This is a genomic window from Corynebacterium sp. KPL2680, assembly GCF_040225675.1.
In the GTDB taxonomy this organism is placed as follows: domain Bacteria; phylum Actinomycetota; class Actinomycetes; order Mycobacteriales; family Mycobacteriaceae; genus Corynebacterium; species Corynebacterium rhinophilum.
Window position 1 is genome coordinate 1 of sequence record NZ_JBEHFM010000009.1, and the last position, 56,891, is coordinate 56,891.

The following is a 56,891-nucleotide window of genomic DNA, read 5'->3' on the forward strand; positions in this document are numbered from 1 at the left end:
GAACCAAGTCAAATCCTTGAGCCAAGTCAGTACAAAAAGTCACTAAAAAGTAACCAACCGGCTACCTCTCGGCGACTTGGATAAACCTACACCCCACTCTGAGAAACGCACAAATCCCCTGGCAAAAGCGTAAAACCGCAATTACCAAGGGATCAGTTAACAGCCAGGGCGCCGTCACTAGGAAGGATTCACAACCCGTGCCCCGGCGAAACGCTTCTTGCCCTTACGCAACACCAGCCAAGAGCCATGCAGCAGGTCTTGGGAAGACGGGGACCACTCGATGTCCTCGATGCGCTGGTTATTCACGTACGCGCCACCTTCACCCACAGTGCGGCGCGCGGCACCCTTTGATTTCTCCAATCCCGACTCAACCAACAAGTCCAGGATGGTGGCCTGCGTGCTGACCTCAACCACCTCGGTTTCCTGCAATGCAGAAGACAGCGTGGACTCGTCCAGATCCTGCAGTTCTGCCCTGCCGAACAGTGCCTGGGAAGCCAGCTCCACTGCTTCGGTGGCCTGCGCGCCGTGCACCAAGGTGGTCATCTCCCGCGCCAACACGCGTTGCGCCTCACGCTTGTGGGGTTCCTGCTCTACCTTGCGCTCCAGTTCCGCGATCTCCTCCTGGGTGAGGAAGGTAAACCAACGCAGGTAATCGATAACCACGGCATCACCGGCGTTAATGAAGTACTGGTACCAAGAGTACGGGCTAGTCAGCTGTGGATCTAGCCACAGTTTGCCGCCGCCGGTGGATTTGCCGAACTTATTGCCCTCGGCATCTGTCACCAGCGGTACCGTCAGGCCGTGCACCTTCGCACCGTTTACGCGGCGGTTGAGATCCACGCCGGAAACGATGTTGCCCCACTGGTCGCCACCGCCAATCTGCAGTACGCAGTCGTACTCGTTGTGCAGGTGCGCAAAGTCGTTCGCCTGCAGCAGCATGTAGGAAAACTCGGTGTAAGAAATGCCGTCGGATTCCAAGCGCCGCTTAACGGTATCGCGGTCCAGCATGGTGTTGAGCGAGAAGTTCTTACCAATGTCGCGCAGGTATTCAATGACGTTGATCTGACTGGTCCAGTCGGCGTTATTGACCATCACCGCTGGGCTTGTAACCTCGCCCGAATCGGTGAAGTCCACGAAAGCCTCAAGTTGGGTCTTGATTGCCTGCATGTTCTCTGCGATCTGCTCTTCCGAGAGCATGGAGCGCTCGCCGACATCGCGCGGGTCACCAATCATTCCCGTGGCTCCACCAGCCAACGCGATTGGACGGTGACCGAATTGCTGGAAGCGCTTCAGCATAATCAGCGGCACCAGGTGGCCCGCATGCAGCGAGCTGCCCGTCGGATCGAAACCGCAGTACAAGCTGATCGGGTTCTCTGTGGCTTCCTTCAGCGCCTCCAAGTCCGTGGACTGGTTGATCAGCCCGCGCCATTGCAGTTCGTCGATGATGTTCGTGGTGTTGCTCATACGAAGGTGTTCCCTTTTCCTATTACTTGATTTGCAGGACTCTAGTTACTTGGACTCAATGGGCCAGTCCACGGCTTCGTCGACAAGCATGACCGGAATGCCGTCCTGCACTGGATAGGCCTTGTTCAGCCTGGGGTTCACCAAATAGTCACCGTGATCCTCCAGCGGTTGCCTGTCGATGGGGCACACGAGGATCTCTAGGAGCTTCTGATCAATCATGCTGCTTAGTTTAGCCCCTGCCCCGGACATCTCACCGAGTGACTCCCTGGTGTTGCTTGCCGATGCCTCCTCGGTCAACCACCTAGCCCATAACTTCACTCTCGGGTGGTGTGCGTTACAGTGGAAGGTGCAACCGAACACGGGCGCTCGAGGTATCGAGCTGAGATCGCGCTGTATGCCCGCGCGAGTACCGCTAGAACCTGCCTGGTTAGAACCAGCGAAGGAAGAATGAGGAGAGTCATTTATGACGGATACGTCTACCCAACACACCCGTACCACCATTCCGAACGACGAATATGGTGCGGAAATCCACCCGAAGCACAGCTTCGCCCCCGTCGAGAAGCAGGTGGAATCCTTCGGTAAGACCTTCACCCTCCAGGTGCCGGAGACCGAGGTGCAGCTGGACGATTCCCCGACCGGCCCGAACGCACCGCAGAAGCTCTACCGCACCCGCGGTCCGTGGGCCGAGCCTACCGAAGGCCTAGAGGCCCTGCGCAGCGAGTGGATCAAAGCCCGCGGAGATGTGGAGGCCTACGAGGGGCGTCGTCGCAACTTGCTGGACGACGGTAACCGCGCCCTCAAGCGTGGCGAGGCCAGCGACGAGTGGAAGGGCGTCAGCCGCGAAACGCTGCGGGCCAAGGAAGGAAAGCGCGTAACCCAGATGCACTACGCCCGCCAGGGTGTTATCACCCCGGAGATGGAATACGTCGCACTGCGCGAGCACTGTGACGTAGAAAAGGTGCGCGAGCAGGTTGCCTCCGGTAAAGCGATCATCCCGAACAACATCAACCACCCGGAGTCCGAGCCGATGATCATCGGCAATGCCTTCAACACGAAGATCAACGCCAATATCGGTAACTCCGCCGTGACTTCCTCGATCCGCGAAGAGGTAGACAAGCTGCGCTGGGCTACCCGCTGGGGCGCAGATACCGTGATGGATCTATCCACCGGTAACGACATTCACACCACCCGCGAGTGGATCATGCGCAACTCTCCGGTGCCGATTGGTACCGTGCCGATCTACCAAGCACTCGAGAAGGTCGACGGCGTCGCCGAGGATCTGACCTGGGAAATCTTCCGCGATACCGTGATCGAGCAGTGTGAGCAGGGTGTGGACTACATGACGATCCACGCCGGCGTGCGCCTGCCCTTCGTGCCGCTGACCACCAAGCGCGTGACCGGCATCGTCTCCCGCGGCGGTTCCATCATGGCCGGCTGGTGCCTGGCACACCACAAGGAATCCTTCCTCTATGAGAACTTCGACGAGCTGTGCGAGATCTTCGCCAAATACGACGTCGCGTTCTCTCTGGGCGACGGCCTGCGCCCCGGCTCCATCGCCGACGCCAACGACGCAGCCCAGTTCGCCGAGCTAAAGACCATCGGCGAGCTGACCCACCGCGCGTGGGAATACGACGTGCAGGTGATGGTCGAAGGCCCGGGCCACGTGCCGCTAAACATGGTGCAGGTCAACAACGAAAAGGAGCAGGAATGGTGCGGCGGTGCACCGTTCTACACCCTGGGACCGCTGGTCACCGACATTGCTCCCGGCTACGACCACATCACTTCCGCCATCGGTGCGGCCAATATCGCCATGGGTGGTACCGCAATGTTGTGCTACGTCACCCCGAAAGAGCACCTCGGCCTGCCGAATAAGGACGATGTGAAGACCGGTGTAATCACCTACAAGGTCTCGGCCCACGCCGCGGACGTCGCCAAGGGCCACCCTGGCGCCCACGAATGGGACGATGCGATGAGCAAGGCCCGCTTCGAGTTCCGCTGGCACGACCAGTTCGCCCTGTCCCTAGACCCGGATACCGCCCAGGCCTACCACGACGAAACCCTGCCTGCGGAGCCGGCGAAGACCGCCCACTTCTGCTCGATGTGTGGACCCAAGTTCTGTTCCATGCGCATTAGCCAGGACATCCGCGACGCATTCGGCGAGAAGATCGATGAGGCTCTGGCCACCGACCACGAGCAATCGCTGGTCAAGGACCTCGGCTTGCCGGGCTTCGGCCGCCAGAGCGTGGACGAAGCGGGTGTCACTAATGCCGAAGGCGAAGAAGAAATGGCCGAAGAATTCCGCCGCGCGGGTTCCAAGCTGTACCTGAACCGCAGCGAGGCCAAGGAAGTAGCCGAGTACAGTGAGCGCTAACCTACTGGACCTGCGGTGCTACCACGTCACGGGCGCACCGCAGGAAAAGGTCGTACAGGTTGCCGCGGCAGCAGCGGCAGGTGGTGCGGGCGTGATTCAAGTTCGCAGCAAGCCCATCAGCGTGCGCGATTTGACCGCCCTGGCCATCGACGTTGCCGCAGCAGTAGAAAAAGCCAATCCGGCAACGCGAGTGCTTATCGATGACCGAGTGGACGTAGCGGCCGCCCTGATGGGCGAACACCATATCCACGGCGTGCACATCGGCCAGGACGATCTGGACCCGCGCCTGGCGCGGCGAATCCTTGGCGAGGATGCGATCATCGGGCTGACTACGGGCACCCTCGAGCTCGTACAGGCTGCTAACGAATACGCCGATGTGATCGACTACATCGGAGCCGGCCCCTTCCGCCCCACGCCGACGAAGTCCTCCGGCCGCACCCCGCTGGGATTGGAAGGTTATCCCCCACTCGTGAGTGCATCGGCAGTTCCGGTGGTGGCTATTGGAGACGTGCAGGCCACCGACGCAGAAGCACTGGCCAAAACCGGTGTGGCTGGAGTGGCGATTGTGCGTGCTTTTATGGACTCCGATGATCCAGCTGCGCTGGCAACCACGGTTGTCGATGCCTTCGATCTGGCAAATACGAACCCAGCAAACGGTTCACATGGATAATACCGAGCACGCCATCATTGGAGCGGGAATCATCGGGCTGACCACCGCATTCGAGCTGCTGGAGGCGGGCGTGGACCCGCAGAAAATCCTAGTGGTAGATCCCCAGCCCATCAGCGGTGCCACATTCGTGGCCGGTGGCATGCTGGCTCCGGTTGCGGAAGTGCAATACCGGCAAGAACCGCTTTATCCGCTGATGGTGGCTTCGGGCGAGATGTTCCCTGACCTGCTGGCCAGGTTGGGGGCGAAAACCACCGCACCAACCGGGCACCGTAGTGAATCCACCTTGGTGGTGGGCGCCGACCGCGCCGATGGCGTGCACATCCGCGAGCTGCTGGCGCTGCAGCAGAAACACGGCATGGATGCCCACGCGCTGCCACTACGGCAAGCCCGAAAGCTAGAATCGGGCCTAAGTCCCCAGCTGGCGGCCGCGGTGGAAATCCCGGGCGATCATCAGATCAACCCGCGTATGTTCAGCGCGTGCCTTCTGGAATACCTGCAGCACGCCGGGGTTCGATTTATGTCCACTGCAGCAACGCGCATCGACGGGCAAAATGTGCAGCTTGCCGATGCCCGGGTACTCACCGCCGACATGATCTACCTCTGCAACGGGCTGGGGTCCAAGGAGGTGGACGGCTGGTTCGAGGGCGCCAATCCCCTGGCACTTCGGCCGGTGTACGGCGACATGCTGCGGCTGCGGGTACCGGAAGAACTAGTGCACACCAGCGGCGAACCGCTCACCCGAGTGGTGCGCGCCTTCGTGGAGGACCGGCCGGTGTATGTCATCCCCCGCACCGATGGCACCATCGCCGTCGGGGCGACCAGCCGCGAAGACAACCGCAAGGGGCCCGCCGTAGACGGTGTGTACACACTGCTGCGCGATGCCATCCGGGTGGTTCCTGGGCTGGAGGAATGCGAATTCATCGAAGCGATCGTTGGAGCCCGGCCTGGCACCCCCGATGACCTTCCCTACCTGGGCAAAGTACGCGACGGGCTAGTGGTCTCTACCGGATACTTCCGCCACGGAATCCTGTTGTCCGCCTTCGGGGCTAAGGTAGGTGCCCAGTTGGGGCTAGGTACGTCCCCGGGGTTGGACATCTCGGCCTGCGATCCACTACGCCACGCCCGATAACCATAAAAGAAAGGAAAACTCACCATGGAATACACGGTTAATGGAGAACCCCGCAGCAGCGATAGGCACATCACCGTGACCGCCGTCGTAGAAGCAGAAACTGGCGATGCCGCGCCGAAAGGCGTGGCCGTAGCCGTCAATGGCGATGTCGTTCCAGCCAGCAACTGGTCTTATGAAGTCACCAACGGCGACGTGCTGGATATCCTCACCGCCGTGCAGGGCGGTTAGGAGCTTTAACCATGCTTTCTATCGCGGATAAACAATTCGATTCGCACCTAGTAATGGGAACCGGCGGTGCCAGCAGCCAGGCTATGTTGGAACAGTCCCTGGTTGCCAGCGGTACCGAGCTCACCACGGTGGCCATGCGTCGGCACAGTGCCACAAGCTCCGGTGGGGAATCCATCTTTGAGCTCTTACGACGGTTAAACATTGACGTGCTGCCCAACACTGCTGGGTGCCGCACCGCCCGCGATGCCGTAATCACCGCCAAGCTAGCACGCGAAGCGCTAGGCACCAATTGGGTGAAGGTCGAGGTTATCGCGGATGATCGCACGCTTCTGCCGGACGTCGTCGAGCTGGTAGATGCTTGCGAAATGCTGGCCGCTGAAGGATTCGTGGTGCTGGCATACACGAGCGACGATCCGGTCATCGCCAAGCGGCTAGAAGACGTGGGTGTGGATGCGGTGATGCCTTTGGGCTCGCCCATCGGCACGGGCCTAGGCATCCTGAATCCGCACAATATTGAGCTGATCTGTTCGCGTACCCACGTGCCCGTACTGCTGGATGCCGGTGTGGGCACGGCCTCCGATGCTGCACTGGCTATGGAGCTGGGCTGCGACGGCGTTCTCCTCGCCAGCGCTATCAACCGCTGCCAGGATCCCCTGGCAATGGCCACTGCAATGAAATACGCGGTGGAAGGCGGCCGGTTGGCCCGCCAAGCCGGCCGCATTCCAAAGCGACAGCACGCCGTAGCATCGTCATTGTTTGCAGGCTTGGCTAGCTGGGAAGACAAGGTCCTGTAATGAGCCAACTGCCCCGCGAAGAGTTGCACAGGGTTGCCCGCCAAACGCTGTTGCCTGGCTTCGGCATCGCCCAGCAAGAGGCGCTGCACTCCACCCACGTCTTCGTCATCGGCGCTGGTGGTTTGGGCTGTCCCCTGATGCAGCAGCTGGCTGCCGCCGGCGTGGGTGAGATCTCTGTGATCGACGACGACACGGTGGATCTGAGCAATATCCACCGCCAGATTCTATTTGGCGCCCACGATGTGGGAAGGCCCAAGGTGGAGGTCGCCGCCGAACAGCTCCAGCAACTACAGCCCGGCATCGTCGTGCATGCGATTCGCGACCGACTTACTTCTGACAATGCCGTGGACTACCTCCGTGGGGTGGACATCCTAGTGGATGGTTCCGACACGTTTACCACCAAATTCCTAGCAGCCGATGCCGCGGAAATCACCGGCACCCCGCTGGTATGGGGCTCGGTGCTGCGTTTTCGGGGCGACTGCGCGGTGTGGTGGTCTGGGCCCGGCGCCGAGTCGGGCGTGGGCATGCGCGACCTCTATCCCCTGCAGCCCGACCCCGATTCCGTGCCTGATTGCGCCACCGCCGGCGTGCTGGGTGTGACCACCAGCGTGGTCGCGGGCCTGATGTCCACCGAGCTGATCCAGTTCGCAACGGGCATGAACCGCGAGCGGGTGGGCCTGCTAAGCATCTACAATGCACTAACCGCCTCCATCGACCACTTCCGCGTGCCCCGCGACCCAGCACGCGAACTAACCACCCAGCTGCAGCATGACTACGGTGGCGCTGCCTGTGCCGTGCCGGAGGCTGCTGATAGCGCTGAAGAGTTATTCGATAAGCTGCGCGATGGCGCCGCGGCCATCGATGTGCGCGAAATCAGTGAAGCCGTAATTGATGATTTCTTTTTTGACGCCACCGCCAAACATTTCCACTTACCAACCTCCGTGTGGCTGGAAGATCCAGAGGCAGCGCGCTGCCTCCTCGATTCCCTGCAGGCCGAGGGGCTTAGCGAAGCGTGGGTGTACTGCGCCTCCGGCAAGCGCTCGGCCAGCTTCATCTCAGCTTTCGCCGAGGATGCCGAACGGCGCGGCATCACGTTGCACAACGTCGCAGGCGGCATAAAGGGCCAGCCCGCAACGTCTCATGGAATGCCTTCCTCTCATTGATGAGGGCATTTTTATCTTCTAGATAAGCCAGGGACCTTGTCTGTCGCCCTTCTAGTTCTGCGTGCGCACTGGCTTGGTAGCCCACTCACGCGCCGCGGCGGCATGTTCGCGGACGGTTTCGCGCTGTTCAGCAACGCGAACGCCGGCGGTCCCGCCCTTGGTTGTGCGGGAAGCGACCGCACCATCAATGGTCAGGACCGCGCGCACCTCTGGGGTCAGCCGCTTGTCGACGCCCCTAAGTTCCTCGTCAGTGAGATCCACCAGGTCCACTCCCCGCTCTTCGGCGATGCGTACGCACGCGCCGGAAGCTTCGTGTGCTTCGCGGAAAGGTACGCCTTGCCGCACCATCCACTCTGCTAGGTCGGTGGCCAAGGTGAATCCGCGTGGCGCCAACTCGCGCATCCTGTCCTCATTAAAGGACAGGGTGGACACGAGCCCGGTCATCGATGGCAGCAACAAATTGAGCTGCGCCACCGAGTCTACGATGGGTTCTTTGTCCTCTTGCAGGTCGCGGTTATAGGCCAGCGGCTGTGCCTTGAGCGTGGATAGCAACCCAGTGAGATTGCCAATCAGGCGACCAGTCTTGCCGCGGGTAAGTTCCGAGATATCCGGGTTCTTCTTTTGCGGCATGATGGATGAACCCGTAGACCAAGCATCATCCAAGGTGACGTAGCCGTATTCCGGGGTGCACCAGTAGATAATCTCTTCTGCCAGCCGGGACATGTCCACTGCGATCTGCGCCAGCACAAAGGCCGTTTCCGATGCAAAATCGCGAGATGCGGTGCCATCCAGGGAGTTTTCCGCAGCGGAATCAAATCCGAGCTCTGCGGCGATGGCTTCTGGGTCAAGCTGCAGGGAGGAACCTGCGAGCGCACCCGAGCCATACGGGGATACGGCTAGCCGCTTATCCAAGTCCTGCAAGCGTTGAATATCGCGCAGCAGCGGTTGGGCATGACCCAATAATTCGTGGGCAAGCAAGATGGGCTGCGCGGCCTGGGAGTGCGTCTTGCCCGGCATGATGGCTTCGGGATGCGCGGCGGCTTGATCCGCTAGGGCATCGACAAGCTCGGAGACCTGCAGGGCCGTATCGCGGATGGCATCGCGTACCCACATGCGAAAGAGCGTGGCAACTTGGTCATTGCGGGAACGTCCCGCGCGCAGGCGGCCGCCTACCTCGGGCCCAACGATGTCGATGAGGCCGCGCTCCATGGCGCCGTGCACATCTTCGTCGGTGGGTGCTGGCACAAATTCGCCCGAAGCTACCTTTTCCCCGAGCTCGGTGAGTCCAGAAAGCATGGTGTCTAGGTCGGCATCAGAAAGCAGCCCTGCCTTGTGCAGCACCTTGGCATGCGCCTTCGAAGCGAGTACGTCGTAAGGGGCAAGCACCCAGTCAAAATGGGTGGAAACCGAAAGGGCGAACATCGCCTCGGAAGGGCCGCCGGAGAACCGGCCGCCCCAGAGCGCGCCTTCGTTAGTCTTGTGTGGTTCCATCGGTGCCTATTTTTCTGCGCTGGTGGGGAAACCACCCTCGCGGTCACGCTGGTTGGAAATCTGGGTGGACAAGCCGTGCAACTGGACAAAGCCCTTTGCAGCGGTCTGGTCGAAGGTATCGCCGGTGTCGTAGGTAGCCAAATCGAAGGAATACAGCGACTGTCCGGAGCGGCGGCCGGTGACGGTCGCGGTACCTGCGTGCAGGCTCAGGCGGATATCGCCGGTGACGTTCTCCTGGGACTCCTCGATGAAGGCATCCAGAGAACGCTTGAGCGGCGAGTGCCACAGGCCGTCGTAAACCTCCTCGGACCACCGTGCATCCGTCAGGCGCTTGTAGCGTGCCAGCTCGCGCTCCACGGTGACATCCTCCAGCGCCTCGTGGGCCTGGATGAGCACCATGGCGCCCGGTGCCTCGTAGACCTCGCGGGACTTAATGCCCACCAACCGGTCCTCTACCATGTCCAGGCGGCCAATGCCCTGGGCGCCAGCGCGGCGGTTGACCTCTTCGATGACCTGCAGCGGGGTCAGCTTCTTGCCATCGACCGCAACCGGAACGCCCTTCTCAAAGGAAATGATGATTTCATCCGGAGCATTGCCCAGGCCCGGGTCTTCCGTATATGCGTAGAGATCCTTTGTCGGCGGGTTCCACAAATCCTCCAGGAAGCCGGTTTCTACCGCACGGCCCCACAGGTTCTGGTCGATGGAAAATGGCGAGGCCGCCGATTGCTCAATGGGCAGGTTAATCTCTTCTGCAAAATCGATGGCCTTATCGCGGGTCCATGCATAATCGCGCGCTGGGGCGACGATCTCTAGCGATGGATCCTGGGCGCGGAAGGACACCTCAAAGCGCACCTGGTCATTGCCCTTACCGGTACAACCGTGAGAAACGTGCGTTCCACCGTGCTCCTGCGCTGCCTTCACGAGGTGCTTGGTAATAAGCGGGCGGGAAATGGCAGATACCAGCGGGTACTGCTTCATGTACATGCCATTCGCCTTAATGGTGGGCACGCAGTATTGCTCCGCAAACTCATCTTTGGCATCGATAACGATGGACTCCACCGCACCGCAATCGAGCGCGCGCTGGCGTACGGACTCCATATCCTCGCCGCCCTGACCCAAGTCAAGGGAGACGGCGACAACGTCGCCGCCGGTCATCTTTGCCAGGTATGGAATGGCTACCGAGGTATCGAGGCCACCGGAATAGGCCAAGACTACGCGTGCAGACATGCTAAGACTCCTTCAATAATTGAAAAAAATTCGGTTAGTTAAATAATATACGAGCGGGTGCGAGAATGCCACTATTCTTTAAATCTTCTGCGCCTTCAGCCTTTCCGCCAATTCCGCACCGGTAACCCCCTCGCGTGCCAGCACAAAGATGGTGTCATCACCGGCGATGCACCCCACTACATCGTGCAGGCCCACGCGATCGATAAAGCTGGCGAGGTACTGCGCTGCTCCCGCCGGCGTGCGCAACATCGCGATATTCATCGAAGAATCGTGGGAGACCACCAATTCATCCAACATGCGCCGCAGCTTCTCGCGCGGTCCGCCCACCTGATCTTCGAATTGTTCCAGCTCGCCCGCGACCATATAGTACGAGCGCCCACCGTCTCGCTTGACCTTCTTCGCTCCCAGCTCATCAAGATCCCGCGACAGCGTGGCCTGCGTGATATCGATGCCTTCTGCCAACAAGAGCTCCGATAATTGCACCTGGCTCGTGACGCGATTGCGATCCAAAATTTCCAAGATCTTTGCCTGCCGGGCAGTTCGAGTGCTCGGGGTGCTCATCGCTAGCGGTTCTCCTTATTAATATCGAGCAGCCACACCAGCAGTGCCTTTTGGGCATGCAGGCGGTTTTCCGCCTCATCGAATACTCGGGATTGCGGCCCGTCGATGACCTCTGCGGTCACCTCGTTGCCACGATAGGCCGGCAGGCAGTGCAAGAAAATCGCGTCCTGCTTTGCCTTTGCCATCACATCTTTAGAGACCTGATAGGGCAAAAACGGAGTGCGCCTATCCTGCCCATCGTTTTCCTGGCCCATAGACACCCAGGTATCCGTTATGACTACATCGGCGCCGGCTACTTCCGCAACGTCATCGGTAACCGTGACGTTGCCGCGCTGCCGTGCGCGCTCGACAAATTCGGGACGAGGCTGGAACCCTTCCGGCGAAATGATGGAAATATCCATGCCAGCGGTAGCAAAGCCAAGCATATAAGAATTGGCCATATTATTATTGCCATCCCCAAGGTAGACCGCCTTGCGGCCAGCAAGATCGCCAAAGTTTTCCCGGCAGGTCAGAAGATCGGCCAAGATTTGGCAGGGATGCAGGTCATCAGACAGAGCATTGACCAACGGAACCTTGGAAGTCTCCGCCATCTGTTCCAGGTTATCGTGGGCATAGGTGCGCCAGACGATGGCCTCCACGTAGCGGGACAAGACCGCGCCCGTATCCTGGTAGGACTCGCCCTTGCCCATCTGTGTGCCCGAAGAATCAACAGTAATGGCGCTGCCGCCCATATGCGCAATTCCGGTTTCAAAAGAAAAGCGGGTGCGCGTAGATGTCTTATCAAAGAGGACGGCTACCGTCTTTGGTCCCTCCAGAGGGCGCCGCGCAAACGGATCGGCCTTGAGCTTAACCGCGAGATCGAGGACTTCTTTTTGTTCCTCCGGGCTGAGGTCATCATCGGCTAAGAAATGGCGCAAGTTCATACTAATTCCTCCACAACGGTGCGTAGCTTTTCTAGGGCAATATCAATTTCCTGCTGGGAAATGACCAGTGGCGGGGTAAGGCGCAAGACGTTCTCGCTCGGCGCATTGAGGATAATCCCCTGCTCAAATCCACGCTTGACGGCCTCGCGAGCCACCGGTGCATTTAATACAACACCTAGCATAAGACCGCGGCCGCGCACGTCGCTGACCCCGGAAATCTTCTTGACTTGCTGCGTTAAATCCTCGCCCTTTGCGCAGACCTCATTCAAGAATTTCTCATCGAGGGCATCAAGGACAACATTGGCCGCGGCACACGCCACGGGGTTTCCGCCAAAGGTGGTCCCGTGGGAACCTGGCTGGAACAGATCTTTGGCGCGCCCGCGGGTGATGGTGGCGCCGATGGGCAGTCCGGCGCCCAGCCCCTTGGCCATGGTGATAACATCGGGGGAAATATCTTCGAGCTCGTGGGCAAAGAACTGCCCCGTGCGCCCTGCTCCGGCTTGGACCTCATCGACGATCAGCAAAATGCCGTGTTCATCGCATAAATCAGAAACCGCCCGCATAAACCCGGCAGGGGCAGGAATGACTCCGGTCTCGCCCTGAATAGGCTCGAAGATAATGGCGGCGGTATCCGCGGCATCTTGCTCCACCAACTGGCGCAGGTAGTCGATATCGCCGTAAGGGTAAAATTCCACGCCGCTAGGCAGTGGACGGAATGCCTTTTGCTTATCGGGCTGCCCAGTCATGGCCAAAGAGCCCATCGTGCGCCCGTGAAAACCATGGTGCGCAGCAAGGATACGCCGCCTACCCGTGAGCCGTGCGAGCTTGAATGCCGCCTCGTTAGCCTCTGAGCCGGAGTTGCAGAAAAATACGCGCGCGTCGCTATCGCCTACCCGCTCAATCAGCTTTGCCCCGGCGTCGAGCACGGGTTGGGTGGCAAAAAGATTGGAGGTATGCACAAGGGTGCGGCTTTGCTTGGCAACAGCATCTGCTACCTCCGCATTGCCATAGCCCAAGGAATTCACGGCGATGCCGGCCAGCAGGTCAATGTAGGTTTTCCCGTTTTCATCGGTAAGCGTGGACCCCTCCCCGGAGACCAGCCCGAGTGGCGGCTGGCCATAGGTATTGGCCAGCGTTTCTGACCACCGGCCGGTTAATGTTTCTTGCGTGCTCATGCGATATCGTCCTTCCTGAACACTGTGCCTTCGGGATAATCGTGCTTTTCGTAATCATCGGGCAGGACCATCGTTCCAATGCCGCCTGGGGTTAAAAGCTCAAGGAGCACGGAATGGCCTATTCGGCCGTCGATAACGTGCGCGGCGGATACTCCGCCCTGCACGGCATTGAGACAGGATTCCATTTTGGGAATCATGCCGGAGCTCAGGCCGGGAAGCAGTCCGCTAAGCTCATCGCTTTCGATTTTGGAGACTAGGGAGTCTTTATTCGGCCAGTCGGTATAAAGGCCTTCCACGTTGGTCAAGATGACAAGGCGTTCTGCTCCCAGTGCGCTCGCTAGCGCACCCGCGGCGCTATCGGCGTTGATGTTATACACCTCGCCATCGGTTCCTGGCGCGATAGTTGAGACCACCGGGATGCGGCCAGCTTCGATGATGTCATTGACGGCTGCCGGGTTGACCTCCACGATATCGCCCACCATCCCGATATCGGTTGCTTCCCCTTCTACGTCCACAAACCGCTTGGTGGCGCGGAAAAGCCCAGCGTCTTCGCCACTTGTGCCCACGGCGTAGGGCCCGTGCGAGTTAATGAGATTCACCAATCCGCGGCCGACTTGGCCCAAAAGGACCATCCGCACCACGTCCATGATTTCGGGCGAGGTGACGCGGAAACCGCCCTTAAATTCGCCTTCGATGCCGAGCTTATCCAGCATGGAATTGATCTGCGGGCCACCTCCGTGGACGACAACGGGCTTTGCTCCGATGGTGCGCAGAAACACCATATCCGCCGCAAAGGCTTCCTTGAGTTCCTCATCCACCATGGCGTTGCCACCATACTTGACGACGACGATTTTATCGCGGAAGTGTTGCAGCCACGGCAGGGCTTCAGCCAGCACCGTAGCGCGTTCTTGATTATTCAGTCCGGGAAACATTTCTCCTCCTAGGAGCTATACGCCGAATTGATCTCAACGTAGGAGTAGGACAGGTCCGTAGTGCGAACGAACGCCGTGCCCTCGCCACCCGCGCCGAGATCCACGCGGACATCGATATCCGCTCCGCTCAAGTCCACATCGCGGGCTCCAGGCGCGCCCGTCGAGTGCACACATACCGGCTGGTCATTGAAGTAGACGGAGATATTGTCTGGGTCCATGTCTGCATCTGCCATGCCGACGGCGGCCAGTACCCTGCCCCAGTTGGGATCGGAGCCGAACATGGCGCACTTGAATAAATTATCCCGGCCCAGGGTGCGAGCGGCATTGAGCGCCTGCTCATCAGAGCCCGTGCCTTCGACGGTGATCTTTACGCGCTTTGTCACTCCCTCAGCATCGGCTTGAAGCTGATCCGCAATATCCGCGCAGACCTCTAGGATTGCCTGGTCCAACTCTTCTTCGCTGGGCTGCACGCCGGAGGCCCCGGAAGACATGACGATCACGGTGTCATTGGTAGAGGTTGAACCGTCCACATCCAAGGTATTAAAAGTCTGTGCGCAGGCCTTTTCCAGCGAGCTTCGCAGGATCGCCGCGTCAGCGACGGCATCGGTAGTAATGCACACCAACATCGTGGCCAGCGAAGGCGCCATCATGCCAACGCCCTTGCCCATAGCGCCCACGGACCATCCATCGCCAGCAAAACCGGATTCCTTGGGTACGGTGTCCGTGGTCATAATGGCTGTGGCTGCGTCATTGCCGTGCTGTGGAGTCGTACCCACGTGGTTTATGACATCCGCGATGCCTGCAAGCGCATTGTCCATAGGTAGCGGCTCACCGATGAGCCCGGTAGAACAAATGGCAATATCCTTCACGGCGATGTCCGTGCTATGAGATAAGGCGTCCACCATGGCGCGCGCATCGGCATCGCCTTGCGCGCCATTGCACGCATTGGCATTGCCGGAGTTGATGACTACGGCACGCAACTGGCCATCCGCTACGGCCTCGCGGGAGACCTTAACGGGGGAAGCCACCACGCGGTTGCGCGTGAACACCGCCGCCGCGTCCGAGCGAGGGCCCTCGTTTACAAGCAAAGCCAAATCCGCTTTTCCGGAGGGTTTGATTCCGGCCTTTACCGCGCCGGCGCTAAATCCGGCGGGTCCTGTGATTCCTGGTGTAGTCATCAAATTCTCCTCTAAGTAATGCGCAGCCCTACGGGGCGACTGCGGCTTGGGGCAATCCCAAAGTTTCTGTCCATCCCAGCGCAAGGTTCATACATTGCACGGCGGCACCGGCGGTACCCTTGCACAAATTGTCTAGCGCCGCGGTGATGATGAGGCGGTGGGAATTTTCATCAACATGGGCTTGGATATGCACCATGTTTGTGCCCACCACGTTCTGGGTTTCCGGTTGCTGGCCTTCTGGCAGCACGAGGCAGAAGGGCTCATCGGCATAGAATTCCTCGAATGCGGTGCGCACCTGCTGCTTGCCGATACCCCCTTTCAACTCCGCCGTAATCGTCGCCAGAATCCCACGGGGCATGGGCGCAAGCACCGGGGTAAAACTCACGGACACCTCATCGTGGGAAAACGGTTGCAGGTTCTGCACGATTTCCGGGGTATGCCGATGGGTGCCGCCTGGTTTATAGGCCTTGACGTTTCCCATGGTCTCTGCGCCCAATTGCGCGACGGAAGCCTTCTTTCCCGCTCCGGAGACGCCGGTAACAGCAATCACGGAAAGGGTGGATTCCACTAGCCCTCGCGCAATAGCGGGCAGTGCCCCCAAGGTAATGGCCGTGGGGAAACATCCGGGCACGGCTACCCGGTTTGTGCCTTTAAGGTTTGACCTGTTTTCCGGGATTTCCGGGATGCCGTACGGCCACTGCCCCGCATAGTTCCCGCCGTAATAGGCTTTCCAATCGCTTTCCTTACGGAGCCGAAAGTCGGCGGCGCAATCGATGATCGTGACCTCATCGCCCAATTGCTCCGCGAGCCGCGACGAGTGTCCATGCGGCAAGCCCAAGAAGACGACGTCGTGTCCTACAAGTTCTTCGGGCGTGGTGTCAGCAATGACGCGATCTGCCAGTTGCGGGAGATGCGGCATAATTTCTGCGACGCGCTGGCCTACTTGGGAATTTCCCGTCAAGGAACCAATGCGCAGGTCACTGGAGTGATAGGCGGGGTGGGATAGCAGCAGGCGCAGAATCTCTCCGCCGGCGTACCCTGTGGCCCCTGCCACTGCTACTGAAATCGTCATACCGGAAACTATAGCAAGAAATACGCTCTACTGTATGTTATTCAGTGAATTGGGTTACTTTTCCAAGGTCAAAGGGCATGAAAGTAATTAGTACGTTGCATGAAAACGCAGAACGGCGAAGACCCAGTGCCCAAGTGACCTATGCGCCACCGGACTCAGGATCTTCGCCTTTTAATGGAAAGGACTGGACTACTGGGTCTGCCCTATGCTCGCATTTCTGCGCCGAATCGCTGCTTGGCCAATTCGGCGGCCGTCGTGCGGTGCTCGTTGACCTCCTCATCGGTCAAGGTACGGTCCGCAGCGCGGAATTGCAGCTGGAAGGCCAAGGACTTCTTGCCTTCGCCCAATTGCTCACCGCGGAAAATATCGAAGAGGTCGACCGACTCGATGAGATCGCCGGCTCCCTCTTCCACCGTAGCGCGCACCTTTTCCGCTGGGATATCTTCATCCACCACCAGCGCGATGTCTTGGTGCAAGGCTGGGAATGCCGACAATACCGGCGCCGGGAAGCGTTCAGTCAGCGGCAAAGCCGTGATATTAAGCTCCATCGCACACGTGCGCGGCGGCAAGCTGAGCGCCTCAAGAACCTGGGGGTGCAATTCGCCAGCGTAGCCCACGATGTCATCTGTTCCTGCCACCTTGATTGCGGCACACCGGCCTGGGTGCCACGGCAGGTGTTGCGCGGCCTCGACCTCGATATCAAGGCCCGCGGCGCGGGCAACCAGACGTGCGGATTCAATGGCATCCGCATAGGTGTAATCTCGGCCTTCGCCCCACGGGCCCTCGTGTTCCATCTTGCCCGTAGCGACGGTTGCCACGTGCAAGGGCTGCTCCGGAAGCGTGCGCAGGAGTTCTTCCACAACTTCATCGCCAGGGCGCTGGGCCACGGAGGGCATAGGAGACGATTCTGCGCGCTTGAATGCCACCTGCTGGAGGCCAAACAGCGCCAGATCCTTGCGGCCGCGAGCTACGTTGCGGCCCAAAGCCTCAAGCGTTGCGGGAAGCAAGGTCGTGGCCAAGATGGCTTTGTCAGACTCCAACGGGTTCTGCACTGCCACGGTATTGCGGCGGGCATCGTCAGAGCCAAGGCCCCACACATCAAAGGTGTCGTTCGCGATAAACGGCGTGGGCAAAACCTCGGCATAGCCCGCATATGCCAAACCGTGGCCGATGGCGCGGCGGCGCTTTTGCGCTGGGGTCAAACCGCGACCGCCTGCCGGCGTGGGCAGAACGGTGGGGATATCTTCCAAGCCTTCAAGGCGTAAGACCTCCTCGATGAGGTCAACGTCCATGGAAATATCGGTGCGCCAGGTCGCGGGCGTGACTTTAAGTACCGAATCCGATTCTGCTTCGACGGAGCAACCGACCTCTTCTAGACGGGAGATAACGGTCTCGCGGGAGTACTCCACGCCGGCGTATTCGCTCGGCTTTTCCGCACGCAAACGGATGGCCTGTGGCTGAGTTACCTCACCAACGAGGGTGCGACCCTTTTCAATCGTTCCGCCCGCAATGGAGTGCAACAATGCACACGCTATGTCGAGGGCCACCTCGACGATAGCCGGATCGACGCCGCGCTCAAACCGGCGCGATGCCTCAGAAGAAAGCTTGTGCCGGCGAGAAGTGCGGGCCACGGTAATGGGATCCCAGATTGCGGACTCGAAGTAGACATCGGTGGTCTGGTCAGAAATCTCTGAACTCGTACCGCCCATAACACCGGCTAGGGATTGAATGCCGTTGTCATCACAGATGACCACGTCCTCACCAGCGAGTTCGCGAGTGACGTGATCGAGAGTCTCGAACTTTTCGCCTTCTTGTGCATTGCGAACCGTAAGGTCACCCGCGATTTCATTGGCATCGAAGGCATGCATCGGGGCGCCCAACAGCAACATGACGTAGTTGGTCACATCCGTTGCCACATTGACGCTGCGCTGGCCGGACAGCATGAGTTCGCGTTCCATCCAAAAAGGAGTGCGTGCCTGCGGATCGATGCCGCTTACCTTGCGCACGCCAAATCGCTGCGCCTTGGTTTCCTCGCGCAGATCGATATTGAGAAGCGATCCTTCGGCCGCTGGAACAGCAGAGGTATCGATTCCGGCGACCGCTGGATCGTCGGCGACGTCCTTAAACTCCAGATCAAAGGCGGAGGCGATTTCGCGGCTTAAGCCACGCGTTGATAGTGCGTAGCCGCGGTCTGGGGTGATATTGACGTCAAAATCAGTATCGGACAGGCCGATGACTGGACGGGCATCTTCGCCCACCATGTCCGCGACCTCATCACCGAGCACGATGATGCCGTTTGCCTGCGCGCCAAAGCCCAGCTCCGCAGCGGAGCACATCATGCCGTTGGAGATGTGATCATAAGTTTCGCGCGCAGCGATTTTGAAGCCACCGGGCAACTCTGCGCCCGGCAGGGAAACTACGACATAGTCGTGCAACCGGAAGTTGCGCGCACCGCAGATAATGCCCTGCAATTCACCGGTGCCATTGGCCTGGCCGACATTGACCTGGCAGTACCGAATGGGCTTTTTGAACTGCGTGAGCTCTTCAATTTCTACAACCTGGCCAATGACCAATGGACCAGTAGTCTCAGGGATAGGCTCATATCCTTCGGTTTCAAAGCCCACACGGACGAAACCGGAATCCATATCGGCAGCAGACACGCTCCAGTTCGGATTGGAAGCGCCAAGGATACGGGTAACCCAGTCTTGGGAAATAAGCATGATGTATCTATCCTTTCTGGGTTTTAAGCCTGTACGCCAAAGGGCAGGGTGAATCGGACATCGCCTTCAACCATGTCGCGCATATCGGTCAGTCCATTGCGGAATTGCAGGGTGCGCTCTAGGCCCATGCCGAAGGCAAAACCCGTATATTCTTCCGGATCAACACCTACCGCGCGCAGCACGTTGGGATTGACCATTCCGCAACCGCCCCATTCGATCCAGCCGGCGCCGCCCTTTTTATTGGGGAACCAGACATCTACCTCGGCAGAAGGCTCCGTAAAGGGGAAATAATTAACGCGCATGCGCGTCGTGGTTTCGGGGCCGAAGAGCACCTTGGCCAAGTGCTCGAGCGTTCCGCGCAGGTGAGCCATGGTCAGGCCCTTATCCACGGCGAGGCCCTCCACCTGGTGGAATACCGGGGTGTGAGTAGCGTCCAGCTCGTCCGTACGGAAAACGCGCCCCGGGCAGGCGATGTACAGGGGCACATCGCGCTCGAGCATCGTGCGCACCTGAACAGGCGAGGTGTGCGTGCGCAGAACCTGCTTGGAGCCTTCCTTGCCCACATGGAACGTATCCTGCAGGGTGCGCGCTGGGTGATCCGGCTTGAAGTTCAGGGCATCGAAGTTAAAGTACTCTGCTTCGATTTCTGGACCATCGGCGATTTCCCACCCCATGCCAACGAAAATATCGGCGATGCGCTCCGATAAGGAGGTAATGGGGTGCAGTGCACCTGTTTGCGCTCGAGTCGTAGGAATCGTCACGTCGACGGTTTCGGCCTTTAGCTGGGCCTCGCGCGCCTGCTGCTCCAATTCCTCCTTGACCTGCGCAAAACGCTTTTCCATCTTGCCGCGGGCCATATTCACGGCCTTGCCGGCGGATTTGCGCTGATCCTTAGGGATTTGGCCGAGGGATTGGCGGGCTTGCGGGATATACCCGTTATCGCCTAAGTGCTCGCGGCGGGCAGCGGTGAGATCCTCTAGCGTCTCTGCTGCTTCGAAGGCTGCGATAGCCTTATCGGCCGCGGCCCCGAGGGCCTGTTCGGTCAATTCGATCTGCGGTGTATCGGACACGTACTTCGTACCTTCTTCTCGCGCGAAAACTAACGCGTGCAATCTTACTCTGTCACCGGGACACGGACAGCCCCAGGGACCCCTTTTTCATTCTCTACCGCGACCAAGCGCGCATGCGGCCTAGTCGTGGTCCTGTGCCTTGGCGGACTCGTACAAACAAATGCTGGCCGCAGTGGCAAGGTTGAGTGACTCCGCGCGCCCCCGCAGCGGGATACGTACCCGCATATCGGCCTCTTCAAGCAGCTCGCCCAGTCCGTGGGCTTCATTGCCAAAGAGCCAGGCGGTGGGTTGGGTGAGGTCGGCATCGGCAAGCTCTACTTCCCCATCCGCGGCCGTGGCGACAATTTGCATGCCAGACCGGCGCAGCTGCCCCAGTACGTCTTTGATATTTGGATCGCGCGCGACCGGGACGTGGAATAGGGAGCCGGCCGAAGCGCGGGCGACCTTGCTACCTAAGGGATCCACGGTCTCGCCAGCGAAAATGACGCCATCAGCGCCCATCGCATCCGAAGTCCTAATCAACGTCCCCGCGTTCCCGGGCTCCGAGGTAAGCACCGGCACCGAAATCAAATTCGGTTTACCATTGAGAATCTTTCCTGCAGACCACAAGACCGAGGAACTGCACAGGGCAAAAATTCCCGTAGTTGTCGCGGTATCGGCCAGGTGCTTTGCGGCCTTATCTGTAATGGGGTGGACGTAGACATCCATATACCCACAGGCCGTGACGATGTCCGCGAAGCGTTCCGCGGCCTTTTCCGTCACGAATACATCCGTGGCCGCACCCGTAGACACCGCAGCGTCCACGGCATTTTCGCCCTCAATAATGAACTGCTTCGCCTTCTTGCGGTTAGCAGCGCGGTGCAATTTCGCCGCGTTGACGATGCGCGGAGTGCGTTCAGTAAAGGCGGAGTCAAAGTCTAAATTCATAGGCTCTACCCTACCTTGGCCCCATTACGGCACGTTTCGCACCTTAGACATGACAAAGCCCCGCCAGAAATCCGGCAGGGCCTTGGCGCAATCGATTATTTCTGAAGGGGAACTCCGCGCGCGTCCTTGTCATAATCACCCGCACCAAGAAGAATCATGAAGAACTCAACGAGTACCCAGATTCCCAGCACGGCCTAGAAGAGGATGCCCAACAGGAACCAGAAGGTAAACCAGCCGATGATATTGAGCGATAACTGCACAATGGCATAGGTGGTGCGGCCGGTGTAGAAGTTATGCGCACCGACGCTGCCCAAGAAGAAGCACAGGAGCAAGGTAGCAACCCAAGACTTCTGGTTACCTGCAGCTACATATTGTTGCTGCGGATAGCCCTGCGGCGCATAACCACCGGATTGGAAATCCTGGGAGTAATACGGCTGATTCTGGCCAGGGAATTGGTTGGAACCAGAGTTTCCTTCTGGTTGCTCACGGTTATACGGGCTCGTCATAGCTTGGCGGTCTCCTTGCGAATACTGGCTTAATAGACTCATTAATCTAGCACACAGCGTGCACGACTTTGGCGAGCATCAGGCGTTGAGATAGCACGAAACCCACCCCACGCCGGGGATTAACCGGTGATGGAGTGGGCAAGCAGCTATGTAGCTGAGAAGGCTTACGCAGCCTTCGGTGCGTTGACGTCCTCAGGCAGGGCAGCCTTGGCGGTCTCGCACAGTGCGGAGAAAGCCTCGAAGTCGTTGACGGCGAGCTCGGCGAGGATCTTGCGGTCTACCTCGATCTCAGCCAAGCGCAGGCCGTGGATGAGGCGGTTGTAGGTGATGTCGTTCATGCGGGCAGCAGCGTTGATGCGCTGGATCCACAGCTTTCGGAACTCAGACTTACGCGCACGACGGTCGCGGTAAGCGTAAGTCATAGAGTGCAGCCACTGTTCCTTGGCCTTACGGTACAGGCGGGAACGCTGGCCACGGTAGCCCTTGGCGGACTTCAGGACCGCGCGACGCTTCTTCTTTGCGTTAACTGAGCGCTTTACTCGTGCCACAGTAATACTTCCTTAAATTCTGATTGAGATGATGGATGTGGGTTGATTGGGCGCTTTTAGGCGCGACCGAGCAGGCGCTTGACGCGCTTGGTGTCTGGCTGGGAGACGGACTCGGTGCCCTTGAGGCGACGGGTGCGCTTGGAAGGCTTGCCCTCCAGCAAGTGGCGGCGGTTTGCTTGCTCGCGGCGCAGCTTGCCGGAACCGGTCACCTTGATGCGCTTTGCGGTGCCCTTGTGGGTCTTCTGCTTCATGAGTATAAGTCCTTAAATCCTACGTGGAATATGGTTTACTTTTTGCCCTTACGAACCGGACCCAAAACCATGGTCATATTGCGACCATCCTGCTTGGGGCGGGACTCAACTACGCCAACCTCAGCGACGTCATCGGCCAACCGCTCCAAAAGCCGGAAACCCAGCTCCGGTCGCGATTGCTCGCGGCCGCGGAACATGATGGTCACCTTGACCTTGGATCCCTTTTCCAGGAAGCGAACTACGTTACTCTTCTTGGTCTCATAATCGTGATCGTCGATCTTCGGACGGAACTTCTGTTCCTTCACCACGGTCTGCTGCTGGTTCTTACGAGATTCGCGAGCCTTTTGGGCCTGCTCATACTTGAACTTGCCGTAGTCCATGATTTTGGCAACTGGGGGCTTAGCCTTAGGAGCTACCTCGACCAAATCCAGGTCAGCTTCATAGGCAAGCTTGCGGGCATCATCGGTGCGGACGATACCCACCTGTTCACCACCGGGGCCGACAAGACGGACCTCGGGTACTCGGATACGCTCATTAATGCGAGCTTCAGCGCTGATTGTGGTTCTCCTCGATTAGGGGTTTTGGGTAATGAGTTCACCTACCGTGGACCACAAACGAATCTAACCCGGTCTGCCAAAGACAGCCGGGAGATCTCACAGAGCCAGACACGGACGTCTGGTTACCTTTACCGTTATCCAACGAACTTTAAGTCCGCGGCATCGGGTGGGAGAATCTCCGCTTGTGACCCAGGTTCCTGCAAAAGGTACCTTGGGCGGTAGTGGATCTGACACTAGCAGCCCGCTACCACTTAAAGCAAACCGCAGAATACTAGGCATCCTCGCAGGTGGAATCGGGCTCTAGTTTCCCATCCTCAATGGCTTTGTCGATGACCTTGAGGACGTCATCGGCAAGATCATCGATCGCGGCGGAGCCACTTTCATAATCCTCGCCTTCGACGATGACGCTTAGGGCTACTCCTACCCTTTTGCCGTCCTTTTCATGCACGCCGAATTGGCGGAATGTGTAGTCATCGCTATTTTCATCGAGCCCCCAGCCGCTCTTTGCCCGGGTGCTTGCACGTTTGGATAGGCCAACGCTTTGCCATTCCACAATGTCATTTAATACCTCATGGACGTATTCGGCTTCCTTGATGCAGGGCAATTGCGCGCCGAAATTCGCCTGCTCCTGCAATGGCCAGGTGGAGTAGCCAAAAGCGTCAGCTTCAATGGAGGCCTTCGAGTCGTGCTCACGCAAGAGCTTTTCCACCGCCTCCGAGGCCACGCCTTCTTCCCACTGCACCTGCGACCACAATGCGTACGCGGCATCATTATCGGATTCTTTGATGGCCAGATCCACCAAGGACGGATCGGCGCCGTCTTGCAGCGCCGTAATGGCAATGGGCACTTTGATGGTGGACCAAGCCGGTCCATCGCCTGTGTCTCCCGCAGAAATTTTTTCTTCGCCGGCGGAGATGGCCACTCCGACCTGGGCGTCATAGTCCTTGGACAACGACTCAACGGCGCGACCCAGATCTTTGGTGAGCGCCGCATCGGCTTTAGCGCTCACGCTTGCCGATGCCCCTTCCCCCGCCGTATCCGCCACCTGCTCGGGGGACGAGCACGCCGCCACGGCAGCAAGCGATACCGTCGCGAGTATCGCTCCCATTCTCCGCCGTAGATTCATTCCTCACAGACTAGCCCATGTTTTGAAAAGGAGACAATTTTTCGCAGAAACTATCTCCTTAGTTTTTAGGGCAACATTTCCTTGAGGTAGCCGCCAGTATAGGAACCTTCTACCTGTGCAACTTTTTCCGGAGTACCCTGCGCGACCACGGTGCCGCCACCGGCACCGCCTTCTGGGCCCATATCCACAATCCAGTCTGCAGCCTTGATGACATCGAGGTTGTGCTCAATGATAAGCACGGAATTACCCTTATCTACCAAGCCTTGAATCACCAGCATTAACCGGCGAATATCCTCAAAGTGCAGACCGGTTGTCGGCTCATCCAGGATATAGATGGTGCGGCCATTGGTGCGCTTTTGTAGCTCCGAGGCAAGCTTCACGCGCTGGGCCTCACCGCCGGACAACGTGGTGGCGGCTTGGCCGAGGCGGACGTAGCCCAAGCCGACATCGACAAGCGTGGCCAAGTAGCGGTGGATGGACGTAATGGGCTCAAAGAAGTCCGCTGCCTCTGAGATGGGCATATCCAGCACTTCCGCGATGTTTTTGCCCTTGTAGTGGACCTCCAGGGTTTCGCGGTTATAGCGCGCGCCCTCGCAGACCTCACACGGGACATAGACATCCGGCAGGAAGTTCATCTCGATCTTGATGGTGCCATCGCCCTGGCAGGCCTCGCAGCGGCCGCCTTTAACGTTGAAGGAAAATCGCCCGGCCTTGTAGCCGCGCACCTTTGCCTCTTGGGTCTCCGCAAAAAGATTGCGAATCTTATCAAAGACGCCGGTATAGGTAGCCGGGTTGGAACGCGGTGTGCGACCAATCGGGCTTTGATCCACCTGCACCAACTTATCTAGGTGCTCGATGCCCTCCACACGCTTGGCACGCCCAGGAACCTGCCGGGCGCGGTTCAAGTTATTAGCCAGGGTCTTGGCCAGGATCTCATTGACCACGGTGGATTTGCCGGACCCGGATACACCGGTAATGCACACCAGCACGCCGAGCGGAATCTCGACATTAATCCCCTTGAGGTTATTTTCCCGTGCGCCGACTACCTTCAGGGTGCGATCTTTATCGATTTCACGGCGGTGATCAGGAACAGCCAGCACCTTGGAACCAGACAGGTACTGCCCCGTCAAGGACTCCTCTACCTTCTCCACGCCGGCGGGCTCGCCTTGGTAGACCACTTCGCCGCCGTATTCGCCGGCGCGCGGGCCCACATCCACCAGCCAATCGGACGAGCGGATGGTGTCTTCATCGTGTTCGACCACGATGAGCGTATTGCCAATATCGCGCAGGCGCTGCAGGGTTGAGATCAGGCGGTGGTTATCGCGCTGGTGCAAACCAATGGATGGCTCGTCCAAGACGTACAAAACGCCTGCCAGCCCGGATCCAATCTGCGTGGCCAGGCGGATGCGCTGGGCCTCGCCGCCGGACAGGGTCGAAGCACCGCGGTCCAGGGTGAGGTAATTAAGCCCCACGTCCAATAAGAAACGCAAGCGGGCCTGGGTTTCCTTCAGCACCGCTCCCGCGATAATTTCCTCACGGTGCCCCAAGACGAGCGAATCCAAAAACTCTGAGGCATCCTCGATAGACAGGGCGCTTAGCCCCGCGATGGACTGCTCACCATGCGAGGTCGACGCCAAGCGCACGGCGAGGATTTCCGGCTTCAGGCGCGTTCCCTTACACGTGCTACACGGCACCCGGCGGGTGTATTGCAGCAGGCGATCCTTTTGGGACTGCGAATCCGTGGTATCCAATTTGCGGTGTAGGAAGCCTACTGCGCCCTCAAAGGGCGCGGTCCAATTGCGCTGGCGGCCATAACGGTTCTTATATCGCACTCGCACTTCGGTTTCGGTACCGTAAATCAACGCATCGCGCTGCTCCGCCGTCAGCTCGCTGACCGGGGTCTGTGGATCAAAGCCCATGGCTTTGCCCAAACCTTCCACGAGTTTCACGAAGTACCGGGAGTTCGGGCTGGAATGCCACGGCTGCACGGCATCGACGGCAGGGGCGTCCGGATCCGGAATGAGCAGGTCTACATCCACTTCGAGCTTGGTGCCCAGGCCATCGCAGACCGGGCAGGAGCCAAAGGGTGCGTTAAAGGAAAAGGCGCGCGGCTCGTACTCCTCGATGGTCAGTGCATGGCCATTGGGGCAGGCCGCCTTTTCGGAATAGGTATGCGTGAGTTCCTCTTTATCAACGAACTCGATGGTGACGAGGCCATCGGCAAGCCGCAAAGCCGTTTCCACGGAATCGGTCAAGCGCTGCTTCTGGGAGGCTTTGACCTGCAACCGGTCCACTACCACCTCAATGGTGTGCTTAACCTGCTTCTTCAGCTTCGGCGGATCGCTTAATTGGTGGGTCTCACCATCCACACGCACGCGGGAGTAGCCCTGCGCCGAAAGATCTTGGAAGAGGTCAACAAACTCGCCCTTACGCTTGCGCGCTACCGGGGCGAGCACCTGGAACTTCAGCTTTTCTTCCTGCTCCAGTACTGCATCAACGATCTGCTGCGGCGTCTGGCGCTCGATGACGGCATCGCACTTGGGGCAGTGCGGAGTGCCAGCGCGTGAGAAGAGCAGGCGGAGGTAATCGTAAATTTCCGTAATCGTGCCCACGGTAGAGCGCGGGTTGTGGTTCGTGGATTTCTGATCGATGGACACCGCCGGCGATAGGCCACCGATGTATTCCACGTTGGGTTTATCCATCTGGCCCAAAAACATCCGGGCATAAGAGCTCAACGATTCCACGTAGCGGCGTTGGCCCTCCGCGAAGATGGTATCGAAGGCCAGCGAGGACTTACCGGAGCCCGAAAGCCCAGTAAACACCACCATTTTATCGCGCGGAATATCGATATCCACGCCCTTGAGATTGTGTTCCCGTGCGCCTCGCACAATCAATCGTTCTGCCACTGCGCTCCAGCCTCCACATCATAGATTTTAATCTCCCCTTGAATGTACCCGTAAGCTGGAACGTATGACTAACGAGCTACATCTTCATCAAATCTCCGTTTCGGAGATGGACAATAACTGCTACCTGCTCACCGCCGGGAATCAAGGCTTGCTTGTCGATGCCGCCGATAACGCCCCCGCCATCCTCGACATGGCGCGCGAGGCAGGCGTTGACATCACCGCTGTTCTCACCACGCACCGCCACTGGGATCACGTGCGTGCGCTCGGCGAGGTTTTGGAGGCCACCAACGCAAAACACTACGCCTCCTTTATTGATTCCCCCGCCATTCCAGAAGACGTGGACGTTGAGCTGCGCGAGGGCGATTCCATCGAGTTTGCCGGCATGAAATTGCCGATCATCATCCTGCGCGGCCATACCCCCGGCGGCGTCGCGCTCGTGGCCACCGTTGACGGTGTCACGAACCTCTTTGTGGGAGATTCCGTATTCCCCGGTGGCTTGGGCCGAACGACCTCTGAAGGCGACTTCGTGCGGCTATATAAGGACGTCACCAAGCTCGTCTTCGAGGAGTTCCCAGATAACGCCATCATCCGCCCGGGGCATGGCAAGCCCACCACCTTGGGGGAAGAACGCCCCAAGTTGGGTGATTGGTGGGAGCGCCGTTGGTGATCTAGGCGGCTATTTCAGCGTATAATGGTCAATCACACGATTGGTCTAGAACAACGAGCTAAGGAGCTTAAAGGACTATGATTCGCAAGTTTGCCCGCCCCATGCTGGCATCGGTATTTGTATGGGAAGGTGTAGACGACCTGCGCAATGCCTCGGAGCACACCAAGGAAACCGAAGGCTTCCTCAAGACCCTGCGCAAGTTCGTCCCCTCCGGTTACAAGAACCTGATTCCCAATGATCCGGAACTAGCTACCCGCGCCCTCGGCGGCGCAAAGATCGGTGCAGGTACCACCTTGGCTCTGGGCAAGGCACCACGCACCTCCGCAGCCGTGCTGGCTGCCGCTACCCTGCCCAACTTGGTGGGCAAGAATAACTTCTGGGCCGCAGATAATAAGAAGGACAAGGAAGACCGTCGCAACGGCTTCATTACCAACACCGCCCTGCTCGGCGCACTCTTTATCACCACCCAGGACACCGAGGGCAAGCCATCCCTGCGCTGGCGCGCGCAGAAGGCCGGTGAGCGCACGAATAAGAAGATTCAGCAGGCGCTGCCCACCAAGTCTGAGTCCCAGGAAAAGCGCGAGGAGCTTTCCGCTCGCGCCAACGAGCTGTCCAACAAGGCCGGCGACTGGTTCAATGAAACCTCTCAGAAGGCGCAGGCCTATGTGGATGACAACAAGGATGACTGGCAGTCCACCGGTCGCGGCCTTCTCGATACCGCAAAGTCCTATGTCGATGACGCCAAGGACTACGTCGATGACAACAAGGAAGACTGGCAGGATTCCGGCCGCGACTTCTTGGACAACGCGAAGTCCTTCATCGAGGACTCCGTAGATAGCGCCAAGTCCTACGTTGATGACAACAAGAAGGACTGGCTGAAGTCCGCTGAGTCCAACGCTAAGACCGCCCGCAAGGGTGCCGTCAAGGCCGCGAACAAGGCACAGAAGCGCGCCGATGATGCTGCATCGAAGCTCGACAAGGCAGACTCCAAGCGCGCTGCTAAGAAGGCTTCCAAGCAGGCAGATAAGCTGCAAAAGAAGGCTAATAAGAAGATCGAAGCCGCTATCAAGAAGATTGAAAAGCGCGCTAAGTAATTCGCCTTATCCCTCGCACACGGCCCAGCCCTTACGCTGGGCCGTTGTTCTTTGTCACGGCAAGGTCTAAACTCGAACCTCCCCTACACGGCACGCGGATGCGTGTCCACCCCATATTTTCGTGTTTCATTCTGAGGAGTCTTGTGAACTCTGCACCGAAGAATTCTCCAGCCACTCATTCTCCCGCTAACGCATCTTCATCCCGCCGCGCGGATAACGCTGGAATTTCCGGCATCGAAGCCGAGCAGAACTATGTCGATGGCCTTTTTGACCGCCTCGATGATGAGGTGGCCGCGGCTAATGCACGCTTGAACGAAGTCCAGGCCGAGGTCGACCCTGCAACCCCCGATGCCGATGCCCTAGTGCGCCGCGAGACGGAATACCACGGCCTCCAGGCCAAGTTGGATCGCCTGAACGTGGCGCAAATGGGGCTCGTTTTTGGCCGTATCGATATCGATGCTCCCGGCGATAACCCAACTGATGAGGGACTGGACCGCCGCTATATCGGCCGCATGGGTTTGGATGCGCGCGAAGAAAACTATCGCACCCTCCTTCTGGATTGGCGCGCCCCCATGGCCCGCCCCTTTTATCTCGCCACTACCGCACAGCCTGAAGGTGTACACACGCGCCGCCAGATCCGTATGTCCGGCCGCACGGTCACTGATGTCAATGACGAGGCATTAAACGGCCCAGGCGTGCGCGAGGAGGAAACGGGCGTGGCGAGCGAGTCTGCCCTGTACTTTGCCATGCAACGCGCCCGCACGGGACACATGACGTCCATCGTGGAAACCATTCAGCGCGAGCAGGACGAAATCATCCGGGATAATACCCGCGGCGTGATGGTGGTAGAAGGCGGTCCCGGCACCGGCAAGACTGCCGTCGCGCTGCACCGCGTTGCCTACCTGCTCTATACCCACCGCGAACTGCTATCTTCCACCGGTGTACTCATCGTTGGACCCAATACTAATTTTTTGGACTATATTTCCCGCGTCCTGCCAGAACTCGGTGAAACCGGCGTCGTGCTCTCCACCATCGGTGGGCTATTCCCCGGCATTACACCCACCCATACCGAGGGTCTTGTGGGCCGCGAAATTAAAGGCAGCGAGGCCATGGCGGAAATCCTGAGCGCTGCAGTCAAGGATTATCAGCAGGTGCCGAATGAGGCTCGGGACATCACCGTGGATGGCCTGACCCTGACCATCACTCCATCCATGGTGAAGAAGGCGCGCACCCGCGCCCGCCGCTCACGCAAGCCGCATAACCAGGCGCGCGAGGCATTCATCGAGCACTTCGTGGAGGACCTGGCACAGGAGATGGCCACCAAGGTTGGCACCGATCCGCTGGGCGGGGAAAACCTCTTAAGCCGCGCGGATGTGGACCAATTCCACGACGATCTTGCCATTGATGAGTCCGTGGTCAGCTGCATCGATGATTTTTGGCCCCAGCTTGATCCCTCTGAGGTCCTCGCCGCCTTGTTGTCGTCCCGCGAGCTCATTGCCTCAGCTGCCCGTGGCTACGATGAGGAGACCCAAGCCGCCTTGTACCGCGCAGATGGCTACGGTTGGACCGATTCCGATGCTGCCCTATTGGATGAGTTGGCCGTCCTCATCGGGCTGCCCAGTCCTGAGGAGAAGAAGGCGGCCAAAGACACCGAGTGGCGCGAGCAGATCGCGGATGCAGAAGATGCGTTGGATATCCTGTCATCTTCTGAATCCACCGATAACGACGATGACATGTTTGAGGCGGAAATTCTCTCGGCGCACGACGTGATCGACGCGGAAACCCTAGCGCAGCGCCAAGAGGTGCGGGATACGCGCACCACCGCGCAGCGTGCCCGGGAGGATCACACGTGGGCCTTTGGCCACATCATCGTGGACGAAGCGCAAGAACTTACCCCGATGGAATGGCGGATGCTCTTCCGCCGCTGCCCGTCGCGCTGGATGACGCTGGTGGGCGATACCTCGCAGACCGGTTCCCCGGCCGGCGTGGATGACTGGGGCGAGGCCTTGGAGCCGTTCATCGCCCAGCGCTTCCGCCACCACCTCCTTACCGTCAACTACCGCACACCTGAGCCCATTACCGAGCTTGCTAATGGCCTATTGGCCTCCATTAATCCGGATGCCACCCCTGCCATTGCTATTCGCGATGGTGTGCCGGTGCGTCGGCTTGACGATGCCGACTTCAGCCCCGGCGTCACCACCGAGGACGATGGGCGCCTGACCGCAATCATTGACGCCACGAACGCCGAATCCGTCAAGGGCCTCGAGTTCGACCACGTAATCGTGCTTAACCCGCGCGAGATTGTTGATGCTTCCCCGCAGGGGCTGCAGAATTTATACGTCTGCATCACCCGGGCCACGCAAACGCTGACCCTGGTAGGAGATACTGGGGATGTGATTTAGCCAGTTAGGATCACAAAACCCACCGCGCGACTCCAGAAAAGGACTCGCTGCGGTGGGTAAGGCGAAAGCCTAGATTAGTTGACGGTGTGAACGATCATGACGTCACAGTCGGACTGGCGCGCCACATCAGCCGGCACCGAGCCAAGCAAACGGCCGGTCAGGGAATTAATACCGCGGTTACCAACGATGAGCAGGTCTGCATCATTGTCGTTGACAATGGACATGAGGGCTTGTACCGGCGTGCCAGGGCGGACTGCGGTTTCCACCTTGGAAACCCCGTGCTTTTCCGCTTCTTGCCTACCCGCCTGCAGGTTAGCTTCAGCCTTCTCATCACCGAGAATAGTGACGGAATCCTGGCGCAAGGTCTTCGAGGCCTGCTCTTGATTCTCGTAGTAAGCACAACCGACGATCAGCGTGGCATCGAATGCAGCGGCAATCTTGGCTGCTCGCTCCACGGCGAGGAGGGAGGACTTGGAACCGTCAGTACCGACAACAATCGTGCTGTAGTCGCTCATGATGACCTTTCTTTGTGGGTGTGTACCCTATCTATTCTAGTGTGCCAACTTGGCGTTACTGCAAGTGTAACAATGAAAAATGATTAACGTTTTGCACTCGTGTTGACCACCACGACATCCACCTTGGATTTATGGGTAAGTTCAGTAGGCACTGAACCAAAAACGCGTCCGCGCACGGAATTGACGCCGCGATTGCCCACGACCAAGAGCTCAACGTCGTATTTCTCCGTAACCTCAATTAAGGCGTTGACAGGGTCACCGGGGGTAGTGACAACCTCAATATTTTCCGCGCCTTCGGACTCGGCAATCCGCTGCGCATTCGTGAGGTAAGTATTCGCCATTTCCTCGCTGACCACCGGTAGCCGGGATCCTTCCCCGCTGGGGGCACCGAGCATGGAGCCTGAATGATTATAGGCTGCGGAGACGATGATGAGCTTGGCGTCATATGCCCGTGCCATTGATGCCGCCGAACGCACTGCGCGCAGGGAAGTTTCGGAGCCATCGGTACCGACGGCAATGGTGTGATACGTAAGCATGATTCTCCTTGCTGGTGAATTACTAGGTCGGCACATTGAACCGGCTTATTAAGCCGCCCCCAGTATAGTCAGGACGCTGAATCAATAGGCCCAAGGTTGCAGAGGTGCGCACTTTAGGGGGAAAGCGTTATTGGGCCCCTGCGCGTATTGCTAGATTCCGGCGTCTTTCAGGCCGCGCAATTCCTTCTTCAAATCCGCAATCTCATCGCGCAGCCGCCCGGCCAGTTCGAACTTCAGCTCGCGCGCGGCAGCGCCCATCTGTGCCTGCAGGTCATTGATGAGCGCCTCAACCTCATCGGTGGCCATGCTGGAGACATCGCGCTTTTCCACCACCGCCGAAGGACCCGACTCGGCTACCTCTTCCCCATTGTTTTCGTAGACCTGATCCAAAATATCGGCGATCTTCTTGCGCAAAGGCTGCGGATCCACGCCGTGTTCCTTGTTATAGGCAATCTGCTTCTCGCGGCGGCGCTCTGTTTCATCGATGGCTTCCTGCATCGAGTCAGTGATTTTATCCGCATACATGATGACCTCGCCCGATACGTTACGCGCAGCGCGGCCAATGGTTTGGATGAGCGACGTCGTCGAGCGCAAGAAGCCTTCCTTATCCGCATCGAGGATGGCCACAAGCGAGACCTCGGGCAAGTCCAAGCCCTCGCGCAAGAGGTTAATGCCCACGAGCACGTCGAATTCACCCTGGCGCAATTGACGCAGGAGTTCCACGCGCTGCAGCGTATCGATATCCGAGTGCAGGTAGCGGACCTTAATCCCCTGCTCCAAGAGATAATCCGTCAGGTCTTCTGCCATGCGCTTGGTCAAGGTGGTGACCAATACGCGCTCCTGAGAGGCAATGCGACCACGGACCTCATCAATAAGGTCGTCGATCTGGCCCTTGGTGGGCTTCACCGTCACCTTAGGATCGACCAGACCGGTCGGGCGAATGACCTGCTCGACAAACTCGCCGCCGGAGGAGGTCATTTCGAAATCACCCGGCGTAGCAGACATGTAGACGGTCTGGCCGACGCGCTCCTCAAACTCGTCGAAGGTCAGTGGCCGGTTGTCCACCGCGGAAGGCAGGCGGAAGCCGAATTCCACCAAGTTTCGCTTGCGCGACATATCGCCTTCGTACATTCCGCCAATCTGCGGCACGGTCACGTGGGACTCATCGATGATGGTAAGAAAGTCCTCCGGGAAATAGTCCAAGAGCGTAGCTGGCGCAGACCCTGCCGGGCGGCCATCCACGTGGCGGGAGTAGTTCTCAATGCCGGAACAAAATCCCACTTGCTCGATCATCTCTAGGTCATATTCCGTGCGCATGCGCAGCCGCTGCGCTTCCAAGAGTTTGCCCCGGTTTTCTAGATCTTCTAGGCGCTCAGCCAATTCTTCCTTGATATCGGCCACGGCCTTTTCCATGCGCTCTGGGCCGGCCACATAGTGCGTGGCGGGGAAAATGCGCACTTCATCGACCTGCTCGATAACATCACCTGTCACCGGGTGGATATAGTACAGCGAGTCAATATCATCACCGAAGAACTCAATGCGCACCGCGCGCTCTTCATACGCCGGAATGATATCGACCGTGTCACCCTTAACGCGGAAGGTACCGCGGGTAAAGCCCACATCATTGCGCTCGTATTGGATATCTACCAACAGCCGGAGGAAACGGTCCCTATCGAGTTCCTCATCAACGGCAATAATGACCGAGCGATCCAAATAGGATTGCGGGGTACCAAGGCCGTAGATGCACGAGACCGAAGAGACCACCACAACATCGCGCCGCGAGAGCAGTCCAGAGGTGGCCGAGTGGCGCAGGCGCTCTACATCCTCATTGATGGAGGAGTCTTTTTCAATATAAGTATCGGTCTGCGCGATATAGGCTTCTGGCTGGTAGTAATCGTAATAAGAGACGAAATATTCCACCGCGTTATTGGGCAATAATTGGCGCAGCTCATTGGCCAACTGTGCGGCCAAGGTTTTATTGGGAGCCATCACTAGCGTGGGCCGCTGCTGTTTTTCAATCAGCCACGCGGCCGTCGCGGATTTACCAGTACCGGTGGCACCCATGAGCACCACGTCGCGCTCGTCGCGGTTGAGGCGCTCATCAAGTTCCTTGATGGCCGCAGGCTGGTCACCGGCGGGTTCATATTCAGAAACGACTTGAAACTTGCCGGGGGTGCGTTCTACCTCACCGACAACGCGGTGTTCAGAATTTGGAATAAGGGGATGTTCAGCAGCAAAAGCCATGCCCGCTATTCTACTGCTTATACGCTCCTGCTAGCCATTTCACGGCAGCGCGGCCTGGGCGGTGTGTAGCCATTGGTCGAGCTCCCCTGTCGGTTCCCATAGCGCGTAGACAGACGAGGAATCAGAGCGCATCGCTTGGTTGATGCGTCGGCGCAGCCACGCCTTAGATTGCGGGGTATATAGGGACGCCAAATCCCGAGGGGCTACGCCGTCTGGCAGGCCATCGGCAGGCAGCTTCGTCAGCGCACCTAATGCGATAACCGCTTCGGCTTCATCGGAATCGAGGACTCCAGTGCCGCACGAGCGCTGAAAGTGCCGGAGATCAAAAGAACCATCCCGCAGGCTATCGAGTATGTCTCGCGCCGCGTGATTATCGAATGGTCCAGTGCCCCAAGTTCCCACGCTCAAATAGTCTAGGGGCCAAAAGTAAACGTTAATAGGAAAATACGTTAACGCTACTTACCCAAAAGGTTAAGGTTAAGAAGACGCCGCCTCGATCTCATCGCAGACTGCTGCGGCGCGCTCGGCCAATTGTTCCTGCGTGCCGTTATTGTCAATGACATGGCTTGCTGCCGCGAGCCGCTTCTCATCAGAAATCTGGGCGTTAATCCTTTTGCGCGCGTCTGCTTCATCGAGTCCGCGGAACTCCACGAGGCGACGCACCCGCTCTTGCGGAGCCACATCAACGACGATGACAAAGTCCATATCCCCGTCGAGCCCATTATCAACGAGCAGCGGCATGTCATAGACCGTAAAATCAACGCCCTCTTCGCGCGCGGCGGCAAATTGCCGCTGGGTCTCTTCTTGGATACGCGGGTGCGTAATCGAATTAAGAAGATCGGTGTGTTCCCTATCCACAAACGCGCGGCGGGCAAGTTCCTTGCGGTCGAGGCAGCCGTCTTCCTGCAAGATGTCCTCACCGAACTTCTCCGCAAGCTCGGCCAAGGCTGGTTGCCCAAGCTTGACGATGTCCCGGGCAATGCGATCTGCGTCCACAACCCGCCAGCCGCGCTGGGCGCACAGCTTCGCTACCGTAGATTTCCCGCTGCCGATTCCCCCGGTTAATCCGATTAGCTTCATAAGATACCAGGGTACGCGAAAAGGAGCCCGGCACGACTGCCTAGGCTCCTTGCTGCGGAAATTACGAGTGCCTATTAGGACTCAATTTCCTCTTCCGGCTTTGGATGAACCTGCAAGAGTTCATCGCTTGGGGTGACCGCACCAATAGCGCCGCTCACGGAACCAAATTTCTTGGCGTTGGTGACAACGACCGGGGTAATCAGGTTGTAGTTCTTGGACTTGATGAAGTCTGCGTCAAAGCTGATGAGCTTATCGCCAGCGGACACGCGCTGCTTCTTTTCCACGTGGACATCAAAGCCCTCGCCGCCGAGTTCCACGGTGTCCAGGCCAACGTGGATGAGCAGCTGTACGCCGTTATCCAGGTTCAGACCGATCGCGTGGCCGGACTTTTGGACGGTGAGCACGGTGCCATCGGCAGGCGCATAGACGGTATTGCCGGTTGGCTTCACTGCAGCGCCTGGCCCAAGCTTCGCGCCGGCGAAGATGGGATCCGGTACCTCGGACAGGTCCACGGCCTCGCCCTCCAAGGGAGAGTCCAACTTGATGGTTGCCTGTTCTGCCTCCTTGGTGGCGATCCCGGTGGCGGAGGCAACCCCCGCAGCCTGTGGATTCTCAGAACCATCGGACTCATCATCGGATCCTCCGATGATGCGGGACTCGGAGCGGCTAGCAACCTCTTCGACACTCTCGTTATTTTCTCGGGCGATGCGTTCAAGATCGGCCTGCTTTTCCTCTGCAGTGCGGTAGCCAAACAGCAGCGTGAGGAAGAAGGAGGTGAAGAATGCCACGGCGATGCCGATGATGTAGCCCAGCTCCGGGGACATGGCTGGAGTGGTCAAGATGGAGGTGAAGACGAAGGCATTAGCGCGGACATCGAAAAGCCCCATCACTGCACCACCCACGGCACAACCTGGCAGCAGGCGGTAGTAGGTGCGGCGGAAGCGGAGCAATATGCCGTAGAGAGACGGCTCCGAAATACCGCCGAGCATGCCGGCTGCAAAGGCACCGACGGAGACCTGGCGCATGGAGTTGTTCTTTTCCCTCATGGAGATGACCATCACGGCGCCGGTGACGCCGAAGCAAGCAAAGTTCCACGCACCCATGGGGCCCTGAATGAAGTCGTAGCCGTAGGTCGTGATGTTTTGAATCATGATCACGTTGAGCGGCCAGTGCAGGCCCATGGGCACCAGGAATGGGTACAGCAGCGGAATGACAATGGCCAAGATGAACGGCGAGAAATCATTAATTTGGAACAGTACCCAAGAGATACCGTTGCCCACGCCGATGCCGAATGGACCGAGCAGGAAGGCCGTTGCCGGAATCATGATGAGCAGGGAGAAGAACGGCACGAAGACCATGTGCACGGCGCTCGGGATGATCTTCTTCAAGCCCTTTTCCACCCAGAACAGGCCGATAGCGGCCAAGATCGGGGGGAATACCTGGGAGCCGTAAGAGTTAATCACCAGCGGCAGGCCGAATACATTCACGGTATCGCCCTGTTCACCCAGGGACATAAACTCCGGTGTCAGAAGCGCGGCAGGAATGGCTGCCGAGACCCACATATTCGCACCCAGCTTCTGCGCGGCGGTGGCACCCACCATCACCGGCAAGAAGTAGAAGACCGATTGGAACATCGCGTGGGCCAAGCGGAAGCCCTCAGGCTGCTCCTCCATCGGCGCGCGGAAGTCTTGAATGCCAACGGTATCTGCCAGTACCAGCAGCGTGATAATGAGGGAGGCGCCAAGCAGCGCCCACAGAATCGGGCGGAAGGTATCAGAGAGGAACTCGAAGCAATAGTCGATCCAGTCGTACTTTCCGCGCACGCCGTCGTAGTTTTTCTTTGATGAGGAGGATTCCTCATCAGCGGGACTTACCCCGGGGTCTTTGATGATTTCGCCGTAGTAGTTAGCCACGCCGCCACCCATGACCACTTGGTAACCATGCGAACCCTGCGTGACGGATCCGAGAACGGCCGTATCACTTTCCAGCTTTTCCTGATCTACTTTCCCCACATCAGCGAGTTGAAAGCGCAGGCGCGTCGCGCAGTGCGTCAGCGATGTGATGTTATCGGCGCCGCCTAGGCTTTCAATGATGTGTGTGGAAGTGTCCTTCACAGATGCCACTTCATACTCCTTGCATAAAGACAAAACAATAGTCAGTACTCAACTGGCTATTACGTCACAATTGGATTATAAGTGAGAGGCAACACAAACAAAAGCCCAATTTAGTGGTCTTAAGTGGGGATAGTTGTCTTTTTTGCAGGCGCCATCGCTTTACCGCAGGTCAAGAACCCGCAAACGAAAAATGACGGGCAATCGTTTACATATACTGTCATAAAACTCACAAAGCCGCGCCCTATCTCCCCTAAAGGAGAAGGACGCGGCTAGTGCAGCTGTGTGGAGTTAGGGACTATCTCACCCTAAACCCCAAAGGCGTCTTAGTTGCCGGCGAGCTTGTCACGCAGTGCAGCGAGCTGCTCGTCAGAAGCCAAGGATCCGCCGGACTCTGCCTGAGTCTCCGATGCCGGAGCTGCATCGGTGGAGTCAGAAGAGTAGTTGGAGGATGCTTCAGCGGACTCTGCAGCCTCTGCGGCCGCAGCGCGGTTGCGCTCGATCTGAGCGGTGTGCAGGTTGAAGCGGCGCTCGGATTCTGCGTAGCGTGCCTCCCAAGCCTGACGCTGCTCGTCGAAGCCTTCCTTCCACTCGTTGGTGTCCGGGTCGAAGCCTTCTGGGAACACGTAGTTGCCCTGCTCGTCGTAAGAGTCAGCCATGCCGTACTTGGACGGATCGAACTCTTCGGAGTAGTCCTCATCAGCCTGCTTGACGGACAAGGAGATACGGCGACGCTCGAGGTCGATGTCGATGACCTTGACCATGACTTCCTGGCCAACGGTGACAACCTGGTCCGGAACCTCGACGTGGCGCTGAGCCAGCTCGGAGATGTGGACCAGACCCTCGATACCTTCCTCGACGCGAACGAACGCACCGAACGGAACGAGCTTGGTGACCTTGCCCGGGACGATCTGGCCCACAGCGTGGGTGCGGGCGAAGACGCGCCATGGGTCTTCCTGGGTTGCCTTCAGGGACAGGGAAACGCGCTCGCGGTCCAGATCAACGTCCAGAACCTCAACGGTTACCTCGTCACCAACGGTGACAACCTCAGATGGGTGGTCGATGTGCTTCCAGGACAGCTCGGACACGTGGACCAGGCCGTCGACGCCGCCAAGATCGACGAAGGCGCCGAAGTTGACGATGGAAGAGACAACGCCCTTGCGGACCTGACCCTTCTGCAGCTGGTGCAGGAACTCGGAACGGACCTCGGACTGGGTCTGCTCCAGGTATGCACGGCGGGACAGGACAACGTTGTTGCGCTGCTTGTCCAGCTCGATGATCTTAGCTTCCAGCTCCTGGCCAATGTAAGGCTCCAGGTCGCGGACGCGACGCATCTCAACGAGGGAAGCAGGCAGGAAGCCGCGCAGGCCGATGTCCAAGATGAGGCCGCCCTTGACAACCTCGATGACGGTACCGGTAACCGGCTCTTCCTTGGCCTGCAGCTCCTCGATGGCGCCCCAAGCACGCTCGTACTGTGCGCGCTTCTTGGACAGGATCAGGCGGCCTTCCTTGTCCTCCTTGGTCAGGACAAGTGCGTCAACCTCATCGCCGACCTCGACGACCTCGTCGGGGTTGACGTCGTGCTTGATGGACAGCTCGCGGGAAGGGATAACGCCTTCGGTCTTGTATCCGATGTCCAGCAGTACCTCGTCGTGGTCAACCTTGACGACGGTACCCCCGACAATGTCACCATCGTTGAAGTACTTGATGGTGGCGTCTACAGCTGCGAGGAAGTCCTCTGCGGTTCCGATATCGTTGATCGCAACCTGAGGGGTAGTAGAAGATGGCATATTGTAAAAATGCTCCGAATAAATGTAGGAAATCGTTCGTGGACAACTGCGTGTCTCTCGAATTAAAAGCCCGTCTACACTGCACAAATACAGGAGATAGAGGCCGCATTCGATCCCGCCGCGTGATTGCCCCAAGCTTTCCTACAATAGCCTGCAACAACCCGTGGCATAGACATGCTTGTAAGAGCCTACATCTGTCCAGCTTATACGGCAAATATTGCACGCCACCAAGAAAGGTAGCGCACCCCAATGACTTCGCCCTCTCGCGCCAATCAATCCCACTGGGATGATGATGCGGTCTCTTACCATGCCGAGCACCCCGAGTACCTCTCCTCTTTTTACTGGTGCCCGGAGATGTTGCACGAGGCCGATGCGCAGTTGCTTGGCGATGTCTCCTCTGCCGCTGTCCTCGAAATCGGCTGCGGTTCTGCCGCCTGCACCCAGTGGCTCAGCACCCGCGCCCGCTTTGTCACCGGCTGCGATATTTCCCGCGGCATGCTCTCCCACGCAGATCCCGGGTTGGCGCTCATCCAAGCCGATGCGCTGGCACTGCCCTACGCCACTGATTCCTTTGACGTGGCATTCTCTGCATTCGGCGCATTACCCTTCCTCGCCGATCTCGATGCCGCGCTCGCGGAGGTTGCCCGCGTGGTGCGCCCAGGTGGACGCTTCGTATTCTCCGTGACCCACCCAATGCGCTGGATCTTCCCCGATGATCCCACCAGCCTCACCGCTGAGATAAGTTATTTCGACCGCGCCTATCTGGAACACGATTCCGCCGGGACGCTAACCTATGCCGAATTTCACCGCACCATCAGCGATTGGTTCCGCGCGCTCCAAGGTCGCGGACCATTCCTCATCGAGGACATCATCGAACCGGAATGGCCCGAAGGCCTAGATACCACCTGGGGTCAGTGGTCTAGGCAGCGCGGGGAAATTTTCCCTGGCAGCATGATTTTCATCTGCCGCGCCTACAGCTAACGTAGAGAACATGATTGCCGAAAGACTGGGAATTTTCCTGCGCCGCGCCGTGGCTTGGTGGATCGACGCCTTTCTCGTGGCCGCCATCGTCACCGTGGTGCGGTGGCTGATTAATGCTCTTGCCAGTACCCCCTTATCCGGCCGCCCCGAAGAGATCTACGAGGCGGTCGCTCTCGCCGTGGTCTTTTATACCTACCGCGTGTGGGTGGAAACGAAGAAGTCTACGTCCCTGGGCAAATGGTCGATGCAGCTCGAAATCATCCCGGCCCGCTCGCCGTTTGTCACCGCGTGCCTGCGCAATTCGTGGCTGCTGCTTACGCCCCTGACGCTTACTGGTTGGAACATCGACGGTATAGTCGTTGCACTTTTAGGCCTTTCGGTTTTAGCCATCGGCCAAACTCCCTTTGACCTCTTGGCTGGCTGCCTAGTGGAAAAGCGACCTCAGGAGGATTCCACCGCGATGCGCGGCCAAAAGTAATACGCCAAGGCAGCAATAGTAATGGACGCGAATACCCACGAATACGGGAAGGCCACTGCAATCACGGAGACCACGGTCATTACACCGGCCGCCTGTCCCCGGTAGCACCACGGGTTCTCGCCTTCCCTGGCGGCGTTACCAGCAGAAAGGAAAAAGCCCAAAACCATGACCGCATAGTAAATGAAGTAAAATGTATCGCTGCTTACCGCTTCTTTTAAGCCGCTCTCAGCAATCTGTCCCGCCGGGTATGGGACCATGGCTGCCCACATAGACTCAAAAAAGCGCAAGACGAAGGGGCGAGACTTCCACCTAATACGTTTTCCGAGAAACTCCATGAAATTACTTTAAAATCCTATTCTCCTTCACGCACTTCTCAGCACTCTTTCCACTGGCGTTCCACGTGGCGTGCCGCATAGGCAGGAATTCCCCAGTCCTCAATCCCCTGTTTATTCCACATGCCGCGCACTTGGCCGTCGATAACGATGGCGCGACGAAAAATGCCCTGGTTTCCGGGAACGAGAGCGTGGTGCATATCCACTGACATGGCAAAAAGCCGATCTTGGTAGCCCAGGATATACTCATCAAAGGCGCCTAAAAGCAGCACCGATTTCTTCTTTTTCACCTCTGGTAGCTCTAGGACCTCTGCAGAGACCAGCTCCTCGCCTTCCCTTCCTATCCGGATAAGGTCATCAGGCAACTTCTCCGCTGCGGGACGAATAAGTCTTTGGGGCAGCTTGCACCACCACGCAAAGTCCTGCACAGTCGCCGGCCCATGGGTGCGAAAATAGCGCGTCATCAATTCCGTCGTGGCGGCCACCGAGTCGCCGTTAAAAAGGGCCTCCAAGCCGTCTAGCTCGACCGGAGTAATGAGCTGTTCTTCGCCCGCATAACACGCATGCCCGCTTTCCATGCCGATACGTACTACGTGCCAGAAAGGCAACTCGGGCAAGGCTTGGGCGGCGCGTGATTTCAATTCTGCGCGCGTTAATGGGGCATCGATAAGCTGCAGCACGGCTTCCCGTACCGCGGCGTCTCCCTTGCGAGGCTTCGCACATAGCTCGGTTATCCAGCCCATATCCTTGACGGAGGCGGCGAACAACGTATTGCGCATCGCATAGCCGCGCACGATCTCGGAGTTATCCGATTCATTCGGTGCACGCAGTGCCAAGGACCGGCGCACCGAATGCAGGTCCTGGCCCTGCATGACGCCAAAGGCGCGGACTGCCTCTGCGGCGGTGTGCCAGCGCAGGGCCGTAAGCCCCTGGGCGGCCAAGCGCATGCGGGCGCGCTCACGCCGGTTAAGCATCATCATCGAACTAGTGGGCCGCGGCGTCCCAATCCGTGCCGGCACCAGCAGAGACCTCGAGTGGCACATTCAGCTCGATGGCAGAATCCATCTCGCGCTCAAGAATCTCGCGGACTTGATCGGCCTCACCGGGGGCGACCTCCACCACCAATTCATCGTGCACCTGGAGCAATACACGGGATTTCATATCGCGCAACGCGCGGTCCACGCGAATCATCGCGACCTTAATGATATCTGCGGCCGTTCCCTGGATTGGGGCATTGAGCGCAGCGCGTTCCGCGTTTTCGCGGGCCAGCCGGTTATCGGAGTTGAGCTCTGGCAGGTAGCGGCGGCGACCAAAGAGCGTGGCCGTATAACCATCCTTGCGGGCTTGCTCCACGACATCATCCAGGTATTTCTTCACGCCGCCAAAGCGCTCGAAGTAGCTTTCCATAATGGACTTGGCTTCACCAGCAGGGATTCCCAGCTGCTGCGAAAGTCCAAATGCGGATAGGCCATAGACCAAGCCATAAGACATGGCCTTTACGCGGCGGCGCAGCTCAGGAGTCACCTGATCGACCGGCACATCGAAGACCCTAGAACCGACGAAATTGTGCAGGTCTTCGCCGGCCTTGTAGGCCTCAATCAGCCCGGGATCTGCAGAAAGGTGCGCCATAACGCGCATTTCAATCTGCGAATAGTCCGCGGTCATTAGCTGTTCAAATCCCTCGCCTACGATAAACGCCGAGCGAATTTGTCGGCCGGCCTCCGTGCGCACCGGGATGTTTTGCAGGTTGGGCTCCGTCGAGGACAAACGTCCCGTCGAGGTCACCGTCTGGTTAAAAGTTGTGTGAATGCGCCCATCCGGTTGGACGGTCTTAATAAGGCCTTCCAACGTGGTCTTCATCTTTTGGTACTCGCGGTGGGCCAGGAGGTGATCCAAAAACGGGTGCGGGTGCTTGATTGCCAGCTGCTCGATTTCCTTCGCGGCCGTGGAATAGCCCGTCTTTGTCTTTTTCGTCTTGGGCATATCGAAGGTCTCAAAAAGTACCTTTTGCAGCTGCTTGGGCGAATTCAAATTGAGCTTGTCATCGCCAGCAAGCTCGCGCGCGGAGCGTTCTTGTTCAGCCACCTGCTCCACGAAGGCATCCTTTTGGGTTTCCAAAATATCGACATCGACCGCGATGCCCGTAGTCTCCATGCGTGCCAGGATGGTCACCAGCGGCAATTCCAGGTCGGTATAGAGCTCGAAAGAGTCGATGTCCTGCAGTTCCGCGGTGAGTTTTTCCGCCAGCTCCATGATTGCCGCCGCCTGATCTACCAGGGAGGAGCTATCGAGCAGCGACATCTGCTCCGAGGCGGCGCCGAGGGATTTTTGAAGGTGGCGCTGGTAGACATCGGAAAGCTCGTAGGTGCGCTGGCCTGGGCGCAGGATATACGCCGCCAAGGCCGTATCGTGCGCAAGCCCGTTGAGCTCAATGCCGCGCCCTGCCAGCATGTGGAACGCGGCCTTTGCGGCGTGGAAATACTTAGGGGCCGACGATTCTAGCCACTGGACCAAGGCCTTTTCCTCATCGGCGGAAAGTTCTCCGAGTTCCACCTGCAGGCCATGATGGTTGCGATCCACAAACGCGATGGCAGAAGCATCACCCTGACTTGGGATGCCCTCGCCCTGCACATACACAGCTACGTGCTCGCGGCCAGGTAGCCACTCGCTCAAGGAGGCGTCATCGATAGTGAGCTCTACGTCTGGGGTGTCCGCAGCTTGCTCAGCAGCCTCTGCACCATCGTTGGGGATGGCGGATAAGACACGGTCGCGCAGGTTGGTACCAAACTCCAGCTCATCGAACTTCGCGGCGACATCGGCAACCTTGGCTCCCCTAAAGGCCAGATCATCAGGGCCAACATCTAAGTCCATGTCTGTAATCATCTGGGTGAGCTTCCGGTTCATCTGCACCTGCTCGATGCGTTCGCGGAAGTTATTTCCCACCACGCCGTTGATTTCTTCGGCGTGCTCTACCAAGGAAGCCAAGTCTCCGTACTTGACTATCCACTTGGTGGCGGTCTTTTCTCCCACCTTGGGAATGCCGGGGAGGTTATCGGAAGGGTCGCCGCGCAGAGCAGCAAAGTCGGGATACTGCGCGGGGGTAAGCCCGTATTTATCCTCGACGGCTTCTGGGGTAAACCGGTGCAGCGTGGATACGCCCTTCATGGGATAGAGCACCGTGGTCGAATCCGTAACCAGCTGCAGATAATCCCGGTCACCGGTGACAATCAGCGTCTCGTAGCCCTGTGCCTGGGTGGCAAGGGTTGCCAAAATATCGTCGGCCTCGTAATTTTCACGCGAGAGCGTCGTAATACCCAAGGTCTCTAAGGTATCGCGAATGATATCTACTTGGCCCTTAAATTCTTCCGGCGCGGCCTCGCGCTGCGCCTTATAATCCGGGAACATCTCCGTGCGGAAAGTCTTCCGGCCAACGTCAAAAGCAACCGCGATAGCATCCGGCCTTTCCTCAGAGACGATATTGGACAGCATGGATAAAAAGCCATACACGGCATTGGTGTGCTGACCACCGGAGGTAGAAAAGTTTTCCACCGGGAGGGCATAAAAGGCACGAAATGCCATGGAATGGCCGTCAATGAGCAAAAGGCGGGTCTTATTGGAAGTCACCTGCCCCATATTAGGCAACACAATGGACACGGCGATACCCCGCCCAACCTCACCGTCTTGAGCAGGCCTTTTCACCGGAAAGGGACCCCAATTAGGAATTGCGCCAACCCCTGCGCTAGTATTTCCAACAGTCAAAGGCGCTCGCTTTTGATTGCCCCTGTAGCCCAATTGGCAGAGGCAACGGATTCAAAACCCGTCCAGTGTGAGTTCGAGTCTCACCAGGGGCACAGTACAACCCCGCTTCTTTCCGGAAATATATCCACGAAGGAAGCGGGGTTTCGTCATGCCGCCTAGTTCCCTATGTCCCCTACAGCGGCCTCGATTCAGCTTATATCCTTCCGCGAATTGCATATTTACACAACGCCCGAGAAGCCTAACTGCTGCAAAATTACGCCTTCTTACCTCGAGACTTTAAGCACAAGCCCGTCTCATATAAGGTGGGTAACCGTTAAAGTAATGAAAGATATGCAGGCTTAAGCCACCGCGGGCGGTGCTACACCTCGCCGTACGGTCTTGAGCAAAGAGTTTTTGGCACCCCGAGTGGCCCGTCAAACGCAGTCATGTCTTGTACCCAGGTAGATTTTTAATTTATGCACTATATTTTGAACGCCATTCGTGGCGCCCTCATCGGTATGGCCGAGCTGGTTCCCGGCATCTCCGGCGGAACCGTCGCCCTCATCGTGGGGATTTATGAGCGCGCCGTCCGCAATGCCAATGACCTCATCTCCGGCAACTTTAAAAAGGTCGAGTGGTCCTTTCTAGCCTCAGTTGCCGTCGGCATGCTAATCGCCGTATTCGGCTTTTCCACGCTCCTGTCTAACTTCGTCGACAACAACGTCTCTGCCTCCAGCGCCCTCTTTTTAGGCATGGTGGTCATCTCCATCATCGTTCCGCTTTCCATGTTGTCTAAGGCGGAGCGCACCGCCCCCTCGTCCATCATCGCGTTTATCGCTGCTGCCGTCCTGATTTTCATCGTCACGGGCTTTACCTCTGAGCCGCAGGATGACCCGAGCCTCATCGTGGTCTTCTTTGCCGCAGCAATCGCCGTATGCGCGCTAATTCTGCCGGGTATTTCCGGCTCGCTCATCTTGCTGACTATGGGGCTCTACCAGCCGATCATTGGCGCAGTATCGGACCGTGAATTAAGCACCATGGGCGTCTTTGCGCTGGGTGCCCTGTGTGGCCTCGCCGCCTTCATCAAATTGCTCAACTATTTGCTGAGCACCCACCGCGCGCCCACCCTGGCCGCCATGGCGGGCTTCATGCTGGGATCCCTGCGCGCCCTGTGGCCGTGGGGTGCTGACCAGGACGCTTCTTCGGGCGCCATCATCGGATACTTCATCCTCGGTGCCATTATCGTGTCCATCTTCATCTATGTAGACCGCAGGAACGCGAAAGCCATCGAGGAAAGGACGGCGGAATATTAATGCCCTGGGCGATTAATCATCGACCACTAACGGCCGCCGTGATGGCGTGCGTACTCCCCTTGAGCGCGTGCGTGGTCAACGAGGAGGATTCGACTCCAGAGGGCTGGCAGGAACCCCAGACCAGCGAAGTTCCCGAAATTGCCGCGATGTACCACGACGATGACGGTGTGCTCACGGCAGGTACAAACCCGCCCTATGCCCCATTTCAGCTCAAGGACTCCCACGGCGATCTGCAGGGCGTAGAGCTTGACCTTGCCCGCGCCGTCGCAGGCGTGCTGGGCCTGAAATTCCAGGCCCTAGAGCAAGACTTCTCCATGATTTTGCCGGCTGTGCAATCGGGACAGATAGACATGGGTGCCTCTGGGTTTACGGATACGGCCGATCGCCGCGATGAATTCGACTTCGTGGACCACCTCTATGCGGGCATCCAGTGGGCAGAGCTTGTCGATGGCCCCAATAGGGTCGATCCCCAAAACCCTTGCGGTCTGACCGTCGCCGTGCAGCGCACCACCGTGTCAGAGACCGATGATGTGCGCCCCAAGCAAGAAGCCTGCGATGGCGATCTCACCGTCTTGTCCTATGACACCGGGGATAACGCCGCGCTCGCCGTCCTTATGGGCCGCGCCGATGCTTTATCCGCGGACTCGCCGGTAACGGCTTGGGCGGTCAATCGCTCCGAGGGAAAGATGCGCGCTGTGGGCGATATGTTCCAGGCCTCTCCTTACGGCTTCGCGGTCCCGAAGGACTCGGACTTGGCCAAGGCCTCAGCCGCTGCCCTCCAGCACCTCATCGATACCGGTGAGTACGCGGAGATCTTGGCCCGCTGGGGAATTGAAGATGGATTAGTAGACCAGGCGATGATTAATGAAAGGCCCATCAATGGTTAACGAGCACAAAGAGGCAGCCGGCCCCACGGCACAGCAGGAGGCACCCGCTAAGATCGAAGCCCGGCCACTGCGCCACCCCTGGCGGTGGCTCTGCGCGGTCGTGTTGCTCATTCTTGGTCTGTGGTTTGTCATTGCCTCCGCGCGCAATGAGGCCTTCGGGTGGGATACGTACTTCCAGTATCTCTTTGATCAGCGCATCGCTATCGCCTCCCTGCACACGATTGCGATCACCATCTTGTCCATGATCATTGGCGTGGTAGGCGGCGCCATCCTCGCCGTGATGCGCATGTCGCCCAATCCCATCCTGCGCGCCATTTCCTGGATCTTCCTGTGGATTTTTCGCGGCACCCCGATTTATGTCCAGCTTGTCTTCTGGGGCTTGCTATCTGCGATTTATCAATCCATCAACTTGGGCTTTGCAGAGGTCTCCTTGCAAAGTGTGTTGACCAATGCCTTCTTCTTGGCGGTCATGGGCTTGGGGCTCAATGAGGCCGCCTATATGGCCGAAATCGTGCGCTCGGGCATTTCCTCGGTTCCGGAAGGTCAAAAGGAAGCCTCCAAGGCCCTCGGCATGTCTTGGTGGATGACCATGCGGCGCACCGTATTGCCGCAGGCGATGCGCATTATCATCCCGCCAACAGGCAATGAGTTCATTTCCCTGCTCAAGACCTCGTCACTGGTGGTCGCCATCCCCTATACCCACGAGATCTTCGGCCGCGCCACGGACATTTCCGCAGCCCTCTTCCAGCCCATTCCGCTCTTGATGGTCGCCGCCTCGTGGTACTTGGTCATTACTTCCCTGCTCATGGTGGGCCAGTACTTCCTCGAGCGCCACTTTGAGCGCGGCGCCACCCGCGAGCTCACCGGGCGCCAGCTGGCCGCGCTTGCCGATGCCGAAGGTACTATCCCCCGCAACGTCTCCGTAATCCAGGAGGGTAAAAACTAATGAACACTCCCATGATCTCCGCACAGAATGTGCACAAATCCTTCGGCCAATTCGAGGTGCTCAAGGGCATCGACTTAGAGGTCCAACCCGGCGAGGTTGCCTGCCTATTGGGCCCTTCCGGATCCGGTAAATCAACCTTCCTGCGCTGCGTCAACCACCTGGATAAGGCCACGGCGGGCCGCCTTTATGTCGATGGTGAGCTCATTGGCTACCGCGAAAAGAACGGAATCCTGTACGAAATCAGCGAGAAGCAAGCTGCACAGCAGCGCTCCGATATCGGCATGGTATTCCAATCTTTCAATCTCTTTCCCCACCGCACGGTGATTGAAAACATCATTGAAGCACCAATGCAGGTCAAGAAGGTGCCGGAGGATAAGGCGCGGAAGCGTGCCATGGAGCTTTTAGAGGAGGTGGGACTTGCTTCCAAGGCCGATAACTTCCCGGTTCAGTTATCCGGCGGCCAGCAGCAGCGCGTTGCCATCGCCCGCGCCGTGGCGATGGATCCCAAGCTCATGCTTTTCGATGAACCCACTTCCGCCCTCGATCCCGAGCTCGTTGGCGAGGTCCTTCGCGTCATGAAGGATCTCGCGGCCCAGGGCATGACCATGCTCGTGGTTACCCACGAGATGGGTTTTGCGCGCGAGGTTGCCGATAAAATCTTCTTCATGGATGGCGGCGTAGTCCTAGAATCCGGTACCCCGGCTGAAGTGCTTGAGAATCCACAGCAGCCGCGCACCAAGGAGTTCTTGTCCTCACTGCTTTAGGTAAACCTCGCGCGGTGCCAGCCGCGCCCTAGGCACCGTAGGTGACGACGCCACGAATCAGCGCACTGAGAGCGCCGAGGCTAGCTACCGATAGCGACAATGCTCGCGCAATATCCCTGGAGACTACATGCGCGATGCGCGAGCCCAGCCAGATGCCGATGAACATTCCGGCAATGCCTGCGGGCCAAATGATCCAGGGCAGGCCATCGAATGTCGCAGCACCGAGCGCGGTCTTGGTGATAACGGAAAAGATTCCACCCACCACAAAAATCGGCTGCAAGGTCGCCGTATACATGGCTTGCGGCCATTTGGCCGCCTGGGCGTAGACGGTAATAACCGGGCCTGCCACTCCCGCCAGGGTATTGGTAAAACCGCCAAGGATGCCCGCAGAAATGGCCGGTCCTTTGCCTGCCATCGGCGGGACGAACTTACCGCCGTAAGTCACCACCGCCAAGGCGATAAGAAGCGCTGCACCCACCACTATCAATAGCCCTGCGGTATCGATCTTGCTAATCAACGCCGCGGCCGCCAGAGAACCGATAATCATCACGGGCGCGATGAGCCCGAACATTCTCCAGCTCACATTGCGGCGGACAGTGACCGTAGTAAGCAGAGCATTGACCGCCGCCAAGACGTTGATCACCAAGATGCCTTCTACCGGGCCCATCACCAACATAAGAATGGGCCCACCAATAAGGCCAAGCCCCATGCCGGAGACGCGTTGCAAGGTGGATCCCGCGACAACGACGGAAAAAATAATCAGCGCCAATATCATCGGCGGTATTTTTCCTTCACCGCTTGTACTACCGGATCAGGAAGCATGCCGGTGACCTCACCGCCGAATTGCGCGACCTGCTTGCACAGCGAAGAGCTGATGTAGCCGTACTTTTCATCGGTAAGCAAAAAGACCGTATCGATGCCGGACAAGCGCCTGTTCATCTGCGCCATCGGCAGTTCGTATTCATAGTCCAAGGAAGAACGCAGTCCCTTGACCAAAACGTCAACGCCGTGCTGCGAGGTATAGTCCACGAGCAGGCCGGACCAATAATCCACGTTAATGCGCGAATCCACGCTCTGGCGGATGAGGTCCATGCGCTCGTGCACGCTAAATAACCCGGAAGGCTTTTCTGGGTTGCCAGTAACAAGCACCGTAACCTCATCAAACATCTGGCTGGCGCGCTCAAAAATATTGACGTGGCCAAGAGTGATGGGATCAAAAGACCCGGGACACACGGCTGTGGTCATAAAATATCGCTTTCTCTAGTTATCTAAGGTGTCATCGGCATCGTCGGTACCGGGACGGGTATAGACTGCCATATCCATACGCGCGATGCCGAAGGTACGCTTCTTTAATTTCTGCCCCGTCGGCACAAACCCTTCTGGCCAGTCGGTCTCGGGCGATTCGACGTGGCGTTCGATGACCACCATCGCGCTATCAGTCAGCGCTGGCTCTATTGCGGCGATGAGCCCGGCGACATCGTCAAACGCATAAGGCGGATCCGCTAAAACCATGTCGAAGTAGCCGCGCGGGGCGCTGGCCAGGTACGTAGATACTTTCCTTTCCTCCACGCGAGCACCGGGATGCTTCACCACGCCTATGTTGTGCTTGATGATGGACACCGCCGCAGGGTTGGACTCCACCAGCACTGCCTCGTCTGCCCCACGGCTTAATGCTTCCAACCCCAAGGCGCCGGATCCAGCGAATAGGTCAAGCACCTTGGAGCCTGGGAATCCCCAACGGGCATTCAACGAAGAAAACAGGCCTTCCCTTGCGCGATCAGCGGTCGGGCGCGTTCCCTCCGCTGGAACTTTGATAGTCCGCCCCCGCGCTTCGCCTGCAATAATCCGCGTCATTTACGCCTCTCCAATCTCCATAATTAAGTCCCCGCCAATAACATCGCTAAAGTCTGCCACCGCTATGCGAGAAATCGTCCCCGGGCCTGGGGACACGACGGGCGATTCCAGCTTCGTCGCCTCAACGGTAGCTAGCTCTTGACCAGTGTTAATTCTCTCGCCTACGTCGACATGGCAGCGAACGATGCCCGCGAAGGGGGCGTAGATTTTCATACCTATAGCCTATCCCCTCTTAGTTTTTCTCCAAGTATTCCTGCTCACTTTGGCTCAAATTGCGCGTCAGCTCTTCGGCCAACTGGGGATTGCGCTGGACCATTGCATACGCATCCACGTGAGTGCGCTCGACAATATCTTGGTCATCTGCAAGGTTGAGCAACCGCAGCGTCCGGTGCGTGCCAGATTGCACCGCACCCAGGATATCGCCCTCGTGGCGTTGCCGAAGGTCTAATTCCGCAAGGTCAAACCCAGATGAAGTCTGGGCAATCTGGGTTATGCGCCGATACGAGGCCGAATTATCTTCCGCTTTCGTATGCATCAGACAAATCGATGCGTTCCCGCCGCGCCCTACGCGCCCGCGCAATTGGTGCAGCTGGGACACGCCGAAATTCTCTGCCTCTCGGATGAGCATGACCGTGGCGTTGGGAACATCGACGCCCACCTCGATGACCGTGGTCGATACCAAGATATCGATCTCACCCCGGGCAAATGAGGTCATCACCTCATCCTTATTCGGCATCTTGCCGTGCAAGATATCTACCCGCAGTCCCTTAAACGGGCCGGCGGCAAGCTGTTCTGCCAATTCAAGCACGCCGCCCTCGCCTTCTATGCGCGGGCAGACGATATAGGCCTGGTGGCCATGCGCCACTTCCTCGCGGATGCGCTCGAGCGCCCGCGCCACCCATATGGGCCGCCATTCCGCCACCACTGCGGACTGGATCGGCTTTCTCCCGCCGGGCAGCTCAGCGAGCGTCGATACCGCGAGATCACCGAAAATCGTCATGGCGATGGTACGCGGGATGGGGGTTGCCGTCATGACCAAGACGTGGGGACTTATCCCCTCGCGCGTCTTAGAGCGCAGGCTATCGCGTTGCTCGACGCCAAAGCGGTGCTGCTCGTCCACGATCACCAACCCCAAATCGAAGAACTCAACCGATTCTTGAATGATGGCATGCGTGCCGATGACGATATTCGCCTCACCCGAGACGATATCCAGGAGGGCCTGGCGCTTCTCGGCGGTCCGCATGGAGCCGGTTAAGAGCACAACCTTGACACCTTCTGGAACCGACGTGCCAATAGAGGCCGCGTGCTGGGAAGCCAAAACCTCGGTGGGAGCAAGCAGCGCCGCTTGGCTCCCGGCATCGATGGCCTGCAGCATGGCGCAGGTGGCGACCATCGTTTTTCCCGAGCCCACCTCGCCCTGCAACAGGCGCATCATGGGTAAGGAGCCAGACAGGTCATCGTCGATCTCAGTGATGACCCTGCGCTGGCCTTGCGTGAGCTCAAAGGGCAGGTGGGTCAATAACTCTTCGCGGAAGCCGCCCAAAATAGCGGGCATCGTCGGCGCCGTGTGCGCGTGCGCATCGCGTTGGCGCAGCGCCATGACCAAGCCAATGGAGAGCGCCTCGTTGTACTTGAGGCGCTGGATCGCGCGCTGTGGGCCAGCCGCGCCGGGCTCATGGATTTCGCGCACCGCTTGGTCCAGGCTGATAATCATCTGCTGATCTAAAGGTTCCCGGATGGTTGGGGTGTGCGAGAGCACGTAGTGGATGGCCCCCATGAGGTACCACGAGGTGATCTTTGCCGTGGCGGGGTATACCGGTATCCATTCCCTCTCGAGCAATAATTTATCGAGTCGGCCGAATTGGGATAGGTTGCGCAGGGATCCGGTTGCCTTCTGCGGCTTTTTCTTTCCCGTCGCTGGCGCCTGTTCGCGGTAGGCGGCGAGTTCCCCGTCTGGGCGCCCGAAGGCATCGATTTCTACGAAATCCGGCTGCTGTAGCTGGGGCTGTTGACGGAAGTATTTTAATTTCCCGCTCATCATCACCCGCTGCCCGCGGTGGAGCATGCGCAAGACGTACATGGCGTTAAAGAACGTGGCGATGATATGGCCATCGAGTTGGACGTTGATGATAGTCGTCTTGCCCGTATCGCGGGTTGTTATTCCCGTTACGGTTCCGGTGACGGTGACGATATCGCCCTCGGCGGCATCGCCAAGCCCCACGTCTTGATTATGGCGAATGTAATCGCGCGGATAGTGCGCTAAGAGTTCCCCGCAGGTCTTATATCCCAACGCTTTGGTGATCTTCGTGGCGTCTTTTTTATCCAGTACCTCGGTCAGAGGGCGGTCATCCTGCCAGCCAAGCATCGCTATTCCACCCCAATCTCGGTGGGAATATCCGGCACCTGCAAGGCCACCACATCGACGCCGAGCTCTGCCGCCAATTCTTCTTGCGAGATGTTAAGCGGGCTAATGACCGTGACCTGTTCCCCGCCCGCAGCAAGCAGCTGGCGGCACATCTGCGCGATGGCTAATTCAGATTCTTCTGCTGGGTGCGCCACCCGCATCGACTGCGCCGCATCACGCATGGATTCTACGACCGCGGCGGTATCCGCATTATCCGGCTCATAGACGGAGATGGCGGCTAGCCCCGCCGCAAGGGAAGAAATCTCCACGGTATGCGCTGCAGTTGCGTGTTCTTCTAGCCCGCTGGATAAAACGATGTCCTCGCCCGCCGCGTGGATGGTTTCTCCTGGTTCGACCACCGTAACCCCGGCGGACTGCACAAGCTCGGCCATGGGGCCGGCGGGCGCCGCAGCGTAGACGGTGCGCGTATGACCTTCGTCAGTGTTTTCTCGCTGAGCAGGGGCTTCCGGAAGGGCCTCTAGGCGCAGGTTGCTGACCGATCCAGCGGCAAAGGCGGTTTCGATGACCGCACCGGCCTGGGTGGAATGGATGTGGATGGAGGCGCTATCTTCGCCTGCCTGCGCGATGACCAAGCTCGTGCCCAAGGGAGCAATCTTCTCCTTCAGTACCGCGCTATCGCCTTCGAAAAAGAAGACCACCTCAAGTTCGGTGACTGTCTCCGGCATGGATTCGGGCGAGTGGCTGGTCGTGCCCTCGATTTCTGCAAGGAGGGTTTCTAAAAGGATGACCAGGCCGGCACCGCCAGCATCTACCACCCCAGCCGCGCGCAACTCTGGCAGCTGCGAGGGTGTTTCCGCTAGCGCTGTGCGGGCGGCGGAAATAGTATCCGCTACGACGCCGTGAAAACTGGAATTAGGTTGCCGCGCGGTGCTTTCCGCTGTTTCTGCGGCGCATCGCAGTACGGTAATAACCGTTCCTTCCACCGGTTCCGCAATCGCGCGGTCCACGAGCTCTACCGCATGCATAAGCGAAGCTGCAAAGATGGCGCCATCGATGGTGGAATCCACGGTGGCCTCCGCTACTCCGCGCAGGACCTGCGAGAGCACCATCCCGGAATTTCCCCGTGCCCCGCGCACGGCCCCCATGGCTAGCGCAGCCGCAATGTCGCCGTCGGCCTTTTCCACCTCGGCGACGGCGGCTTCCATGGTGTGCGCCATATTCGAGCCGGTATCTGAATCCGGCACTGGGAAGACGTTGAGCGCGTTAATTTCGGCGCGCCGATGGGAAAGCTCGCCTACAGCGCGGTGCGCCCAATTGCGCAATCCGTGAGCGTCCAGCGTGCTGGGATATGACATGCGCAATAGTTTACAAGTCCCACGCTATCTCCCGCGCGCCTTGGTCCCGCAAATGGGCGTTTGCCCGGGAAAATGGGCGGGAGCCAAAGAACCCGCGGCTGGCTGAAAGCGGCGAAGGGTGCGGGGAGGTAATGCAGGGAACATCGGGAAGGAAGCGCTCGCAGGATTGGGCATCGCGGCCCCATAAAATCGCGACCATCGGGGTGCGGTTGAGGGCGCGGATGGCGGCCTCGGTCACCTCTTCCCAGCCAATACGCCGGTGCGAACCCGCCTGGCCCGGTGCCACGGTCAGCACCCTGTTAAGGAGCAAGACTCCCTGGTCGGCCCAGGCGCTTAGATCGCCGTCCTCACGCCCGCGAACGCCCACATCGTCATACAGCTCGCGGTAAATATTGACCAAGGACCTCGGGGGCTTGACCCCCGGCTTGGTGGAAAAGGCCATCCCCATCGCGTGGCCCGGGGTGGGATAGGGGTCTTGGCCAACGATGAGCACGCGGACATCGTCAAGCGGCATCTGCAATGCCCTGCACACGTCTTCTGCCGGCGGCAGGTAATCCTGGTTGTCCAGCGCATGAGAAATACGTGGCCACTGCTGCTCCAGCACCGGCGCGAGAACCGGTTCCCACGAGGGATGGTAAGTCGGGTGCATATCTAAAATCCTGCCCACCCTTCTGCATAACGGGGTTGTTTACCGCCCACCGTAACGCCGCTGCCGCGCGAGACGGTGCCGATTTCCCGGAAACCTGAAGGCGCTTGCTTTGCGGTAGTTCCGATCAGGGTATGGTCCTCGCCGCCGGCAAGGATCCACTCCCACGGATCGCATTCGAGGACGGCGGCCGCGGCGTGCAGGAGTGGATCGGGCTGGATGGCATCAGCATCCAAATCAATGTGTACACCAGAGCGCTGCGCCATGGTCCCACAGTCTTGGATGAGGCCATCGGAATTATCGGTCATGGCCGTAACCTCGGCGGCGCGGGCGATAACACCGCGGCCGGGGCTGAGCCACGGGGCGCATTGGGCATCAATAAGCGGGTATAAATCCGCATGCTCTGCCGGCAGATCGCGGCCAAAGCGCTGCAGCAAGGACAAGCCGGCCGCGGCGTGGCCAATCGCTCCGTGGGCCACGACCTTCTGGCCCGCGCGCGCCGCATCAAGGGTCAACGCGGCCCGGCTGCCGCCCAGAAAGCCAATGGCAGTGATGTTGATGACCAGCAAGTCTGATTTCGTAATATCTCCGCCCACCAGCTCAGCGTTGTAGAAAGAGCAATGCTCGGCGATGCCCCTGGCCACACCCCTGACAAAACTCACCGGCGTATCCCCCGGTGCGGCGATGGCTAAAAGCGCCGCCACTGGGCGCGCTCCCATGGCTTCAATATCGGCGAAGTTGCGCAGGATGGCCTTCTTGCCAATTTCGCGCGGGGTGGACCATTCCCGCAAGAAGTGCCGGCCATCTACCATCAAATCGGTAGAGGCCACTGTGCGTGAATTAGGCGGTGCCCCGAAAAGCACAGCAGCATCATCGCCATTCAAACTGCTGGGGGCAGCCGCGGTAATTTCTCGAATCACCGCCTGCTCCCCCACGTCTGCGAGAGTCTGACTTAAGTTCACCGGCGTCCTTTCGATAAAATGAGCCCCTATGACATCCCAATTTAACCGCACCGCGATCTTCATTTCACTTGGGTTGTCCATAGTGATGGTTTTAGCGGTCCTTTTCGGCGCGAAATACGTATTCACAAACACGGCCAAGGCCCCCGTGGCGGTCTCCCCGGTCGATTCCCCGGAGGCCGATTCGCAGGCATGCACGGACTTTGTGCATGCGCTTCCCGATGAAGCCATGGGCCAACCGCGCGCCGATATTGCAGAACCCGTCCCCGCTGGCGTTGCCGCCTGGGCCGCCAGTTCCCAAGAAAAGGTGACGGCGCGCTGCGGTGTTGCCATGCCTTTCCAGTACACCGATTACTCCACCACGCAAGATATCGACGGTGAGCAGTGGTTCAAGGTCAAGGATGCGACCTCTGGCTCCAACCTCTCTACCTGGTACTCGACCCAGCGCTTTCCCGTCGTGGCAGTAACGACCTTTAATGACGAAAAACCGCAGGACCTCAACGAGGCCGTTGCCACCTTGGAGAATAAGCCAGCGGAGACCCACCCTGCCCCATTGCGCAATCTGAAACCGGCAAAAAATGACCGCTGCGCCGCGGTAGAAAAGGCATTACCGGATGAGATTGCTGATGGCTACCACCGCCGCGATGTAGACGATGAGGACACCTACGTGTGGAGCTCTGAGGGGTACGAGGATATCGTCGCGCGCTGTGGCGTCGCCCAGCCAGAAAACTACGAGGCGGGCGTGCAGCTCCAGCAGGTCAACGATATCGCCTGGTTTGAGGATACGACCTTGGCGCAAGGCACGACTGCGGGAACCTGGTTTGCGCTAGGCCGCGAGAATTACC

Annotated in this window: 53 protein-coding genes and 1 tRNA gene (1 of these 54 running past the window's edge); 17 read left to right on the plus strand and 37 right to left on the minus strand. The window is 58.6% G+C overall.

Features of this window, described 5'->3' with window-relative positions:
• Positions 1-177: 177 nt before the first annotated feature.
• Both tyrS and ABRP66_RS05900 read right to left on the minus strand, forming a co-directional pair.
• Complete coding sequence (gene tyrS, locus ABRP66_RS05895; RefSeq protein ID WP_284852339.1) at positions 178-1,464, minus strand: tyrosine--tRNA ligase; 1,287 nt, start codon at positions 1,462-1,464, stop codon at positions 178-180.
• A 45-nt stretch (positions 1,465-1,509) separates the two neighbouring features.
• Complete coding sequence (locus ABRP66_RS05900; protein WP_034659356.1) at positions 1,510-1,683, minus strand: Trm112 family protein; 174 nt, start codon at positions 1,681-1,683, stop codon at positions 1,510-1,512.
• A gap of 244 nt (positions 1,684-1,927) precedes the next feature.
• Between ABRP66_RS05900 and thiC the strand changes: the two genes are divergently transcribed.
• Genes thiC through ABRP66_RS05930 form a run of 6 tightly spaced genes read left to right on the plus strand, consistent with a single transcriptional unit; the run spans position 1,928 to position 7,819 of the window.
• A complete protein-coding gene (gene thiC, locus ABRP66_RS05905; RefSeq protein ID WP_349838443.1) occupies positions 1,928-3,835 on the plus strand; it encodes a phosphomethylpyrimidine synthase ThiC in 1,908 nt (635 codons plus the stop codon).
• Positions 3,825-4,505, plus strand: a complete 681-nt coding sequence (locus ABRP66_RS05910; RefSeq protein WP_284850221.1) for a thiamine phosphate synthase — start codon at positions 3,825-3,827, stop codon at positions 4,503-4,505. The genes thiC and ABRP66_RS05910 overlap by 11 nt, the downstream gene beginning before the upstream one ends.
• Positions 4,498-5,634, plus strand: a complete 1,137-nt coding sequence (gene thiO / locus ABRP66_RS05915; RefSeq protein WP_349838444.1) for a glycine oxidase ThiO — start codon at positions 4,498-4,500, stop codon at positions 5,632-5,634. Before ABRP66_RS05910 ends, thiO begins: the two co-directional genes overlap by 8 nt.
• A gap of 24 nt (positions 5,635-5,658) precedes the next feature.
• On the plus strand, positions 5,659-5,862 hold the full coding sequence (gene thiS / locus ABRP66_RS05920) for a sulfur carrier protein ThiS (RefSeq protein ID WP_284783025.1): 204 nt from the start codon (positions 5,659-5,661) through the stop codon (positions 5,860-5,862).
• 11 nt (positions 5,863-5,873) lie between these two features.
• Positions 5,874-6,656, plus strand: coding sequence for a thiazole synthase (locus ABRP66_RS05925; RefSeq protein WP_284783023.1), 783 nt, complete (start codon positions 5,874-5,876; stop codon positions 6,654-6,656).
• A complete protein-coding gene (locus ABRP66_RS05930; protein ID WP_349838445.1) occupies positions 6,656-7,819 on the plus strand; it encodes a ThiF family adenylyltransferase in 1,164 nt (387 codons plus the stop codon). Before ABRP66_RS05925 ends, ABRP66_RS05930 begins: the two co-directional genes overlap by 1 nt.
• A 51-nt stretch (positions 7,820-7,870) precedes the next feature.
• Here ABRP66_RS05930 and argH read toward each other — a convergent pair whose 3' ends face one another.
• The 17 genes from argH to uvrA all read right to left on the minus strand — a co-directional run bounded on the left by argH (position 7,871) and on the right by uvrA (position 26,989).
• On the minus strand, positions 7,871-9,310 hold the full coding sequence (gene argH, locus ABRP66_RS05935; RefSeq protein WP_349838446.1) for an argininosuccinate lyase: 1,440 nt from the start codon (positions 9,308-9,310) through the stop codon (positions 7,871-7,873).
• Between the two features lie 6 nt (positions 9,311-9,316).
• A complete protein-coding gene (locus ABRP66_RS05940; protein WP_023017895.1) occupies positions 9,317-10,537 on the minus strand; it encodes an argininosuccinate synthase in 1,221 nt (406 codons plus the stop codon).
• Positions 10,538-10,615: 78 nt separating this feature from the next.
• On the minus strand, positions 10,616-11,098 hold the full coding sequence (locus tag ABRP66_RS05945) for an arginine repressor (RefSeq protein WP_284770485.1): 483 nt from the start codon (positions 11,096-11,098) through the stop codon (positions 10,616-10,618).
• Between the two features lie 2 nt (positions 11,099-11,100).
• The gene (argF, locus tag ABRP66_RS05950) at positions 11,101-12,021 is read right to left on the minus strand and encodes an ornithine carbamoyltransferase (RefSeq protein ID WP_349838447.1); all 921 of its coding nucleotides are present in this window, start codon (positions 12,019-12,021) and stop codon (positions 11,101-11,103) included.
• Positions 12,018-13,196: an acetylornithine transaminase gene (locus tag ABRP66_RS05955; RefSeq protein WP_284850227.1), complete on the minus strand. Its 1,179-nt coding sequence runs from the start codon at positions 13,194-13,196 to the stop codon at positions 12,018-12,020. The genes argF and ABRP66_RS05955 overlap by 4 nt, the downstream gene beginning before the upstream one ends.
• Entirely contained in the window at positions 13,193-14,128 is a 936-nt protein-coding gene (argB, locus tag ABRP66_RS05960) for an acetylglutamate kinase (RefSeq protein ID WP_349838448.1), read from the minus strand. Before argB ends, ABRP66_RS05955 begins: the two co-directional genes overlap by 4 nt.
• A gap of 8 nt (positions 14,129-14,136) precedes the next feature.
• Positions 14,137-15,306 (minus strand): bifunctional glutamate N-acetyltransferase/amino-acid acetyltransferase ArgJ, encoded by a 1,170-nt coding sequence (argJ, locus tag ABRP66_RS05965; protein WP_284850229.1) that lies wholly within the window; start codon positions 15,304-15,306, stop codon positions 14,137-14,139.
• Positions 15,307-15,334: 28 nt separating this feature from the next.
• Positions 15,335-16,378 carry an N-acetyl-gamma-glutamyl-phosphate reductase gene (gene argC, locus ABRP66_RS05970; RefSeq protein ID WP_284852333.1) on the minus strand — a complete coding sequence of 348 codons (1,044 nt, stop codon included), beginning with the start codon at positions 16,376-16,378 and terminating at the stop codon, positions 15,335-15,337.
• 203 nt (positions 16,379-16,581) lie between these two features.
• Positions 16,582-19,098, minus strand: a complete 2,517-nt coding sequence (pheT, locus tag ABRP66_RS05975) for a phenylalanine--tRNA ligase subunit beta (RefSeq protein ID WP_284852332.1) — start codon at positions 19,096-19,098, stop codon at positions 16,582-16,584.
• Between the two features lie 23 nt (positions 19,099-19,121).
• Positions 19,122-20,168: a phenylalanine--tRNA ligase subunit alpha gene (gene pheS / locus ABRP66_RS05980; RefSeq protein ID WP_284770492.1), complete on the minus strand. Its 1,047-nt coding sequence runs from the start codon at positions 20,166-20,168 to the stop codon at positions 19,122-19,124.
• A 120-nt stretch (positions 20,169-20,288) separates the two neighbouring features.
• Positions 20,289-21,095: a TrmH family RNA methyltransferase gene (locus ABRP66_RS05985; RefSeq protein ID WP_284850232.1), complete on the minus strand. Its 807-nt coding sequence runs from the start codon at positions 21,093-21,095 to the stop codon at positions 20,289-20,291.
• Positions 21,096-21,289: 194 nt separating this feature from the next.
• Positions 21,290-21,601 carry a TM2 domain-containing protein gene (locus tag ABRP66_RS05990; RefSeq protein ID WP_349838449.1) on the minus strand — a complete coding sequence of 104 codons (312 nt, stop codon included), beginning with the start codon at positions 21,599-21,601 and terminating at the stop codon, positions 21,290-21,292.
• 164 nt (positions 21,602-21,765) lie between these two features.
• Complete coding sequence (gene rplT / locus ABRP66_RS05995) at positions 21,766-22,149, minus strand: 50S ribosomal protein L20 (RefSeq protein WP_349838450.1); 384 nt, start codon at positions 22,147-22,149, stop codon at positions 21,766-21,768.
• Between the two features lie 56 nt (positions 22,150-22,205).
• Positions 22,206-22,400 (minus strand): 50S ribosomal protein L35, encoded by a 195-nt coding sequence (gene rpmI, locus ABRP66_RS06000; protein WP_239269865.1) that lies wholly within the window; start codon positions 22,398-22,400, stop codon positions 22,206-22,208.
• A gap of 35 nt (positions 22,401-22,435) precedes the next feature.
• Positions 22,436-22,957: a translation initiation factor IF-3 gene (infC, locus tag ABRP66_RS06005; protein ID WP_081443661.1), complete on the minus strand. Its 522-nt coding sequence runs from the start codon at positions 22,955-22,957 to the stop codon at positions 22,436-22,438.
• Positions 22,958-23,228: 271 nt separating this feature from the next.
• Entirely contained in the window at positions 23,229-24,065 is an 837-nt protein-coding gene (locus tag ABRP66_RS06010; protein ID WP_284796584.1) for a serine hydrolase, read from the minus strand.
• Between the two features lie 83 nt (positions 24,066-24,148).
• Entirely contained in the window at positions 24,149-26,989 is a 2,841-nt protein-coding gene (gene uvrA, locus ABRP66_RS06015; RefSeq protein ID WP_284796585.1) for an excinuclease ABC subunit UvrA, read from the minus strand.
• Between the two features lie 64 nt (positions 26,990-27,053).
• Between uvrA and ABRP66_RS06020 the strand changes: the two genes are divergently transcribed.
• The 3 genes from ABRP66_RS06020 (at position 27,054) to ABRP66_RS06030 (ending at position 31,152) form a co-directional block, all read left to right on the plus strand.
• Positions 27,054-27,656, plus strand: a complete 603-nt coding sequence (locus tag ABRP66_RS06020) for an MBL fold metallo-hydrolase (protein WP_349838451.1) — start codon at positions 27,054-27,056, stop codon at positions 27,654-27,656.
• Between the two features lie 77 nt (positions 27,657-27,733).
• A complete protein-coding gene (locus tag ABRP66_RS06025) occupies positions 27,734-28,750 on the plus strand; it encodes a DoxX family protein (protein ID WP_284796588.1) in 1,017 nt (338 codons plus the stop codon).
• Positions 28,751-28,848: 98 nt separating this feature from the next.
• Positions 28,849-31,152 (plus strand): HelD family protein, encoded by a 2,304-nt coding sequence (locus ABRP66_RS06030; protein WP_502879908.1) that lies wholly within the window; start codon positions 28,849-28,851, stop codon positions 31,150-31,152.
• A gap of 74 nt (positions 31,153-31,226) precedes the next feature.
• Here ABRP66_RS06030 and ABRP66_RS06035 read toward each other — a convergent pair whose 3' ends face one another.
• From ABRP66_RS06035 to rpsA, 7 genes are all read right to left on the minus strand, one after another.
• Complete coding sequence (locus ABRP66_RS06035) at positions 31,227-31,667, minus strand: universal stress protein (protein WP_349838453.1); 441 nt, start codon at positions 31,665-31,667, stop codon at positions 31,227-31,229.
• 83 nt (positions 31,668-31,750) lie between these two features.
• Positions 31,751-32,203 (minus strand): universal stress protein, encoded by a 453-nt coding sequence (locus ABRP66_RS06040; protein WP_349838454.1) that lies wholly within the window; start codon positions 32,201-32,203, stop codon positions 31,751-31,753.
• Between the two features lie 150 nt (positions 32,204-32,353).
• Positions 32,354-34,447 carry an excinuclease ABC subunit UvrB gene (uvrB, locus tag ABRP66_RS06045; RefSeq protein WP_349838455.1) on the minus strand — a complete coding sequence of 698 codons (2,094 nt, stop codon included), beginning with the start codon at positions 34,445-34,447 and terminating at the stop codon, positions 32,354-32,356.
• A gap of 39 nt (positions 34,448-34,486) precedes the next feature.
• The gene (locus ABRP66_RS06050; RefSeq protein ID WP_284770502.1) at positions 34,487-34,849 is read right to left on the minus strand and encodes a DUF4259 domain-containing protein; all 363 of its coding nucleotides are present in this window, start codon (positions 34,847-34,849) and stop codon (positions 34,487-34,489) included.
• Between the two features lie 75 nt (positions 34,850-34,924).
• A complete protein-coding gene (coaE, locus tag ABRP66_RS06055) occupies positions 34,925-35,527 on the minus strand; it encodes a dephospho-CoA kinase (RefSeq protein WP_349838456.1) in 603 nt (200 codons plus the stop codon).
• A gap of 74 nt (positions 35,528-35,601) precedes the next feature.
• Positions 35,602-37,650 carry a glucose PTS transporter subunit IIA gene (locus tag ABRP66_RS06060; protein WP_349838457.1) on the minus strand — a complete coding sequence of 683 codons (2,049 nt, stop codon included), beginning with the start codon at positions 37,648-37,650 and terminating at the stop codon, positions 35,602-35,604.
• Between the two features lie 314 nt (positions 37,651-37,964).
• Complete coding sequence (gene rpsA, locus ABRP66_RS06065; RefSeq protein WP_005280312.1) at positions 37,965-39,428, minus strand: 30S ribosomal protein S1; 1,464 nt, start codon at positions 39,426-39,428, stop codon at positions 37,965-37,967.
• 249 nt (positions 39,429-39,677) lie between these two features.
• Between rpsA and ABRP66_RS06070 the strand changes: the two genes are divergently transcribed.
• Complete coding sequence (locus ABRP66_RS06070) at positions 39,678-40,409, plus strand: class I SAM-dependent methyltransferase (RefSeq protein WP_284796594.1); 732 nt, start codon at positions 39,678-39,680, stop codon at positions 40,407-40,409.
• Positions 40,410-40,419: 10 nt separating this feature from the next.
• On the plus strand, positions 40,420-40,887 hold the full coding sequence (locus ABRP66_RS06075; protein WP_284770506.1) for an RDD family protein: 468 nt from the start codon (positions 40,420-40,422) through the stop codon (positions 40,885-40,887).
• Here ABRP66_RS06075 and ABRP66_RS06080 read toward each other — a convergent pair.
• The 3 genes from ABRP66_RS06080 to polA form a co-directional block, all read right to left on the minus strand.
• Positions 40,851-41,144 (minus strand): hypothetical protein, encoded by a 294-nt coding sequence (locus tag ABRP66_RS06080; protein WP_349838458.1) that lies wholly within the window; start codon positions 41,142-41,144, stop codon positions 40,851-40,853. The genes ABRP66_RS06075 and ABRP66_RS06080 overlap by 37 nt on opposite strands.
• Before the next feature lie 116 nt (positions 41,145-41,260).
• Positions 41,261-42,199 carry a DNA glycosylase AlkZ-like family protein gene (locus ABRP66_RS06085; protein WP_284770508.1) on the minus strand — a complete coding sequence of 313 codons (939 nt, stop codon included), beginning with the start codon at positions 42,197-42,199 and terminating at the stop codon, positions 41,261-41,263.
• Between the two features lie 4 nt (positions 42,200-42,203).
• Entirely contained in the window at positions 42,204-44,852 is a 2,649-nt protein-coding gene (polA, locus tag ABRP66_RS06090; RefSeq protein ID WP_284770556.1) for a DNA polymerase I, read from the minus strand.
• A gap of 144 nt (positions 44,853-44,996) precedes the next feature.
• Here polA and ABRP66_RS06095 point away from each other — a divergent pair.
• From ABRP66_RS06095 to ABRP66_RS06115, 5 genes are all read left to right on the plus strand, one after another.
• Positions 44,997-45,070, plus strand: a tRNA-Leu gene (locus ABRP66_RS06095).
• A 363-nt stretch (positions 45,071-45,433) separates the two neighbouring features.
• Positions 45,434-46,270, plus strand: a complete 837-nt coding sequence (locus tag ABRP66_RS06100) for a DUF368 domain-containing protein (RefSeq protein ID WP_284782982.1) — start codon at positions 45,434-45,436, stop codon at positions 46,268-46,270.
• Entirely contained in the window at positions 46,270-47,157 is an 888-nt protein-coding gene (locus ABRP66_RS06105; RefSeq protein ID WP_284782980.1) for an ABC transporter substrate-binding protein, read from the plus strand. The genes ABRP66_RS06100 and ABRP66_RS06105 overlap by 1 nt, the downstream gene beginning before the upstream one ends.
• Positions 47,150-48,103, plus strand: coding sequence for an amino acid ABC transporter permease (locus ABRP66_RS06110; protein ID WP_284783040.1), 954 nt, complete (start codon positions 47,150-47,152; stop codon positions 48,101-48,103). Before ABRP66_RS06105 ends, ABRP66_RS06110 begins: the two co-directional genes overlap by 8 nt.
• Positions 48,103-48,867, plus strand: coding sequence for an amino acid ABC transporter ATP-binding protein (locus tag ABRP66_RS06115; protein ID WP_284770511.1), 765 nt, complete (start codon positions 48,103-48,105; stop codon positions 48,865-48,867). The genes ABRP66_RS06110 and ABRP66_RS06115 overlap by 1 nt, the downstream gene beginning before the upstream one ends.
• A 28-nt stretch (positions 48,868-48,895) precedes the next feature.
• On the opposite strand, the gene ABRP66_RS06120 is transcribed toward ABRP66_RS06115, so the two are convergent.
• From ABRP66_RS06120 to ABRP66_RS06155, 8 genes are read right to left on the minus strand one after another with little or no spacing between them, the layout of a single operon-like run.
• Positions 48,896-49,642 (minus strand): sulfite exporter TauE/SafE family protein, encoded by a 747-nt coding sequence (locus ABRP66_RS06120; RefSeq protein WP_284782978.1) that lies wholly within the window; start codon positions 49,640-49,642, stop codon positions 48,896-48,898.
• Positions 49,639-50,112 (minus strand): pantetheine-phosphate adenylyltransferase, encoded by a 474-nt coding sequence (gene coaD / locus ABRP66_RS06125; RefSeq protein WP_005280301.1) that lies wholly within the window; start codon positions 50,110-50,112, stop codon positions 49,639-49,641. Before coaD ends, ABRP66_RS06120 begins: the two co-directional genes overlap by 4 nt.
• 15 nt (positions 50,113-50,127) lie before the next feature.
• Entirely contained in the window at positions 50,128-50,721 is a 594-nt protein-coding gene (gene rsmD, locus ABRP66_RS06130) for a 16S rRNA (guanine(966)-N(2))-methyltransferase RsmD (protein ID WP_284770513.1), read from the minus strand.
• A complete protein-coding gene (locus ABRP66_RS06135; protein WP_284770514.1) occupies positions 50,722-50,934 on the minus strand; it encodes an acyl-CoA carboxylase biotin carboxyl carrier protein subunit in 213 nt (70 codons plus the stop codon).
• Between the two features lie 19 nt (positions 50,935-50,953).
• Positions 50,954-53,086 carry an ATP-dependent DNA helicase RecG gene (locus tag ABRP66_RS06140; RefSeq protein WP_284770515.1) on the minus strand — a complete coding sequence of 711 codons (2,133 nt, stop codon included), beginning with the start codon at positions 53,084-53,086 and terminating at the stop codon, positions 50,954-50,956.
• A gap of 2 nt (positions 53,087-53,088) precedes the next feature.
• Complete coding sequence (locus ABRP66_RS06145; protein WP_284770516.1) at positions 53,089-54,441, minus strand: DAK2 domain-containing protein; 1,353 nt, start codon at positions 54,439-54,441, stop codon at positions 53,089-53,091.
• 10 nt (positions 54,442-54,451) lie between these two features.
• On the minus strand, positions 54,452-55,090 hold the full coding sequence (locus ABRP66_RS06150; RefSeq protein ID WP_284770517.1) for a uracil-DNA glycosylase: 639 nt from the start codon (positions 55,088-55,090) through the stop codon (positions 54,452-54,454).
• Between the two features lie 2 nt (positions 55,091-55,092).
• On the minus strand, positions 55,093-56,130 hold the full coding sequence (locus ABRP66_RS06155) for a thiamine-phosphate kinase (protein ID WP_284770518.1): 1,038 nt from the start codon (positions 56,128-56,130) through the stop codon (positions 55,093-55,095).
• Between ABRP66_RS06155 and ABRP66_RS06160 the strand changes: the two genes are divergently transcribed.
• Positions 56,078-56,891 carry the 5' portion of a DUF3515 domain-containing protein gene (locus ABRP66_RS06160; protein ID WP_349838459.1) on the plus strand. The gene runs 86 nt beyond the window's last position, so only the first 814 of its 900 coding nucleotides appear in the window; the start codon lies at positions 56,078-56,080; the stop codon falls past the right edge of the window. The two genes, ABRP66_RS06155 and ABRP66_RS06160, sit on opposite strands and share 53 nt — an antisense overlap.

What these genes read in the sequence shown, in the direction of transcription:
- argC (WP_284852333.1), bottom strand. Translation starts at nt 16,378, where the DNA reads ATGACGATTTCAGTAGCAGTGGCAGGGGCCACAGGGTACGCCGGCGGA.
- rpsA (WP_005280312.1), bottom strand. Translation starts at nt 39,428, where the DNA reads ATGCCATCTTCTACTACCCCTCAGGTTGCGATCAACGATATCGGAACC.
- tyrS (WP_284852339.1), bottom strand. Translation starts at nt 1,464, where the DNA reads ATGAGCAACACCACGAACATCATCGACGAACTGCAATGGCGCGGGCTG.
- argJ (WP_284850229.1), bottom strand. Translation starts at nt 15,306, where the DNA reads ATGACTACACCAGGAATCACAGGACCCGCCGGATTTAGCGCCGGCGCG.
- argB (WP_349838448.1), bottom strand. Translation starts at nt 14,128, where the DNA reads ATGTTTCCCGGACTGAATAATCAAGAACGCGCTACGGTGCTGGCTGAA.
- rpmI (WP_239269865.1), bottom strand. Translation starts at nt 22,400, where the DNA reads ATGAAGCAGAAGACCCACAAGGGCACCGCAAAGCGCATCAAGGTGACC.
- coaE (WP_349838456.1), bottom strand. Translation starts at nt 35,527, where the DNA reads ATGAAGCTAATCGGATTAACCGGGGGAATCGGCAGCGGGAAATCTACG.
- ABRP66_RS06040 (WP_349838454.1), bottom strand. Translation starts at nt 32,203, where the DNA reads ATGCTTACGTATCACACCATTGCCGTCGGTACCGATGGCTCCGAAACT.
- thiS (WP_284783025.1), top strand. Translation starts at nt 5,659, where the DNA reads ATGGAATACACGGTTAATGGAGAACCCCGCAGCAGCGATAGGCACATC.
- ABRP66_RS06110 (WP_284783040.1), top strand. Translation starts at nt 47,150, where the DNA reads ATGGTTAACGAGCACAAAGAGGCAGCCGGCCCCACGGCACAGCAGGAG.
- ABRP66_RS06030 (WP_502879908.1), top strand. Translation starts at nt 28,849, where the DNA reads ATGCGTGTCCACCCCATATTTTCGTGTTTCATTCTGAGGAGTCTTGTG.
- ABRP66_RS06085 (WP_284770508.1), bottom strand. Translation starts at nt 42,199, where the DNA reads ATGATGATGCTTAACCGGCGTGAGCGCGCCCGCATGCGCTTGGCCGCC.
- rsmD (WP_284770513.1), bottom strand. Translation starts at nt 50,721, where the DNA reads ATGACGCGGATTATTGCAGGCGAAGCGCGGGGGCGGACTATCAAAGTT.
- ABRP66_RS06120 (WP_284782978.1), bottom strand. Translation starts at nt 49,642, where the DNA reads ATGATATTGGCGCTGATTATTTTTTCCGTCGTTGTCGCGGGATCCACC.
- thiO (WP_349838444.1), top strand. Translation starts at nt 4,498, where the DNA reads ATGGATAATACCGAGCACGCCATCATTGGAGCGGGAATCATCGGGCTG.
- ABRP66_RS06020 (WP_349838451.1), top strand. Translation starts at nt 27,054, where the DNA reads ATGACTAACGAGCTACATCTTCATCAAATCTCCGTTTCGGAGATGGAC.
- pheT (WP_284852332.1), bottom strand. Translation starts at nt 19,098, where the DNA reads ATGCTTATTTCCCAAGACTGGGTTACCCGTATCCTTGGCGCTTCCAAT.
- ABRP66_RS05925 (WP_284783023.1), top strand. Translation starts at nt 5,874, where the DNA reads ATGCTTTCTATCGCGGATAAACAATTCGATTCGCACCTAGTAATGGGA.
- ABRP66_RS06105 (WP_284782980.1), top strand. Translation starts at nt 46,270, where the DNA reads ATGCCCTGGGCGATTAATCATCGACCACTAACGGCCGCCGTGATGGCG.
- ABRP66_RS06145 (WP_284770516.1), bottom strand. Translation starts at nt 54,441, where the DNA reads ATGTCATATCCCAGCACGCTGGACGCTCACGGATTGCGCAATTGGGCG.
- ABRP66_RS06155 (WP_284770518.1), bottom strand. Translation starts at nt 56,130, where the DNA reads ATGGACAACCCAAGTGAAATGAAGATCGCGGTGCGGTTAAATTGGGAT.
- argF (WP_349838447.1), bottom strand. Translation starts at nt 12,021, where the DNA reads ATGAACTTGCGCCATTTCTTAGCCGATGATGACCTCAGCCCGGAGGAA.
- coaD (WP_005280301.1), bottom strand. Translation starts at nt 50,112, where the DNA reads ATGACCACAGCCGTGTGTCCCGGGTCTTTTGATCCCATCACTCTTGGC.
- polA (WP_284770556.1), bottom strand. Translation starts at nt 44,852, where the DNA reads ATGGGGCAGGTGACTTCCAATAAGACCCGCCTTTTGCTCATTGACGGC.
- ABRP66_RS05900 (WP_034659356.1), bottom strand. Translation starts at nt 1,683, where the DNA reads ATGATTGATCAGAAGCTCCTAGAGATCCTCGTGTGCCCCATCGACAGG.
- ABRP66_RS06150 (WP_284770517.1), bottom strand. Translation starts at nt 55,090, where the DNA reads ATGCACCCGACTTACCATCCCTCGTGGGAACCGGTTCTCGCGCCGGTG.
- ABRP66_RS05985 (WP_284850232.1), bottom strand. Translation starts at nt 21,095, where the DNA reads ATGAATTTAGACTTTGACTCCGCCTTTACTGAACGCACTCCGCGCATC.
- ABRP66_RS05945 (WP_284770485.1), bottom strand. Translation starts at nt 11,098, where the DNA reads ATGAGCACCCCGAGCACTCGAACTGCCCGGCAGGCAAAGATCTTGGAA.
- ABRP66_RS06100 (WP_284782982.1), top strand. Translation starts at nt 45,434, where the DNA reads ATGCACTATATTTTGAACGCCATTCGTGGCGCCCTCATCGGTATGGCC.
- thiC (WP_349838443.1), top strand. Translation starts at nt 1,928, where the DNA reads ATGACGGATACGTCTACCCAACACACCCGTACCACCATTCCGAACGAC.
- ABRP66_RS05955 (WP_284850227.1), bottom strand. Translation starts at nt 13,196, where the DNA reads ATGAGCACGCAAGAAACATTAACCGGCCGGTGGTCAGAAACGCTGGCC.
- ABRP66_RS05990 (WP_349838449.1), bottom strand. Translation starts at nt 21,601, where the DNA reads ATGACGAGCCCGTATAACCGTGAGCAACCAGAAGGAAACTCTGGTTCC.
- ABRP66_RS06010 (WP_284796584.1), bottom strand. Translation starts at nt 24,065, where the DNA reads ATGGGAGCGATACTCGCGACGGTATCGCTTGCTGCCGTGGCGGCGTGC.
- ABRP66_RS06075 (WP_284770506.1), top strand. Translation starts at nt 40,420, where the DNA reads ATGATTGCCGAAAGACTGGGAATTTTCCTGCGCCGCGCCGTGGCTTGG.
- ABRP66_RS06035 (WP_349838453.1), bottom strand. Translation starts at nt 31,667, where the DNA reads ATGAGCGACTACAGCACGATTGTTGTCGGTACTGACGGTTCCAAGTCC.
- ABRP66_RS06025 (WP_284796588.1), top strand. Translation starts at nt 27,734, where the DNA reads ATGATTCGCAAGTTTGCCCGCCCCATGCTGGCATCGGTATTTGTATGG.
- ABRP66_RS05940 (WP_023017895.1), bottom strand. Translation starts at nt 10,537, where the DNA reads ATGTCTGCACGCGTAGTCTTGGCCTATTCCGGTGGCCTCGATACCTCG.
- ABRP66_RS06070 (WP_284796594.1), top strand. Translation starts at nt 39,678, where the DNA reads ATGACTTCGCCCTCTCGCGCCAATCAATCCCACTGGGATGATGATGCG.
- ABRP66_RS06135 (WP_284770514.1), bottom strand. Translation starts at nt 50,934, where the DNA reads ATGAAAATCTACGCCCCCTTCGCGGGCATCGTTCGCTGCCATGTCGAC.
- ABRP66_RS06115 (WP_284770511.1), top strand. Translation starts at nt 48,103, where the DNA reads ATGAACACTCCCATGATCTCCGCACAGAATGTGCACAAATCCTTCGGC.
- uvrB (WP_349838455.1), bottom strand. Translation starts at nt 34,447, where the DNA reads ATGGCTTTTGCTGCTGAACATCCCCTTATTCCAAATTCTGAACACCGC.
- ABRP66_RS06140 (WP_284770515.1), bottom strand. Translation starts at nt 53,086, where the DNA reads ATGCTTGGCTGGCAGGATGACCGCCCTCTGACCGAGGTACTGGATAAA.
- argH (WP_349838446.1), bottom strand. Translation starts at nt 9,310, where the DNA reads ATGGAACCACACAAGACTAACGAAGGCGCGCTCTGGGGCGGCCGGTTC.
- ABRP66_RS05930 (WP_349838445.1), top strand. Translation starts at nt 6,656, where the DNA reads ATGAGCCAACTGCCCCGCGAAGAGTTGCACAGGGTTGCCCGCCAAACG.
- ABRP66_RS06080 (WP_349838458.1), bottom strand. Translation starts at nt 41,144, where the DNA reads ATGGTCCCATACCCGGCGGGACAGATTGCTGAGAGCGGCTTAAAAGAA.